The sequence below is a fragment of the Peptostreptococcus anaerobius VPI 4330 = DSM 2949 genome, from assembly GCF_000381525.1.
In the GTDB taxonomy this organism is placed as follows: domain Bacteria; phylum Bacillota; class Clostridia; order Peptostreptococcales; family Peptostreptococcaceae; genus Peptostreptococcus; species Peptostreptococcus anaerobius.
The window spans coordinates 71210-128880 of record NZ_KB906606.1 but is presented as its reverse complement, the minus strand read 5'-3'; the positions used below and the strand labels follow the sequence as shown (position 1 = coordinate 128880).

Genomic DNA, 57671 nt, shown 5'->3' with positions numbered 1-57671 from the left:
TTGATAGGACTATTCCTACAGGCATAAAGCATGGTACAGTTACAGTACTAGTAGGTGGTCAAGCCTATGAGGTGACTACCTACAGGATTGACGGCGATTACCTTGATTCTAGGAGGCCTGAGTCAGTAGAGTTCACTAGAAATATTGTGGATGACCTTTCTAGGAGGGACTTTACAATCAATGCCATGGCCTATAGTCCAAGCAGGGGACTTGTCGATAGGTTTTCTGGTCTTGAGGACATAAAAAATAAGATTATTAGGTGTGTGGGAAATCCGGACCTTAGATTCAAGGAAGATGCCTTGAGGATTATGAGGGCTATTAGGTTTTCTGCCCAACTAGGTTTTCAAATAGAAGAAAGCACGCAGAAATATATAGAAGAAAACTCCCTAAGGCTCCATCTCATATCTGCAGAAAGGATACATGATGAGTTAGAAAAGATTATAGAATCTGATCCTAATAAGGTTAAAAACCTGAATAACTTAGGTGGATTTGTTGATAAGTTTTTTCTTGGCTACAGACCTAGTGATGAAAATATAGGCTTATCTACTAAGATTGACCACTTATATGAGATATTTGGGGATAAGTTTATAGAAGTTAACTTTGGGAATATTGACAATTTGTTATTGCAGGATATTAAAAGAGCCTACTTATTTTTGGATATGGAAGGTCAGGACCTAGAAGAGACCATGAGATCTCTTAGGTATTCGAAAAAGGATATAGATAAGAGCCTTGCAATACATGGATTTTTGAATGATTCTAGCCTTGAATACCTATTTGAAAAAGATGGGTTTGCCCATGGTGAAAGGGACCTTAGGATAGGACTTAAGAGAATTATGTCCAGATTTGGCGACTTATCACTTGCGAAAAATGCTATTTTAGCAAAAATTATTCAAAAAAATCTGAAAGCTGATGTATATTTTCGGGTATATAATGATATAATAGAATCAGGAGAATGTTTTTCTATTTCTCAGATGAAAATAGATGGTAGGTTTATAGTTGAGAATAACTTGGCTAAGGGACCTATGATAGGTAATCTTTTAAACGAAATGTTAGAGCACGTAATAAAAAATCCATCTGATAATGAGAAAGACAGGTTAATAGAAATATTAAAAAATATTTATTAATTACAACATTTGGAGGTAGAGTAATGGATTATAAGTCATTGATAGCTAATGGAAGGTCTGTAAGAGACTTCAAGGATATGCCAGTAGAGACAGCAAAGCTATTAGAAGTAGAAAAGTTTATATTAGAATGTAAGAAATTGGTTGCTGACATAGCAGTTGAATCAAGATTTATTGAAGGTGAAGAAGCCTACAAGAGATTGTATGGAGTTGCTGGATATAACGGAGTAGCTGTAAAGGCTCCTACATACCTAGTATTACTATCTGAAAATAAGGACCACTATATAGAAAATGCCGGATATGTTGGCGAAAGAGCAGTATTAAAGACTAGAGACCTAGGTCTTAATTCTTGTTGGGTAACTTTTAACGACCAGGATGCAGTTAAGAAGGCACTAGGAATAGAGTCTGACAAGGAAGTCGTAGCCCTAATAGCTATGGGATATGCAGCTAATGGTGGTGTAAAGGTAGAAACAAGTGTTAAAACAGGAGATAACTACTCTAAGGCAGATATAAAGGTTGAAGGTACTGGTTCATCTAGAATAGCCCTAGAAGAAATGGTATTTATAGATGAATGGAATAATAATGCTACAGTAGAAGTTCTAGAAGAGAGAGCCTTACTTGATGCATTTTCATATGCTAGACTAGCTCCATCAGCTCTTAACAAGCAGCCATGGAGATTTATAGTTGATGGTGGCAAGGTTGTTCTTGCTATAGACAGTGAGAACTACTTAGGAAGCTACATCAACAAGATTGATGCTGGTATAGTAATGCTATACTTTGGTGTAATCCTAGATGTTACTATGTTTGATTCTAAGTGGGGATTTGACAACTTAGATAAGGATTACAAGATACCTTCAAACTACAAGGTTGTTGGATATTGTAATATATAAGTATCAAGTTTATTATAAAACTAATCTATGCCAATTTTCTATTTGGCATAGATTTTTTTGTATAAAAGATTATTATAGTATATGAGGAGTATTGAGGAGATAAATGAGGTGAAAATGAACAAAGCAATATATATACATATACCATTTTGTGCAAAAAAATGCTACTACTGTGATTTTACATCGTATGTAGGTAGAGACGAAGAAATAAATTCCTATCTTGATAGTCTAGAGAAGGAAATGGACTTGTACATGGATAAAAAAGAAGACATATATAGTATCTTTATAGGCGGTGGGACCCCATCTCTTTTGAGTCCAGACCAACTAGACAGGCTTTTTGGGATCATAGAAAAGAAAGTCAATTTAGAAAGCCTATGTGAGTATACTATAGAGTCTAACCCTGGAACTTTGACAAGGGACAAGCTTAGGACTATGAAAAAGCATGGAGTCAACCGTTTGAGTATGGGACTTCAGGCTGTTCAGGACAAGCATCTCAAATTCATGGGTAGAATCCACGATATGGACCAATTTGTAGAGTCATTTGAGCTTGCTAGACAGGAGGGCCTTGAAAATATAAATGTGGATTTGATATTTGCCTTTGAGGGCCAGACCCTTGAAGACTGGAAAGAAAGTCTTGAAAAGGTAGTGGCAATGAATCCGGACCATATATCTGCCTACTCTTTGATTATTGAAGAAGGGACTACATTTTACAGGATGTACCAAGATGGTAGGCTAAATGACTTTGATGAAGATACCTATATTAGTATGTATAGGTATACTGTCGAGAAATTAAAGGATTCAGGCTACCATCAGTATGAGATATCCAATTATGCCAAGGAAGGCTGTGAATGCAAGCACAATATCCTATACTGGGATTGCTTGAACTATTATGGATTTGGTCTAGGTGCATCTGGTTTTATTGGTGATGTAAGGTATACGAACACCAAAAATATGAAGGATTATATGGAAGACTTAGACAATAAGAAAAAGCCAATTGAATTTAAGGAAGTCATAGCTAGTAAAGATAGATTTAATGAAAAAATCATATTGGGTCTTAGAAAAAATGAGGGGATTCTCTTAGATACGGTTACAAAATATTTAACTGATAAGGAAGAAAATGACTTTATGGTCAAGGTCAAAAACTATATTGATAAGGGGCTTTTATTAGTTGATAATGGAAGACTTAGACTTGGTCAAGAAGGTAGGGAAGTTTCAAACAGCATTTTTGTTGATTTGATGGTAGATTAGTATAATTATAAATGCAAAAAGTGTGGATAATATTTAAAAGCTATATGGGTTATAGATTTAAACAATGTAAATATATTAATAAGTTCAAGGTGGATTTAATTTTAAAAAGAAATGAATTTTAAGCAATATCAATGGAATATCAGTGTGAACTTTTATAAAAAATTAACATAGATAATATCGATTTAAAAAATGAGAAAAAGTTTTCAAAAATCTATTGCAATCTACTATAGATTTAATGTATAATCACTCATGTAGATATGTAAAACATATATCACTAATGAAAAGATAATTTATATCGGTTGAAGGTCTTAGGAGAGAGCTAAAAATAGCCACCGAAGGGACAAGTATTGCGAACGTCAAGCGCAAAATGAAATTCTCAGGTAAAAGTAATAAGACTGGACGTGACTCTGAAAGCTGCTGACAGGGAGATAAAGGACACTTTATCTCCCTTGTTTTTTATTTATAATAAGTAATTAGAAGATTATGAATAAAAAGAAATAACAGACAATTATATTCATAAAGGTTAAATAAATAACCAAATTAATTGTGGTATCATATTCGACCTTAATTTAGCAATAGAGTTTACAACTGAAATAATATTAGTTTATTGAACAAAAGATCAGGGGGAGACGTATGTTACTACTGACAAATAACGAAAAATTTAAACAGATTGAAAATGAACTCAATTCCAATAAGTTGAATCTTGAATATCAAGATATAACATATATTGAGATACTTGAGAAGGCAAGAGAACTAATCCACAAGGGTTATAAGCTTTTGACTCACCCCCTATATGGTAGTGTCAAACCAAACGAAACGCTCTATAGGAGTGTGGTTCTAGAAGAAGCAGAAGAATTTGATATCCAGTCTTTGCTACTGATTGAAGAGGCTATAGTCACTGCTGAAAAGTTCAAGAAAAATAAGATGACTCCTAATTGGACTGAGAGTGTAAAAGACGACTTTAGGGTTATTGACTTTGACTTGATTAAAAAGACGATCGACAGGATATTCCAATAGGATTTTCTAGTGGTAATTATTGCTTGATATATGCCAGACTGGTAATTCCTGATATATTTCAGACTAGTAATTCTTGATGTATATCAAACTGGCAATTTATGTTTATTAAGTGTAAGTATACAATATATAAAAATACGGAGGTAAAAGCATGGAAAATGTATATGATTTATTGATCATTGGTGGTGGTCCTGCAGGATTATCAGCTGGATTATATGGAGCAAGAGGTAAATTAAAAACTCTTATTCTTGAAAAGCAGAAAAATGGTGGCCAGATAGTAATAACCCACCAGGTAGACAACTATCCAGGATCAGTAGAGAATGCTACAGGACCTTCTCTAACTGCAAGAATGGTGGAGCAGGCAAAGGCATTTGGTTGTGAAATAGCAAGAGGAGATGTACAGAGCTTCGATTTTTCAGGAGATATAAAGATAGTTAAGACTGCTGATGTTGAATACAAGGCTAAGGCTGTTGTAGTAGCAACAGGAGCTAATCCAAGAAAGATGGGTTGTCCAGGTGAAGCAGAACTTACAGGTAAGGGTGTTTCTTACTGTGCTACTTGTGATGCTGACTTCTTTGAAGACTTTGAAGTATTCGTAATCGGTGGTGGAGACAGTGCTATAGAAGAGGCTATGTACCTTACAAAGTTTGCTAGAAAGGTTACAATCGTTCATAGAAGACAGGGATTCAGATGTGCTCCAACTGCTATAGACAAGGCTAGAAGCAATCCTAAGATCGATTTCTTACTAGACACAGTTGTTGAAGAAGTAAAGGGTGACGGAATACTAGAATCTATAGTATTCAAGAACAAGATAACTGGTGAAATTACAGAGTACTTTGCTGATGAAGAAGATGGTACATTTGGATGCTTTGTATTTATAGGATATGTTCCTCAGACAGAAATGTTTAGAGACGTAATTGAATGTGACGATGCTGGATACTTTGTAGCAACTGATGATACAACTACAAATATCCCAGGTGTATTTGTAGCTGGTGACTGTAGACAAAAGCCTGTTAGACAGGTTGTAACAGCAACAAGCGATGGTGCTACAGCTGCAGTAATGGCAGAAAGATATATAGCAAGCAAGTTTGAATAGTATACAAGTTTAACTAAAATATATGAAATACACAGATAGAATAAAAAGAGTATAGATAAGATTAAAATTTGTTTAAAAACCAAGACTATATTTGTGAAGAAAAAAGGTATTCACTATGCCTTTACAAAGAATTCACACTTATATATAAGACTAGGTATTCTAGTCAAAATCATATCAGGAGGTATTAAGATGATAGAATTAACTAAAGACAATTTCGATTCTGAAGTATTAGAAGGTGAAGGTTATGTGTTCGTTGATTTCTGGTCTCAGGGATGTGAACCATGTAAGGCTTTAATGCCAGATGTACATAAGTTAGCTGAACAGTATGGAGATAAGATTAAGTTCTGTTCAATGGATATAACAAAGGCAAGAAGACTTGCTATCAAGCAGAAGGTTCTTGGACTACCAACAATGACTATCTATAAGGGTGGAGAAAAGGTAGATGAAATAACTAAGGATGATGCAGAAATAGCTAAGATAGAAGCTATGATCAAGAAGTTTTATTAATATAATCGTTTAGGCAAATACGATTTAAAGTTCAGTTTAACCAGTCCTGCTAGGGGCTGGCTAGGCTGAATAAGTTGAAATTTATCAATTATATAATGTTGAATATATAGTATAGAATGCATGAAATACAATATACAATATTTAGTATTTAAAATGTGATATACCAAAGTATTCAAGTGTATAATTGGTTAATTTAATAAATATAATTTTAATAGGAGGTAACCTATGCGTCTTGAAATAGGCAAAATCTTCATAAAAGACATCCAGTTTGGAGATGTTACGAAGATAGAAAATGGTGTTTTATTTGTAAACAAGGAAGAAATGATAAACACAATTTGGGATGATGAGCATATCGCTTCAGTTGACCTAGATATCGCAAGACCAGGCGAAAGTGTTAGAATCACACCTGTAAAGGATGTTATCGAACCAAGAGTAAAGGTAGAAGGTAACGGAGGAATATTCCCAGGAGTATTATCAAAAGTTGATACTGTTGGTGAAGGTAGAACTCATGTATTAAAGGGTATGGCTGTTGTAACAACTGGTAAGGTAGTTGGTTTCCAGGAAGGTATAATAGACATGACTGGTCTTGGAGCTGAATATACTCCATTCTCAAAGACTGTAAACCTAGTTTTAATAGCTGAACCAGCTGAAGGTGTAAAGCAGCATGACCATGAAAAATCACTTAGATTCTTAGGATTTAAGGCAGCTAGATATCTTGGTGAGCTTGCAAGAGATATGCAAGCAGAAGAAGTTCAGACATTTGAAACAAAGCCTCTATTAGAGCAGATAGCTCAGTATCCAGAACTACCAAAGGTAGGATATGTATACATGCTACAGACTCAGGGATTACTACATGATACATATGTATATGGTGTAGATGCTAAGCAGATAGTTCCAACATTACTATATCCAACAGAAGTAATGGACGGAGCTATAGTATCAGGAAACTGTGTATCTGCTTGTGACAAGAACCCAACATATGTACACTTAAACAATGGTGTAATCGAAGAATTATATGCACAGCACGGAAAGTCAATCAACTTCTTAGGTGTTATTATAACAAACGAAAATGTATACCTAGCTGATAAGGAAAGATCTTCTAACTGGACATCTAAGCTTTGTAAGTACCTAGGCCTAGATGCTGTAATAGTATCTCAGGAAGGATTTGGTAACCCAGATACAGACCTTATAATGAACTGTAAGAAGATAGAAACTGTAGGTGTTAAGACTGTTATAGTAACAGATGAGTATGCTGGTAGAGATGGTGCATCTCAGTCACTAGCAGATGCAGATGCTAAGGCAGACGCAGTTGTAACAGGTGGTAACGCTAACCAGTATGTAGTTCTTCCAAAGCTTGATAGAGTTATAGGACATGTTGAATTTGTAAACATAATAGCTGGTGGTAACGAACATTCTCTAAGAGAAGATGGATCAATAGAAATAGAAATCCAGGCAATCACTGGTGCTACAAATGAAACAGGATTCGGATTCCTAACAGCAAAGACATTCTAAGTAAGACTTAATTTTTAGATATTAGTAAAAGTATATTAGTTGTGAAAAAATAGAGATATTAGTAGTAAGTACAAAGATAAAATTATTTTTGTAAAAAGACAAAATTAGTAAGATATTAGTAGAGAAGAAATATACAAAGATATTAGTTAAAAACAAATACAAAAGATATTAGCAGTAAAGACAAATAAAAAGACAAAAATAAGAAGACAAAGACAAAGACAAATACAAAAGATATTAGTACAAGAGACAAATACAAAAAGACAAAAAATAAGAAGACAAAGACAAAACAAAAATAAAAGAAGGAGATAATCGTTATGACAACTTTAAATAATAAAAAAGTTATAATAATCGGTGACAGAGACGGTATACCTGGTCCTGCTATCGAAGAATGTGTTAAAACTGTTGACGGCGCTGAAGTAGTATTTTCATCTACAGAATGCTTCGTCTGAACAGCTGCTGGGGCTATGGACCTTGAAAACCAGAACAGAGTAAAGGATGCTGCCGACAAGTTCGGAGCTGAAAATGTTGTGGTTTTATTAGGTGCCGCAGAAGCCGAAGCTGCAGGTCTTGCAGCTGAAACAGTAACAGCAGGTGACCCTACATTCGCTGGACCTCTTGCAGGAGTAGAATTAGGACTAAGCGTATTCCATGTTGTTGAAGAAGAAATGAAAGAACAGTTTGATGAAGCTGTTTACGAAGAACAGGTAGGTATGATGGAAATGGTACTTGACTGTGATGAAATATCTGAAGAAATGGCTGAAATAAGAGACGAATTCTGTAAATACTTATAAGAATCCAGGAGGTATAATAATGTCAAAGATTAGAGTAGTTCATTATGTGAACCAGTTCTTTGCCGGTATAGGTGGAGAAGAAAAAGCAGACGTTGAACCAAAAGTACTAGAAGAACTTCCTCCAGTGAGTGTGCAGTTAAATGCAAAGCTAGGAGAAGAGTTTGAAGTAGTTGGTACAGTAGTTTGTGGTGATGGTTACTTCAATGAAAACATAGATGAAGCAAGCGAAGAAGTATTGGCTATGGTAAAAGGATTTGACCCACAGTTATTTATAGCTGGCCCTGCATTCAACGCTGGTAGATACGGTGTTGCTTGTGGTACAATCACTAGCGTAGTTAAGAATGCTTTAGAAATACCATGCCTAACAGGTATGTACATAGAAAACCCAGGTGCTGATATGTATAAGAAGGAATTATACATAGTTGAAACAGCTAACTCTGCTGCAGGTATGAGAAAGGCTCTTCCAAAGATGGCTAAGCTTGCTGCTAAACTAGCTAAGGGTGAAGAAATTGGTTCTCCAGCTGAAGAAGGCTATATCGAAAAGGGTGTAAGAGTTAACTTCTTTGCAGAGGAAAGAGGATCAAAGAGAGCAGTTGATATGCTTATCAAGAAGATAAACGGCGAAGAATTTGTAACAGAATATCCAATGCCAAACTTCGATAGAGTTGATCCAAACCCAGCAGTTAAGGACCTATCTAAGTGTAAGATAGCTCTTTGTACATCAGGTGGTATAGTTCCAAAGACTAACCCTGATAGAATAGAATCTTCAAATGCTACAAAGTATGGTGAATATTCTATAGCAGGAGTTGAAGATCTTACAGAAGATAAATGGGAAACAGCACACGGTGGATATGACCCATCATATGCTAATGCTGACTCTGACAGAGTTCTTCCTGTTGACGTATTAAGAGATTTAGAAAAAGAAGGCGTTATAGGATCATTACATGACAAGTTCTATACAACTGTTGGTAATGGTACTGCTGTTGCTTCTGCAAAGGCATTTGCGGCTGAGTATGCACAGAAGATGATAGCTGATGGTGTGGATGCAGTTATCATGACTTCTACGTGAGGCACTTGTACTCGTTGCGGTGCAACGATGGTAAAAGAAATAGAGAGAGCTGGTCTACCTGTAGTTCACATGTGTACAGTTGTTCCTATTTCCCTAACAGTTGGTGCGAACAGAATAGTTCCAACTATAGCTATACCTCACCCTCTTGGAAACCCAGCACTAGATGCTGCTGAAGAAAAGGTACTAAGAAGAAAGTTAGTTGAAAGGGCTCTAAAGGCATTGACTGTTGAAGTTGATGGACAGACTGTTTTTGAAGACTAATTGGACTATAGTTATTCAAGCTAACTAGACTATAGTTTTATAAAGATATCACTATAGTAACTAAAATATTGGTACACCTTTTTGGTGTACCAATATTGGTATATATTGTATATTGGAAAAATATATATTTGGTGTTGTATAAATTCCATATATCTATCAATATCTAGTCCTATATGGCTAGATTATATAAAAAGGCGATTGTATATTGTAGTGGCAAATACAGTGTATCAGTTTGCTAGTAAGTAATATAAATTTATTATTTAATGGAGGTAAATTATGTCATACCCAGTATTTAGAGGTGCAGGATACGTTTTAGTACACACTCCTGACATGATAATCAAAAACGGTACAACTTGTACAGTTGAACAGGAAATAAATCCTGATTCAGAATTCTTAAAAGAAGTTGGAAGTAAGATAAGAAGCTACGAAGAAGTAGTTAACTATCTTCCAAACCAGGTTTATATTGGAAATGAAAGACCAGAAGCCCTAGCAGACTTAAAGCTTCCTTGGTGTGAAGTAGAGCACAAGGGTGAGAGAAGAGGTAAATTTGGTCAGATAGTACCTCAGGATGAATTCATAGCATTAATGCAGATATCAGATGCATTTGAACTAGTTAAGTTATCAGAAGAATTTGTGTCTAATGTAAGACCAACTATAGAAGAAAACTACCCAGAACTAGAGCCATTCTTTGGTCTATTAAAGGGATCAGATATATCAGATGCAGAAGAATTATGTGCATCACACACTGCACAGGGTCTATACCACGAAGACAAGTTAGTTGGTTATGTTAAGAGAGCCCATGATGTAGATGTAAACTTAAATGCTCACACTATGTTTGAAAACCTAGTTGTTAAGGCATCAGGTGTTGTATCAGCTCTTGAATTACTTAGGAGTTCAGGCATAAGCAAGGACGAGATAGACTATGTAATCGAGTGTTCAGAAGAGGCTTGTGGTGATATGAACCAGAGAGGTGGAGGAAACTTTGCCAAGTCTATAGCTGAAATGGCTGGTATGACTCATGCTAGTGGATCTGACACAAGAGGTTTCTGTGCTGGACCAACTCATGCCCTAATCAATGCAGCAGCTCTAGTTAAGGCTGGTATCCACAAGAACGTTATGGTTGTTGCTGGTGGAGCATCTGCAAAACTAGGAATGAATGCAAAAGACCATGTTAAGAAGGGTCTTCCAGTTCTAGAAGACGTTGTAGGTGGATTTGCAATACTAATATCAGAAAATGATGGAGTACACCCAATCATAAGAACTGATTCTGTTGGTAAGCATACAGTTGGTACTGGTTCAGCTCCTCAGGCAGTTATGACAGCCCTAATAACTCAGGGACTAGATAGACTAGGACTTAAGATACCAGATGTTGACGTATATTCAGTAGAAATGCAGAACCCAGACATCACTAAGCCAGCAGGTGCAGGTAATGTACCAGAAGCCAACTATAAGATGATAGGTGCCCTAGCTGCTACTAGAGGCGAAATAGAAAAGAAGGAATTAAAGAGCTTTATAGCTGGTCATGGTCTACCAGGATGGGCTCCAACTCAGGGGCATATACCATCAGGAGTACCATACATAGGTTTTTTAATTGATGACCTAACAAGTGGAGACAAGAATAGAGCTATGATCGTTGGTAAGGGAAGTCTATTCCTAGGAAGAATGACAAACCTATTCGATGGTGTATCATTTGTTGCTGAAAGAAACCCAGGAGTGGTAGAAGAAGCTTCTTCAATCTCTAAGGATGAAATAAGAAAGATAATTGCAGAATCTATGAGAAATATAGCCCTAAATATGATAGAAGAGTAGGGGGTAGAAATATGTCTAATAAAATAATATCTGACGTACTACTAGAAGTTGCTGATGCAATCGAAAGTGGTAATTTTGGAAAGAAAATAAGAGTAGGTCTTACAACTCTTGGTAGTGAACATGGACCTGAGAACCTAATTAATGGAGCTAGACTAGCAGACAAGGGTATGTTTGAGATTGTTCTTATAGGTAAGGGGGCTGAAGGATTTACTTCTTATGAAGTAGAAACTGAAGACGAAATGTACAAAAAAATGGAAGAACTACTTGACGCTGGTGAAATAGATGCTTGTGTTACTATGCACTACAATTTCCCTATAGGCGTATCTACAGTAGGTAGGGTAGTGACTCCTGCAAGAGCTAAGGAAATGTTTATAGCAACTACAACAGGTACATCAGCTACTGATAGGGTAGAAGCTATGGTAAGAAATGCAATATATGGTATATCTACAGCCAAGGCTTGTGGTATAGAAAGACCAAGTGTAGGTATATTAAACCTAGATGGTGCTAGACAGGTTGAAAAAGTCCTATTAAGCATCAAAGACCAGGGATATGATTTTGACTTTGCTGAGTCTATGAGAGCTGATGGTGGATCTGTAATGAGGGGTAACGACCTATTAATAGGTGTTCCAGATGTAATGGTAACTGATACTCTAACAGGTAACTTATTGATGAAGGTATTCTCATCATTCAATACAGGTGGAGACTTTGAGGCCCAGGGATTCGGTTATGGACCTGGTATAGGTGAAGACTATGATAGACGTGTCCTAATCCTATCTCGTGCAAGTGGTAGCCCAGTTGTTGCCAATGCCCTAAGGTATGCTTATGACATAGTAAAGGGTCAGGTAAATGTTATGGCTAGAGAAGAATATAAGAAAGCACTTAAGTGCGGTCTTGACAAGGAATTAGCTGATCTAAAGTCTAAGAAGGCTCCAAAGACTGAATCTGAGGAAGTCGTAGCTCCACCAAAGGAAGTTGTAACTGAAGGTATAGCTGGAGTTGATATCCTAGACCTAGAAGATGCTGTAAAGGCCCTTTGGAAGGATGGCATCTATGCTGAAAGTGGTATGGGTTGTACAGGACCGATAGTTATGGTTTCACCTGAGAAACTTGACAAGGCTATAGAGTCACTAAAGAAGAATGATTTTGTTAAGTAGTATAGATAAAACTATTCTTGGAAAAATATAAATACACATATGTAAATATATGTAAAAGAAATACAGGCCTAAGCAATAATTTATAGATGTATTTCTTGTCAAATGGAGGTAAGATGCCTGCTTATATAAGCGAGAATCTAACCTCCATTTTTTATACTTATTATATTAATTTTATATAGATCTTATATCTTTTGGTGCTTTTTCAGGCCCTTTTCCCAAATTGAGTTGAGAAGATTCATATAGTCATCAACATCCATATGACCCATAGTGTATAGGTTTTTGATTTCCTTATTGTCATCAGGGGATAGGATATTGTTACAGAATTCTACAAGGGCTGCGTATACGTGTCTTGCCTCATCTATAGCAAACATATCCATATGAGGGTTTGTGTATAGGGGACCTGCTCCTATTCCTATTCCTTGACCCCATTTGAAACCAACCTTATTAGAGAAGTACTCAAGGCTCTCTATGGCGTGCTTTGATTGGTTACCGTGTAGAAGGCCGCTATTTGAAACAACATATAGCCTAGTATTTTTGATATTTTTACCTATTTCACCTAGAGTGTGGTTTCTCATATATTCGTACAGGTAGTAGTCTATTCTTTGAAGGTTTTCTATTATATGTGAAGGCATGCCATCTACATAGAGACCAAAGCATAGAATTATGGAGTCATACATTGTAAACTTCATGATCTCATCACTGTTTATAGGTCTTGCACTAGACCAATAAAACTTGTCTATATTAAATTCTTGACAGGATATTTTCTCGCATATTTCTATTAATTTATTGGAGTAAAACTCTGAAGCAGCTCTTTTGCCTTTGGGACTTGCATTTATTATGGCTATAGAATTTTTAGGTTTTTCCTCCAATTGGTGCTTTGGTATAGTTATGTCAGTAGAAGCTAAGAGGTCTTCATCAACTCTTTTGCCTGTGACAAGAGTGTAGGCATTCTTGAAGCTGGCTACAAATTCTACATTAGAATTACTTACATAGTAGTTTTTACAGACAGCATCGACAAGGGATCTTGCAGTCTCTTTTTCATCTTCACTAGCCTGGCCGTAGAATATAACATTTAACTTGAAGGTATGGTCGTACCTTTTAGTATGTCTGACATCATTGTCAACTATATGCATATAGGTTCCTAGATAGCCAACACACCTATCTAGAAAACGTTTTATCTTGTAGGAAAAGCCACCGTATGACAACCTGCTTATTATGGTTATGGTGTCATATTTTATAAGGTTTTTTGCATAATTTTGCGCCTTATCCTTTGTGACACATTGGCCGGGGCTGACTATCCAACAACCAGCACAACCAGTACATGGCTTCATATTGCTGGTGTCTATAATATCTATATCATCTGGTAGCTTAAGTCCTACCGTGTTTTCTAAAACTAATAGTTCCATACAAGTCACCTCTTTTAAGTTATTAATCTATCCAATAGCTTATGGATAATCAAAGCTAGACAATCATTAAAAATGGTCTATATATTAATTATACAAGATAGGCTGGTAGATTTAAAGTAATACATATATAAATAAAAGTCTTTTTGATAGATTACTTAACAGGTTTATACATTTTGGGGTATAATATAGCTATATGCCTAAGGAGGATAAATATGAAAATATATTATATACACCATAGCAGTTTCTTGTTGGAAATGGACAAGTCGTACCTGCTATTTGATTATTTTAAGAGAGAGATACCAGAGATGGACCCAGATAAGCATCTTTATGTTCTATCTACACATTCTCATCCTGACCATTATAGGGATAAGGTATTTGATTTGTACAGGGATAGGAAAAACGTGAGCTTTATCCTGTCTGATGATATAGAGCCGAAGCTAGAATCAGATGCAGCCTTGGCTGATTTTCTTGGACCAAATAAGGAATATCAAATAGGAGATTTAAGGATCAAGACCTATGAGAGCACAGACCTTGGATTGGCTTTTTTGATAGAGGTTGAAGGAAAGAGAATCTACCACTCAGGAGACCTGAACTGGTGGACATGGCATGGCTATGAGACAGAGGAAGAGTATGAGATAATGACTGACAGGTTTAAAAAGGAAATATCAAAGCTAGAAGGGGAAGATATAGACCTAGCCATGGTTGTACTCGACCCTAGACAGGGAGAAAGATATGATTGGGGAATAAAGTACTATCTTCAAAAGACTAATAACAAGTACTTAGTTCCTATGCACTGTTGGGATAAGTTTGAAGTGATAGACAGGTTTAAAAAAGATAACCCTGACTTGATCAAGGACATAGTCCTTATAAACACACCAGATGCAAGTGGGGGTATAGAATTAGACTTTTAGGAGTTTAGGCTAGAATAATTATATTCCAAGTATGCAAAATATTTATTCAAGGAGGAGAAAATGGAGAGATTAGTTGACTTTTTAAGAAATATAGGCTTTGCCAATGAGAAGCTATTAGTAGGATTAGATGAGGTTGAAATTGAAAACTGCATATACAACAAGGATACTAAAATAGCCAAGTTTGTCCTCATTTCAAAAGAGGTCTTGCCGGTAAATAGGATAGACAAGGTGAGAAGTGGACTTGAAAAACTACTCAAAAAACAATATATAAGTTCTGTTGAGTTTTCTTTTAAGTACATTGGATTAAATAAAAAAGGCAATAAGGACATGATCAAGAAGCTTTGGCCCAATATATTTGACGAGGTCAGAAAGGCTTCCCCCTTCGTCTACATATATGGCAAGGATATAGAACACATATATATAGATGACAGGCTCAAGATCAAGGCTCCTGATGAATTTATATATGAGTCATTCAAGGACAAAAACCTGGCTGACAGGATAAGATGTTTGATAAGAGAGCAGACAGGAATCGATATAAGGGTTGAGATTGAGTTAGCCAAGAAGAATGAAAACGAAAAAAATGACTATGAGTCTATACTAGAAAAAATTGATGCCAAGACGGACAAGATTATATCTAGGATGGATTTTAGCCCTAGTCAATCTCAAGATAAGGATGAAAAAGAAGAGACCTATAAGATAAATTTTGAAGAAAAAGCCAATCCAGACCAGATCTACGGAAGACCTATAATAGCTAATCTATACCTTACATCAGAAATAGAAGAGGGCCTAAGGACTGTCGCTATCAAGGGAAGGGTGATCGAGGCGGAAGACCAAGAGCTAAGAAACGGTAAGACACTCTATATGATGAATGTATCTGATGGGAATGGGGCCCTGATGTGTAAAGTATTTCTAGATGATATGAACAAGGATGATGTCATCAAAGCTACCAAAAAAGGTACCTATATCAAGGTTCAAGGAGACCTCATAAACAACTACAAGACCTTTGATTTGGAGCTCAATGTAACAGCCATAGAAAAGGCTCAGGAACCTAGAGTAGAGGATACAGCAGAGGTCAAGAGGGTTGAACTCCACGCCCATACACAGATGTCATCAATGGATGGTATGGTTCCAGTTGGTGAATTGGTTTCTAGGGCGGCATCATGGGGACATAAGGCAATCGCCATTACAGACCATGGTGTAGTCCAGGCCTTTCCTGATGCCATGAATGCTGGTAAGAAAAATGGAATCAAGATAATATACGGGGTAGAGGCATACCTAGTGGATGATGATACAGACACAATCGTAAATGCCAATGACCGAGACCTTGACCAGACTTTCGTGGTATTCGATATAGAAACCACAGGTCTATCACCTCATAGTGATAATCTTACGGAGATAGGTGCAGTCAAGGTACAAAATTGTGAAATAGTGGATAGCTTCTCAACCTTTGTAAACCCAAAGATGGATATATCCTATCAGATCCAGGAGTTGACTAGGATTACCAATGAGATGGTTAAGGATGCTCCTAGCCTTGAAGAAGCCCTGCCTGAATTTTTAGAGTTTGCCAAGGATTCTGTCTTGGTTGCCCACAATGCAGACTTTGACACTGGTTTTATATACCAAAAGTGTCAGCAGTTGGGTCTTGAATACAACTTTGAGAAGGTGGATACACTTACACTTGCTAGGATAATAAATACCAACTTAAAAAGATTTTCCCTAGATAAGGTGTGCAAGGAGATGGGAGTTGTCCTATCTGGTCATCATAGGGCTGTAAATGATGCCCAGGCTACTGCGGAGGTATTTATTAAATACCTCGAGATATTCAAGAAAAAGGGAATAAATAAACTGTCAGATGTAAATAGGGTCTATGGAAAGGTAGATTATGAAAAGCTAAGGCCTAGCCATGCTACTATTTATGCACAAAATCAGACTGGCTTAAAGCATCTATACCAGTTGATTACAGATTCCCATATCGAACACCTCTATGGAAATCCAAGGATACTTAAGAGCCTACTCCTAGAAAAAAGAGAGGGTCTTATAGTTGGTTCTGCCTGCTCAAGTGGAGAACTATATAATGCTGTTGTAAGACACAAGTCTGAAAAAGAGATAGAGAAGATTTTGGAATTATATGACTTTATAGAGATAATGCCACTAGAAAACAATATGTATCTTGTTGAAAGTGGTGAGTTAAAGTCTGTAGAAGAATTAAAAGAAATAAATAAAAAACTTGTAAAGCTTGGCGAACAGTACGACAAACCTGTTGTAGCAACTGGGGATGTCCATATGTTGGATGCCAAGGACGCCATTTATAGGACCATTATCAAGTATTCTCAGGGATATGGTAGAAAGTCAAAATCAGAAAGATTGTACTTTAGAACAACTGATGAGATGTTGGAGGAGTTTTCTTATCTTGGCAAAGACAAGGCCTATGAGGTTGTAGTTACTAACTCAAATTTGATAGCAGACATATTTGAAGATATAAAGCCTATACCAGATGAAACCTATCCACCTAGGATTGAAGGATCAGACAAGGAACTAAGGTCTATGTGCTATGAAAAAGCTAGAAGGATATACGGAGAGCCACTTCCAGACATAGTTGTTAAGAGACTTGAAAGAGAGCTAAATTCCATAATTGGTAATGGTTATGCGGTCATGTATATCATAGCCAACAAACTAGTTGCCAAGTCCCTATCAGATGGTTATTTAGTTGGGTCTCGTGGATCGGTAGGATCTTCATTTGCTGCGACAATGAGTGATATAACAGAGGTTAATCCCCTACCAGCCCACTATGTGTGTCCTAATCCAGACTGCAAGCATAGTGAGTTCTTTGCAATCGGCGAGTGGGGTTCAGGTGTTGACCTTCCTCCTAAAAAGTGTCCGGATTGTGGTACTCAGATGATAAAGGATGGCCATGATATACCTTTTGAAGTATTCCTAGGATTCGAGGGTGACAAGGAGCCAGACATAGACCTAAACTTTTCGGGAACCTACCAGCCTACAATCCATAAGTATACAGAAGAACTATTTGGAGAAGGCTACACTTTTAGGGCAGGTACAATAGGTACGGTAAAGGATAAGACAGCCTATGGTTATGTCAAGAAGTATTCTGAAGAGCAGTTTTTGGACATGACTGCAGCTGAAATGGACTGGTTATCCAAGGGATGTACGGGTGTCAAGAGGACATCTGGCCAGCATCCAGGTGGTGTAATGGTAGTTCCAGACTACAAGGATATACATGATTTTACACCAGTCCAATATCCAGCCAACGACAAGGAATGTGGAGTAAAGACTACCCACTTTGACTACCACTCCATAAGTGGTAGAATCCTTAAACTAGACATACTAGGACACGACGGTCCGACCATCATCAGGATGCTTGAAGATATGACCGGTATCAAGATAACGGACATACCTCTTGATGATCCTGAGACCATGTCACTTTTTACATCTACCAAGGCCCTAGGAGTTACAGAAGAAGATATAGGAACGCCAGTTGGATCCCTTGCTATACCTGAGTTTGGAACCAAGTTTACTAGGCAGATGCTAATAGACACCAAGCCTACAACCTTTGCCGCCCTTGTTAGAATATCAGGTCTATCACATGGTACAGACGTTTGGGTAAACAATGCCCAAGACCTAGTCAGGGCCAATGTAATCGGTATAAAAGACGTTATTTCAACAAGAGACGATATTATGAACTACTTGATATTCAAGGGACTAAAACCAAAGCTTGCCTTTACGATAATGGAGAATGTTAGAAAGGGTAGGGGTCTAAAGCCAGAATTTATAGAGGAAATGAAGGCCAATAATGTACCAGACTGGTATATAGGGTCTTGCCAAAAGATAAAATATATGTTCCCTAAGGCCCATGCAGTTGCCTATGTAATGACTTCATTTAGGATAGCCTACTGTAAGGTCAATTACCCAGAAGCCTTCTATGCGACTTATTTTACAACCAAGGTAGAAGATTTTGACGTTGACCTAGTCACAAGAGGACTTGATGCAGTCAGGGCTAAGATGGAAAGAATCAGAGAACTAGGAAATTCAGCTACAGCAAAAGAAAACAACCAGTATACAATCTTAGAGGTTGTAGTAGAAATGCTTTGTAGGGGAATTGAGATGGAAAAAGTTGACATATACAGGTCTCATCCTACAGATTTTCAGTTAGATGGAGATAAAAAAATACTTCCTCCTATGGTAGCTTTACAGGGAATGGGAGAAAATGCAGCACTTAGTATAGCTAGGGAAAGAGAAAACGGGGCATTTCTATCCAAAGAAGACCTGATAAAGAGGACCAAGGTATCTAAGACTGTAGTTGAAAAGCTTTCTGAACATGGAAGTTTAGATGGGATGAGTGACAAGAACCAGTTGTCATTCTTCTAGGGAGTAGAATAATAAAGATAAAAATTATGATATAGACAGAATGCTATTATAAATTGTAGACCCTATTTTGTCTATATCATCTATATTTGATTAGTTTGGAGGTAATATGACTAATAAGAAAAAGATGCACATACTTGCGATGACAACCATATTATTTTGGGCTCTTGCCTTTCCTGCTAGTAAGATAGCAATGAAACACTATAACCCGTTTTCATTAGCATTTTTAAGGGTTACGATAGCATCATGCGTACTCCTTATAATTGGTAAAGCTACTGGAATAAGACCACCTAAGAAGGAAGATTTAGTATGGTTCTTATTGTCTGGTGCTTGTGGATTTGGTATATATTTATTTTTATTTAATTTGGGTATGCAGACTGTGACATCAGCTACAGGTAGCATTATAATAGCACTTACGCCAGTTATGACAGCCATTGGCGCCCACCACATATATAGAGAGAGGATTAATATTGTCGGTTGGATTTCAATGGCTGCAGCCTTTGGTGGGGTACTTATTATGATGCTTTGGAATGGTATATTATCCTTTAACTTTGGGATGTTGTGGGTATTTTGTTCAGCAGTTTTATTCTGTATCTACAACCTTCTAAATAGGAGATTTGCATCACAGGGTTATAAGGCTATAGAGATAGTTACTTATTCCATGGTTGCATCGGCGCTTATACTTAGTCCATTCTCAGTGAGAGGATTTAGAGAAGTTGCACTAGCCCAGCCTAAAGAGATAATTACTCTACTTGTCTTGGGGGCTGTCTGTAGCGCAATAGCATATTTTTTATGGAGCTTGGCAATGTCATATGCCACCTATACTAGTGAGGTTGCTAATTACAGCTTTACAACACCCTTTGTTGCCAGTATTTTGGCGGCTCTTATGATGGGTGAAGTACCAGACACATCTACTATAGTTGGTGGCTTGGTAATTATTGTGAGTATTTTGGTTTTTAGCTTTAGAGGTAAAGAAAAAATATAAAAAAAATAAGGGTAATGGGGATGACCCAAAAGTAAGTTTTTACAAAAATTAAAAATGCTAAATTTCAATGTTTTACTTTGTTGAATTTAGCATTTTTTGTATTTTCTAAGAATTATGAGTCAGCTTCTTTTGACATGCTTGACGGATGAGCCTATTTATAATTTAGTCCTGTTTATATTGTATGAATTTAATTTTAAATTCGTATATTATGGCAGGCCACAAAAGTAATAAAAGTATCAGAAAAATAATGAAAATAATATTAGTTGTATTATTATTTCTCAAGCTGTACAAGCTGAATAGACTATTATTAAAATACTTTCCTGTTATAATAAAGTTTACTATAAATGCTATCACATACAAATTATATACGATAAGCATTGTATATTTCACTAGTTTTGGTGTGAATAGTATGATGATAGAACTTAATAGGAGAATAACTACCAGAAGTACTAAATATAAAAAAGAAGTTGCGCTTATATATCTTATGCAAAAATATATTGAAACAAAGAATAGTATTAGCAAGAGAAGTGATTTTCCTATATTATTTTTCTTTAAAATACTATCGATTTTTTTAATTAAATTAATCATTGTAATCTCCTTATGCAAAATAAATACTTACGTTTATTCCTTTCTGTCTGCTCTTTTCCACAAATACCCATTAGCATCAAACTTACACCATTTTCTATTTGATTCTTTTTCAAGATAGAACCACCGCTAGTATTAAGTTACTTTTTTTCATAATAAATCCCCACCCTTATAGAAATAAAAATTATTTTCAAATATATATTATCATTTAAAATTAATTTTGTCTACTAAAATATTATATATATTCATAAAAAATTTAATAAAAATACAATTCTATATATTGATTTAGAATTTTTTTCAACACATATTATAAAATGAAAAATTAAAGCTAAAACACAGGTTTTGATGTTAAATTTAGATTGAGGATTTTTATATTTAACAAATGAGGATGTAAAGATGAAAAAAAATAATTACATTAAGAAGAAGATACTTGTGTTTTCTGCATTGATATCTTATAAGGATTATGTTATTTTTTATCCTCAGCATCAAGATGACGAAGTCTTATGGGCAGGAAGTGCAATAAGGTATGCAATAAGAGCTAGAGGATCAGATCACGTTTTGATAGCCTTAGTGTCATCTGGAACTGGTCACAAGATATTTAAAAAGAATGAGTTTAAAAACATGACTCAGAGACAGAAGGCGGAATATAGAAATAGAGAATTTATGGAGTCCTGTCATCATCTAGGCATACCGAAAGAAAATATATTTTTTATATACAAGGAAAGAGGCGACTGGAGAACTGACTTCAAACTTGAAAGAAAATTTGCCTTGGAGATTGAAAAGAAATACAAAAGCGTTACACATATAACTCACTCCTATAAATACGATGATCATTTTATGCATAGAGCAAATGGGCAGACCCTATATGAACTTTGGAAAGAAGATAAGATAGGAGATTTGAGGTTTTATCTTAAACCATTTTTGGTAAAGTATGTAGATGCCAGTAAAAATATATTAAATGTATATAGCGTAAATAATGAGGAAGACTATACAAGAATAAAAGATGCTTGTAAGGCTTATAAGTATATTAATCCGGATATGCTAAGAGCAGGTATAGGTTACAAGACTGACTTTTTGAGTTTTGACTCATTGGTGTATGATAGTAGTCAAAAATCATATATAATTATTCAAAATAACAAGAAAGAAGGATAGTCAGTATATAATTGCTAGGTAAATTAGTTACTAGTTTATAGAGCTTTTTTGCAAACTTGAAAGTGAGTTACTAGTGTGTAGAAATCTTATGCAAATTGTAAGTATATATAATATCTTGATTTAAATCGACCCCTAAAAGTTATTAATAAAAAATAACGATTAGGAGGTCGTTTTTCATGGAAAAATATTCATTCAATTTATATGCATTAGCAGAAAATATTTTTTATTTGTGGTATTATTTCAAATAATTTTCATATTAGTATTGTATAATTAATAAGAGAGATGATTCTCTTGATTTTTATTTTAAGAAAACGATATCATAAATTTTGTGAAATATTTCAAAGTTACTTAAATATGGGCGTGATAAAAATATTAAATTAATTTATATAAGTGTTTTAAGAGGAAAGGAGAGTTTGAATGAAAAAACAAATGGTACTAGTTTTAACTGCAACAATGTTATTTTCTACTTTATCCTCAGGAGCTAAGGCAGATAGCAGGATACTGAATATTATGGGAAATAATAGAACAGAGACGTCTGCAATAGCAGCAAAATTATCAGATGATTCATCGATTGAGGATTATGGTAAAATCCAGGGCAATTATGTATTTGCAAACTCAAAATATTTTTCAGATGCATTGAGTGCATATAACCTAGTGTTTGACAAAAATGCTAGACTTATCCTAATTGACAATAGTACTGATATAGATAAGTACATAAATGGTGCCAATAATGCCTATATAGTAGGAGGTACAGGGGCAATATCTAGTCAAATGGAGAACAAAATTAGGTCTAGGTTTAAGATGGTCAAGAGATATGGTGGTTCAAATAGGTATATTACCAATAGTTTGATACTTGATGATTGTAACTTTACTAAGCTTGGTATTGCTGATGGAAGAAATTATCCAGATGCATTGGCAGCGAGTGGATATTTGAGAGAAAATGGATACGGACTTAAGTTAGTTAATGGATCTAACAAGTATGTCTTAGATTCTAGGTATGAAGGTATCTGTACTTTTGGTGGTGTAAACTCTGTTAAATATGCTATGGGACATAGGATAGCTGGTAAAAATAGGTATGAAACATCCCAAAAAATAAATTCAATGTTTAGTCCAAAGTCAGCAGCTATGGTTTACGGAGAAGATTTCCCGGATGCTATGGCAGCCCTTAATGTTATATTTAGAAATTACCAAGGCAATGACAAGAAACCTACTGCAGTTGTCTTATCAAAAGGAAGCCTAAATAATAATGACAAACAATATTTATCTAAGATGTCTGAGGTGTATTTGGTAGGTGGAAGGGTAAAAGATGTATTTAAATCAAATGACAAAATAGATGAAAAAACAAATGTAAGTGATAAAATATCCAAAAATCCAAAGCCAAAGCCAATTGAAGAAAGTGGATTAATTATTGAGTCAGAAACCAATAATTTGCCAGTAAAAAAACTTTCTTATGATAAATATATGGAAACTTTTAGAGATGACCTGACTGACCGAGAAAGAGAACTTGCAAAAAGGGTTAATGACTACAGAGAGTCAAAGGGACTAGCTAGACTACCTATTTCAAAAAGTTTGACTAAAGTTGCAAGATCACATGTATGGGACCAAAACAATAATTATAGGCCTAGAACTGATTCAAGAGGAATCAGTGGTAATTTTCATGGTTGGTCAGATAATGGACCTTGGAAGGGGGTAATATATACAGGTGATCATCACTATGCTGAATTGATGTGGAGTAAGCCATCTGAACTAAGCGAATATACAGGTTATGGATATGAAATTTCAGCAGGAGGCGGATTTATTAGACCTAAAGAAGCATTGGAATTGTGGAAGCATTCTTCAGGACATAATGCAGTAATTGTAGGCGAAGGCGCTTGGGCAGGGCTTACTACCATGGGCGTAGGAATAGATGGTGAATATTCAAATATTTGGTTTGGAAAAGATACTGACCCTGCTGGTTATTACAGTGAATAATTATAATTTGTTATGATTAATTTTAAGGAGATTACGATGAAAAAATTATTATCTAAAATTTTTGCGGTTGTGCTTTCGATATTCATGCTTGTACCTGCATATGCGGATACAAACAAGAGGGTTGATCGAATAGCTGGAGGAAACCGAGAAGAGACAAGTGTAAAAATATCTAAAGAATCATTTGATACATCTGAATATGCAATACTTGCTACAGAAGGGGATTATCCAGATTCTCTATCAGGTGGTCAGTTGGCTCTTACGATTCAGGCACCTATACTACTAACTAAGAAAAATCAGGTAAGTAAAGGTGTTGTCGACGAGATGAGAAGACTAGGTGTTAAAAAAGTATTTGTTTTAGGTGGTACATCATCTATTTCAGATAGTGTCCTAGAAGGTATTGGTGACTTTAATCCAGAAAGATTAGGTGGTATAGATAGATATGAGACATCGAGGATAATTGCTAACAAGACTAAGGAACTAGGAGAAGCCAAGGGTATAAAATACGATGAAATGGTTGTTACGGATGGAAAAAACTTCCCTGATGCCCTATCTGCCAACTCATACTTATACAATAGGGGTGCCATTATGGTATTGAGTAGGGGAGACTATATTCCAAAAACAGATATGAAAGTTACTGTAATAGGTGGAGTTAGTTCGCTACCTTTTGCTGGCGTACCAGTAAACAGGATAGCTGGAAAGGATAGGTATGAGACATCAACATTAGTAGCAGAGAGATTCAAGGGTGGCCTAGAAACAGCAATACTTGCGAGTGGAGAATCATTCCCAGATGCACTTACATCTACAGGTCTAATGATAAAGAATAATGCACCATTGCTTATTACTCCACCAAAGCATATGAAGATAGGTATATTAGGCTACTTGAACAAGTTCTCAAATGTTGTAATAGTTGGTGGTTATAATACAATATCAAAGGAAATCGAGCAGGTGACTATAACAGGAAAATTGATTAAACCACAGCCAAAACCACAGCCACAGCCACAACCAAAGCCACAGACAAGGCCTGTATCTAAAAAAGTGGTAATCAATTGGCCAAGGGGTATATGTCAGATGTCGTTGGATAAAAATACTTTTGATAAGTACTTATCTTATAAAATAAATTCATACAATAATTTAGTGTTTTATTCGAAAAAAGATGGAAATGAAGAAATTAGCGAATATGCTGTTTTCGATGAGAGAGGATATAGGGAATTAGGGTATAGAGACAGGGCACACCTATTTAGAATCGTAGAGAAAAAAGGTAAAAAGCTCTACATTATAGGAGCGTGCTATAAACCATATTTTACAAATACAGCAGCATGTAAAGTTGAAAATAGAATTTCAAATAGTTTGAGTGGACTTAATGGGTTTAGAGTTAGATCTTTAAGATAAAAGATATAACTTTAATAGACGAATACCTTATTAATAATCCCTCAAATCCTAGACAATTCAATACTTAAGTGGTATAATTAATTGGATAAACATTTATAATTAATTTTGGAGGGTAAGAGATGGTAACAGCAAGTGATTTTAGAAAGGGCGTAACTTTCGAAAAGGACGGACAGCCTTGCTTAGTTGTAGATTTCCAGCACGTTAAGCCAGGAAAGGGAGCAGCCTTTGTTAGAACTAAGTACAAGAATTTGATAACAGGTGCAATAAGAGAAGAAGCCTTCAACCCTAGTGATAAATTCCCTAAAGCAAACATAGAAACAAAGCAGATGCAGTATCTATACAATGATGGAGAATTATATTACTTCATGGATGAAGAAACATATGATCAGATACCTCTTAACTATGAGCAGGTAGAAGATGCTATCAAGTTCTTAAAGGAAAATGAAGTAGCAACTATAAGATTCTATCAGGGATCACCATTCCAGGTAGAAGGTCCAAACTTTGTTGAGTTAGAAATAGTTGACACAGAGCCAGGTATCAAGGGAGATACAGCAAGTAATGTTACTAAGGCGGCAACTGTTGAAACAGGTGCAGTAATACAGGTACCATTATTTATTAACGTTGGAGATAAGGTAAAGATAGACACTAGAACAAGTGAATACTTATCAAGAGTTAACCAGTAATCGAATTAAAATACCTGTAATTTACTTACAGGTATTTTTGATTATACAAAATGAAATAAAATATACAAGGAGTGGTAGAAATGGCGTCCCTAAAGGGTCAAATAAGAGAAAAAATCAGCTCTTTTGAAAAGAAGATAGGCTATGTTTTTAATGACAAGGAAAATATACAGGTAGCTCTTACACATTCTTCTTTTGCAAATGAGCACAAGGAATACAAATACAATGAAAGACTTGAATTTTTGGGTGACTCTGTACTAGGTTTAGTTGTGAGTGATTATTTATTCAGTGTTAGAACAGATTTGCCAGAAGGTCAGTTGACGAAGTTTAGGGCAAATGTGGTTTGTGAAGAATCCCTTAGTGTTGTAGCTAGAAAGTTGAACCTTGGTGAGTACTTATTGCTTGGTAATGGAGAAAGACAATCAGGTGGTAGCGACAGAGATTCAATATTAGCAGATGCGACTGAAGCAGTTATAGCTGCAATTTATATAGATGGTGGTTTAGATAAGGCAAAAGAATTTATCATGTATAATCTAAGAGATGTAATAGCAAAGACTATTGATGGCAATATCTTCAGAGACTATAAGACTATATTACAGGAAGTAATCCAGAGTAAAAATGGAAGGATTTCTTATAGGTTGGTCCAGGAAAAGGGACCTGACCATGATAAGGTATTTGAGATGGAAGTAAGGTCAGGCAATAAGGTACTTGGCTTTGGTCTAGGCAAGAACAAGAAGGATGCAGAAAAAGAAGCTGCTAAAAACGCCCTAGAAAATATGGGAGAAGATATATAATGAAGAAAAAGATAATACCCATATTTGTACCCCACCAAGGCTGTCCCCATGACTGTATCTTCTGTAATCAGAAGAAGATAACAGGTCTGTCTACCTCTATGACAGATGAGGATGCAAGGGATATAATTATCGAGAGTCTAAAGACTATACCAGATGATGCTGAGGTTGAGATAGCATTTTTTGGTGGAAGTTTTACAGCAATAGATACAGACATACAAAGAAAATTGTTGTCAGTTGCCAAAGACTTCAAGGATATGGGCAAGATAGATGACATAAGACTTTCTACACGACCAGACTGTATAGATGACAAGGAACTTGACCTACTAAAAGAGTATGGTGTCACTATAATTGAGTTGGGTGTTCAGTCTATGAATGAGGATGTACTTGTCAAGAGTATCAGAGGCCACCATAGGGATGTGGTATTTACAAGTGCCAAGATGATAAAGGTTGCAGGCTTTAAGCTAGGCCTACAGATGATGCTAGGTCTTCCAGGAGATTCAAAGGACAGGTGTATAAGCACTGCTAGGGACTTTGTTGATATTAAGCCAGATTTTGTCAGGATCTATCCTACCTTGGTTATCAAGGAGACGGGTCTTGAAGAAGAGTTAAAATCAGGAAGGTATAGACCATTTACTATAGAAGAATGTATAGATATTACCAAGAGATTGATGGTGATATTCTACCTAAATGATATTGGAGTTATAAGGGTAGGATTACAGGCAACTGAGGATATACAGCTTGGTCTAGATGTACTGGCAGGGCCATACCATCCAGCATTTAGAGAACTGGTTCGTTCAAGGATGGTCAGGGATTATTTAGATGATGTCATATCTAGAAGATATGAAGAAGAGGGGTACGATCCTAGTAAGGGTGATAATTGTAAGAGTTTTGAAAATGGCTATGTTAAAATAGACAAAAAAGACCTGCTTATCAAGGCTAACCCTAGGGACATATCCATGATAGTAGGAGATAAGAGATCAAATAGAGAATATATAAACACTAAATATATGACTAGGTTTAAGATTATGGCAGACAAGAACCTAGTAGATGAATTAGTAGTGATGATAGATGGTAAATTAGTTGATAGGATTACCTATAAAGATTTGTATATTAGGCTAGCAAAACTATACCAGTTGGGCTAGTGAAAGGAGATAGAATGTATTTAAAGAAGCTTGAGTTGAAGGGGTTTAAGTCCTTTCCAATGAAAACAGATATATTCTTTGATAAGGGTGTTACGGCAATAGTAGGTCCTAATGGCAGTGGTAAGAGTAATATATCCGATGCTGTAAGGTGGGTCCTAGGTGAGCAGAGTATCAAGAGTCTTCGTGGTGAAAAAATGGAAGACGTGATCTTTTCAGGTACTGATTCCAAGAAGGCCATGAATTATTGTGAAGTTGCTATCACCCTAGATAATTCTAACGGTGAAATAGACATAGATTCAAACGAATTGGTCATCAAAAGAAAGGCCTACAGGACTGGTGAGTCTAATTTTTATATAAATGGTAAATCATGTAGACTAAAGGACATCAGGGAAATTTTGATGGACACAGGCATAGGCAAGGATGGCTACTCTATTATAGAACAGGGTAAGGTTGAAGATATACTAAGCAACAATCCTGCCAATAGGAGAAAGATATTTGATGAGGCTTGCGGTATAGCCAAGTATAGATATAAAAAGAATGAAGCAGAGAGAAACCTTAAAAAATCTAGTGAAAATCTAGAAAGGATAAATGATATATTTGAAGAGGTGGACAAGCAGTTGAAACCTCTTGAGAGACAGCAGGTAAAGGCCAAAAAGTACATAGTCCTAAGAGATGAATTAAAAATTCTTGAAATAAATGACTTTATAAACAAAAACAAGGGACTAGAAGAAGAAATCAGCCAATATACAGCTAAGATCCAGGAGATATCAAAAGAGATGGAAATCTTGGGTCAGGAAAAATTTGATCTTGAAGAAGACCTAGTTTCTCTATCTAAGGAGATTGACGAATTAGAAATCTTGTTAGACAAGATGGGTGAAGACAACATAGATATGAAAACAAAAATTTCATATAAGAAGTCAGAAATTCAGGTGTCTAAGGAAAAGGTCAAATTCCAAGAGGGTGAGATTGAAAGAAAGAAAAATGAAATTAAGCTCGCTGATAAAAAAATAGAAGTAGATAATATAGAGCTTGACAAGGTCCACAAGAGGGCTGATGAAAAGTCATACGAAATAGAGTCTATAGAAGAATCTATGGAAGATATCTTCAATCAGAAAATCAGGCTAGAAAAGGTGCTAGAAGACCTTGATAATAAGATAAATGATAACAAGTCAACATCAATATCCTTGTTAGAAAAAAGAGAAAATATATCTCAGGATTTTGCAAGGGTTGGTGCTAATATTGATAATATGAAGGCTAGGCTTGAGGATATAGGCATCCAAATAGATGACCTAAACAAGGAAATAGGACTAGATGACAAGGACATTGATTCAAAGAATCTAGAGCTTGAAGACCTATCTAAAGACCTAGACAAGATAACAAAGACTATATCTGAAAAGTCTTTAGAGTTAAAAGACAGAGAGTCTGATTATAGGGCAAAGACCAAGAGCCAGCAGGACCTAAATTACTCAATAGCAAGTTTAAGGAGTAAGCACAACACATATGTAGATATGGAAAACCACCACGAAGGATTTAACAGGGGTGTAAAAGAGGTCCTTAAAAACAAGAATATCAAGGGTATAAGAGGTGCTTTTGGAGAACTTGTAAGTGTTCCTCAAAAATATGAAAAGGCCATAGAGGCTTCCCTTGGTGCTGCAATACAGAATGTAGTAGTAGAAGATGAGGCCTCAGCAAAGACAGCTATTAGCTACCTTAAAAAGAACAATTTAGGCAGGGTTACGTTTTTGCCTATGAATGTTATGAGGTCAAATAAGTTGAAATTTGATAGGACCTATAAGACAGACTACATAGGTATATGCTCAGACCTTATCCAATACAGCAAAGAGTATACAAGCCTAGTTGAAAACCTACTTGGTAGGGTTGTTCTTGTAGAGGATATAGACAGGGCAGTAGCCCTTGCTAGAGAAGCAGGCCATAGGTTTAAGATAGTCACACTTGAAGGAGATATAGTAAATCCAGGTGGTGCTCTGACAGGTGGATCCCTAAAGGTCAATAGTAATATATTGTCCAGGAAGAGGATAATAAATGAACTAGACTTAGAAATAAAGTCTAAGGAAAAGGACAAATTGAACCTTGAAAATACAATAAGAGAATCTCATGAGTATATAGAGGACCTAGAAAAAGAGATAGAAGTCCTTAGAAATTCAAAATTAGGCAAAGATAGGTCAAGGATAGGTCTTGAAACAGAGTTGAAGATATTGACTGAATCTAAGTCTAATAAGAAAAAGAATATAGAATCATACAAGGAAGAATCAAGTAAAATAAGAGATTCTATTGAATCTAGTAAAAAGATATATGATGAGTGCCAAAATACACTTGAAAGCATATCCATTGAATCAAAGGACAATACATCAAATATAGAAGACCTTGTTCTTGAACACAAAAAGGCTAACCTAGAATTTGGTGAGGTGGTAAAGGTATATAACGAGAAGAACCTAGACCTAGTAAGGGAAAAGGAAGCCTTTAAAAACCTAATAGAAGAAATATCAAGAATCTCTAATGATATAGATGAATCCAAAGACAGGCAGAAAAAACTAGGAGACTCCATAGCTGAAAACGAAAATGAGCTAAACTTCCTAGACGAGCTGATAGAAAAGTATGAAAAAGAGCTCGTTGAAATGGAAGCTAACTTGGAAGAAATGTCCCAGACCATGGTTGAAAAAAGGTTGGAAAAAGACGACCTTAGGATTGGATATGATGAAAAGAAAAGACTTGCTAGGGAAAAGGATAGGTCATACAACAATTATAGGGAAGAAAACTTCAACTATGAGTCAAAACTTGATCGTGCTAGGGTTGCAAGTGACAACATACTTACAAATCTATATGAAAAGTATGACTTGACCTATGTTCATGCTATGGACTACAGGGACCAGGAACTAGAAGTAGACCTTGCAAAGATAGAGAAACTTAAAAAGTCTATCAAAAACCTAGGAAATGTTAACCTAGACTCAATAGATGAGTACGAAGAGATAAAGGAACGTCATGAGTTTTACTCAAGTCAGAAGATAGACCTAGAAGAGTCAATAGAATCCCTAAACGGACTTATTGATGATCTAGTAGAAAAGATGAAGAAGGAATTTCTTGATAGCTTTAAAATAATAAATGACAACTTTAAAAAGGTATATAAGAGTCTATTTGAAGGTGGAAATGCTGACCTAAAGATCAGTGATTATGAAAATGTACTTTCTTGTGATATAGAGATTACAGCCCAGCCTCCTGGCAAAAAGATGAAGAACCTATCCCTACTATCAGGTGGAGAAAAGGCCATGACAGCTATCTGTATCCTATTTGCAATACTGATATCAAAGCCGACACCTTTCTGTATACTTGATGAAATAGAGGCCCCACTTGATGATGTCAATGTGTATAGGTTTGGAGCGTTTTTAAAAGACCTAAGTTCAGGTACCCAGTTTGTTGCAGTTACACACAGGAGGGGGACTATGGAGGTTGCTGACTATATTTATGGTATTACAATGCAGGAAAAAGGGGTATCATCTGTAATAAGTATTAGGCTAAATGAAGCTGAAAAGATGATAGAGTCATAGGAGGTAATATGTTTAAATTCTGGAAAAAGTCTGAAGACAAAGAGCTTGAAGAAATAGAAAAAGAAGAAATTCATAAAGAAGCCATAGAAAAAATAGAAGAACTTGAAGAAATTGTCAAGGAAGAGCAGGAGAAAAAGAAAGAGTTAATCGAAGAACTTGACCAGTTGTCTGAGCTTAATTCGGATGATAAGTATGCTCAAGATGAAGTAGAAGAAGAACTGCAAGAAGAGGTTAAAAAGGGACTTTTTGCTCGTCTTATGGAGGGATTATCCAAGACTAAGTCCAATATTATGGGCAGGGTAGATGATATACTAAATTCCTACACAAAGATAGACGAAGATCTTTTAGAAGAGCTTGAAGAAGTCCTAATAACTGCGGATGTTGGGCTTACAACTACTATGGATATCATAGACCAGTTGAGGGTCATGATTAAAAAGAGGGGGGTTACAGACCCACTTGAAGTAAGAGACCTATTAAAGGAGATAATATCTAACATACTTACAGAGGGCAATCCTAAGATAGAGATAGATCCTAGTCCCGCAGTCATAGTCATGGTAGGAGTAAATGGTGTAGGCAAGACTACAACTATAGGCAAACTAGCTCAAAAATATAAAAAAGACGGCAAAAAGGTAATGCTTGCTGCTGCTGATACATTTAGGGCAGCTGCTACCGAACAGCTTGACATATGGGCTACAAGGGTTGGAGTAGACATAATAAAGCACCACGAAGGAGCAGATCCAGGAGCTGTTATATTCGATGCTATAAAGGCATCACAGTCTAGAAAAGTAGACCTACTTATATGTGACACTGCAGGAAGACTCCACAACAAGGCCAATTTGATGAACGAGCTAGGCAAGATATTTAAGATAATAGATAGGGAATATCCAGAGGCTAAAAAGGAAGTACTATTAGTTGTAGATGCTACAACTGGTCAGAATGCTGTCAGCCAGGCCAAGACATTCAAAGAGGTTGCAGACATAACAGGCATAGTCCTTACCAAGCTAGACGGTACTGCCAAGGGTGGAGTAGTATTAGCTGTTAAGTCTGAGGTTGATGTGCCGGTCAAGCTAATAGGTGTAGGTGAAAAGGCAGAAGACCTACAGGTATTTGATGCCCAGTCATTTACAGATGCTATATTTGGATAGGATGTAAATTCAAGTGAAATTACTATTTGTATAGAACATAGGTTTAAGTGAAATTACTATTTGTATAGAACATAGGTTTAAGTGAAATTACTAAGAATATTTATTAAGTGTAAAGTATATTTTTGATATTGGCTTTTCAACAAGAAGTGTCAATGTTAAATACTTTACACTTTTTGCTTAAAAGTATTGACTTTTATCCATTGATGGGGTATCATATAACTTGTGTAAAGTGAAAGACCTTTACAGAAGGAGGACTAATGGATATACAGAAGATGGTTGAAATAGAAATATTGTACGCCCAGTACGGTCCTTTACTAACTGAAAAACAAAGAGATATTCTTTCCATGTATTATGAAGAGGATTATTCCCTAGGTGAGATAAGTAATATACTTGGCACTTCTAGGCAGTCGATATTTGACAGTTTGAGAAGATCGGAAAAATCTCTTAGAGATTATGAAGACAAGCTAGGTATGGCAAAGAAATTAAGTAAAATAGATGATAAAATAGATAAGTTGGCTGATATCATACAAAATGAACCTAAAGGTGATGATTGCCTTGGAGACAGAGGTCAGCTGATGGTATTAATTGACGAAATTAGGGAGTTGATATAATGATATTTGAAGGTCTATCAGAAAAGCTTCAAAACGCATTTGGCAAGCTGAGATCTAAGGGCAAGCTTACAGAAGAAGATGTAAAGCTAGCCATGAGAGAGGTCAAGATGGCCCTACTTGAAGCAGACGTAAACTTCAAGGTTGTCAAAGACTTTATAAAGGTAGTCCAAGAGCGTTGTATTGGCGAAGATGTAATGAAGAGTCTTACACCAGGACAGATGGTTGTTAAGATAGTTAATGAAGAGTTGACAGCACTGATGGGTGATGTCCAGTCCAAGATCAGTTTCTCAAGTAAATCTCCAACGGTAATAATGATGGTTGGTCTACAGGGTGCTGGTAAGACGACTACTTCAGGTAAGCTAGCAGGCTACCTAAAGGGACAGGGTAAGAATCCTTTATTGGTTGCAGGAGACGTATACAGGCCAGCAGCTATCAAGCAGTTGCAGGTTGTAGGCGAGAAGCTGGACATAGAAGTGTTCACACTTGGAGACAAGGTATCTCCAGTTGATATAGCAAAGGCTGCTCTAGAGCACGCCAACAAGAACAAGAATGATTTGGTAATCATAGATACTGCTGGTAGGCTCCATGTTGATGAAGTCTTGATGCAGGAATTGAAGGATATCAAGTCTGTGGCTAGACCACAAGAGATCCTATTGGTTGTAGATGCTATGACAGGACAGGATGCTGTAAACGTAGCAGAGAGCTTTGATACAGCCCTAGGAATTGATGGTGTTGTACTTACAAAGATGGATGGTGACACAAGAGGTGGAGCGGCCCTATCTATTAGAGCTGTGACTAAGAAGCCAATCAAGTTTGTAGGTATGGGAGAAAAACTAGACAATATAGAACCATTCTATCCAGACAGGATGGCATCTAGGATACTGGGAATGGGAGATGTTCTTACTCTTATTGAAAAGGCACAGTCAAGCCTAGACATGGAAAAAGCCAAAGAGCTTGAAGCCAAAATGAGAAAGAACGAAATGGATTTTGAAGACTTCCTAAACCAGTTAGAACAAATCCAGAAGATAGGATCAATAGATAAAATTATGGATATGATTCCTGGTATGGGTGGAATGAAAGCCCAGATGGGAGATATGGAAAAGGGCAAGAAAGAGCTAAAAAAGACAAAGGCGATAATCCAGTCCATGACAGTAAAGGAACGTAGGAACCCATCTATATTAAATGCTTCAAGAAAAAAGAGAATTGCAAGAGGTAGTGCTACAACAGTAGCAGATGTAAATAGACTTATCAAGCAGTTCAACGAAATGAAGAAGATGATGAAGATGTTCCAGTCGGGCAATATGATGGGCAAGATGAAAAAAGGTGGTTTTCCAAAACTACCAAAGCTACCATTTTAGGTGCTTGTTAGTAGGCTAGTGTATATATTAGAGGCTAGGCATATAAATCTCAGTTAAAAATAAAAGAATGAGATAAAGGATAAGTTAAATTGATATAGTTCTTGGCTAGATAGCATGATTGAGAAATATATCTAAAATAAATAATAATTAATTAATAAAATTTGGAGGAATAACAATGGCAGTAAAGATCAGATTAAGAAGAATGGGAACACATAAGAGACCTTTTTACAGAGTAATAGTAGCAGATGCTAGATCACCAAGAAATGGTAGATTCATAGAAGAAATAGGATACTACAACCCACTAACTGAACCAAAGCAGGTTAAGATTGACGAAGAAAAGGCTATAAAGTGGTTAGCAACTGGTGCACAGCCAACAGAAGTTGTTAAGAAGCTTTTCGCTGCAAACGGAATAGCACTATCTAAATAATCCTTTTTAGGAGTTGATATTATGAAGGAGCTAATTGAAGGAATAGCAAAGGCTCTTGTTGATAACCCTGATAGTGTCGAAGTTGAGGAAATAGTGAATGGTAAGGATGTACTTTTAAAGCTGAAGGTAGAAGACTCAGAAATGGGAAAAGTAATCGGCAAAAAAGGTAGAATTGCTAAATCTATGAGAACCGTACTAAAGTCAGTATCAAACAAGAAGAAAGTAAATGCAAGTTTAGAAATTGTCGAGGATTAGGGTTACCTAATCCTTTTTCTAAATTACAATTACAGGTTATAAAAGGTTATTATATAATTAATGAGGAAAAGTTATGAGTAAAGATATAGAATATTTTAGAATAGGCAAGTTTGTTACAACTAGAGGTCTAAAGGGTGATCTTAAGGTATATTCATATACAGATAATATAGATAGGTTCAAAGAATTGGATTACTTCTATATAGGAAAAGATAGAACTAAAAAGTACCAGGTAGAAAAAACAAGTAAAATCAGCAATGACATGGTAGTTATAAAGATTAAAAGTTATGACACCATAGAATCTGTCCAGGCCTTTATACAGAAAGACTTATATGTAGATAGGTCAAATACTTATGAACTAGATGATGATGAAATGTTGATTGTAGACATGATAGGTATGAAGGTTGAAACAGTAGACGGAGAATATATAGGTGAGTTAAAAGAAGTTCTTCAATATTCAGCAAATGATGTATACATTGTAAAAGGAAGCGACAAGGAGTTTTTAATACCGGCAACATATGAAATAGTGCCGAAAATAGATAAGGAAGCTAGGATAATCAAGGTAAAGCCAATACCAGGACTACTTGATTAATTAAGCTATGTAAATAAAAGAAAAGAGGTGTGGGATATAAGAATAAATGTTATGACACTATTCCCTGATATGATATACTCTTATGTTGGTGAAAGTATTATAAAAAGAGCCGTTGAAAAAGAAATATTGGATATAAAGGCTTATAATATTAGGGACTATTCAGAAAATAAGCATAAAAAAGTTGACGATTATCCCTTTGGTGGAGGTGCAGGTATGGTCATGACTCCTCAGCCAATATACTCCACATATGAGAAGATAATGGAAGATATGGATGAGTTAGGTTTAAATTCTGATACAAACAAAAAAAGCAGACTCATATACCTATCTCCCAAGGGAAGGACTTTTGATCAGAATATGGCAAAAGAACTAGCTAGTGAAGAGAGTATAACATTTTTATGTGGCCACTACGAGGGAGTAGACCAAAGAATAATAGACCTTATTGTGACAGACGAGGTGTCTATAGGTGACTATGTTTTGACGGGGGGAGAACTTCCTGCGCTAGTGATGATAGATTCTATTGCAAGATTGATACCAGGTGTTCTTAACAAACAGGAGTCCTTTGAAGATGAGACATTTGAACATAATTTATTGGAATATCCACAGTATACAAGACCTAGGGAATTTATGGGATTGGAAGTTCCACCTATAGTTATATCAGGTGACCATAAAAAAGTTGATGAGTGGAGACTAGAGGAGTCTAAAAAGATAACTAAGAAAAGAAGAAAAGATCTTTGGCAGGAGTACTGCAGACAGGAAGCCTTATTGTCATCCCAAAATAAAAAGAAGAAAAAATAGGTTAAGACTTGTATTCAATACAGGTCTTTTTCTTTTTTATATGGAATCTTATTTTGTTTTATATGGTAGATTTTTTATGATTCTGCCAAAGAATATATATTAAATAAGAGTTAGAAAATAAAATTAATATGAAATTTTATGACTTATAATTGCAAGATATAGATATTGATTTTATTTATAAGAATATGGAATAAAATTGAATATTGCTTTAAAAACTAAAGTAATCATGATTAATGTTTTTTGAAAATTTGATAATATATATATTTGAGGTGATTAAAAAAGATTTTCTTGTCTATAATTTATAACAAGTATACGTCTGAAAAATGAATAATATCTTGCAAAATACAAAGATATACTTTAAATTTTAAGTATTTATCAATGTTTTTTAAATAATATATTGCATTTTTTATTAATCTAGGTTATAATATGAACAAGTAGTAATATGACAAGTTAATAAAATAACCTAATATGAAAGGAAGGTATTGATTATGAACGGACGGAAAAAAGTTAAAGCTATAAGTTTAGAGACGTTTGTTTTCCTAGCAATATTCATTGGTGGTTTTGCTTGGATTGGTCACGTTATGGGCGTAGGGCTTATGTTTAAGACAATGATGGCAACAGCTCATGATTTATTATTACAGACCGTATTCTTTATTATGGCTATGGCCGTTATAGCAGGAGCTATAAGTGGCTTACTGTCAGAGTTCGGTGCGATATCACTGATCAATAAGATATTTGCTCCTTTGATGAAGCCTATATGGGGACTTCCAGGTGCAAGTATAACAGGAGTAGTAGCAACATATCTATCAGATAATCCAGCTATTATACCTTTTGCGAAAGACCAGAGTTTCACTCAATATTTTAAGAAATATCAAGTTCCAGCATTGTGTAACCTTGGTACATCTTTCGGAATGGGTTTAATAGTAACAACATTTATGATTGCACAGGGAGACCAGTTTATAGCTCCAGCATTGATTGGTAATCTTGGTGCTATCGTTGGTTCTGTAATAAGTGTTAGACTAATGTTGATGCAGACCAAAAAGTTCTATGCGGACAAGGCCTTCGATCCATTTGATGAATCTATGTCATCTGAAGATATGGAAAATCATGTAGAGTCTAGATATGTCAGAGATGGAAGTATGTTCCAGAGAATTCTTGATGCCTTATTAGAGGGTGGAAAGAATGGTGTTGACATGGGTATGGCTATCATACCAGGTGTCCTAATAGTTTGTACATTCGTTATGATGCTAACATTTGGTCCTGGAAAGAATGGATATACAGGTGCTGCATATGAGGGTGTAAAGTTTCTTCCTTACCTAGGACAGAAGATAAGTTTTATAATTGAGCCATTATTTGGATTTAAGTCTCCAGAAGCAATAGCATTCCCAATAACAGCATTGGGTGCAGTTGGAGCAGCCATTTCACTTGTACCAGAGTTTATAAAGAGTGGTGCAATAACTCCAAATGACATAGCAGTATTTACAGCTATGGGTATGTGTTGGTCAGGATACCTAAGTACTCATATAGGTATGATGGACGCCTTAGGGACTAGAGAACTAGCAGGTAAGGCAATAATATCACATACTATTGGTGGATTGGCAGCAGGTATATTTGCCCACCTTGTATTCATGATGGTAGTATAAATACTATAAAAATATTATAAAACTAGTAAAAAATATAGTATAGAATTTAGTAAAAAAGATATAATAAAAAAATAATAATAGTAATTAGGTAATTAGCAGATAATTTAACTACTTGATTTAAACGAGGGCTTAGCTCTCGTTTTTTTCGTCTTAAAAATCTTCATTATTGAGACACTCTATTTAATTAAATTAAAAAAATGACAACTTGTGTATGTTATTTTAAAGTGTTATAATGTTATAGGTATAATATAAAAGGAAAGAAGTGTGATTATGAAAAGAACAAGAAGATTAAGAAAAACAGGGATTATAAGAGATTTAGTAAGAGAAACTAGACTTAGCATGAAGGAGTTGGTCTATCCAATATTTGTGATTGAAGGTCAGGATATAAGGAGAGAAATACCTAGTATGCCAGATGTTTACCATGTATCAATAGACAGACTAGATGAGGAGATACAGGATATATTGAATCACGATATACAGAACATTATGATTTTTGGTGTTACTGATAAGAAGGATTCATGTGCTACAGAAGCTTTTGTAGAGGATGGTATAGTACAAAGAGCAGTTAGAAGGGTAAAGGAAATAACAGATCGATTAACAGTAATAACTGACGTATGCATGTGTGAGTACACTGACCATGGTCACTGTGGTATTCTTGACAAGGATGGATATGTAAATAATGATGCTACTCTAAAGTATCTTCAGAAAGTTGCCCTAAGTCATGCACAAGCAGGTGCTGATATGGTAGCTCCATCTGATATGATGGATGGAAGGGTAGCAGCGATTAGGGAAATACTAGATGAAAATGGCTTTGTCAATATTCCAATAATGGCCTATAGCGCTAAGTATGCATCAAGTTTTTATGGACCTTTTAGGGATGCGGCAGATTCTGCACCATCATTTGGAGACAGAAAACAGTACCAGATGGACCCAGCCAACTATAGGGAAGCGATGCTTGAATGCGAGCTAGATATAGAAGAAGGCGCAGATATGATAATGGTAAAACCAGCCCTTGCTTATTTGGATGTAATAAAGGGGGCAAAAGAAAGATTTGGTGTTCCAGTTGTTGCATATAATGTAAGTGGTGAGTATTCAATGGTTAAATTTGCTGTGAGACAGGGATTATTAAATGAAGAAGCAATATATGAGAGTGTCCAGTCTATAAAAAGAGCTGGAGCTGACATAATAATTACCTACTTTGCAAAGGACCTTAAAAAGTATATAGATAGATACTAAAATATATAATATTTTAAAAGGGTAACTAAAAAAGTCTTAACCCATAAGTGATTTTTTACCCAAAAGCAAAAATGCTAAATTTCAACCTTTTATACTGTTGAATTTAGCATTTTTTATTTTATAAGATTTATGAGTCTGAATCTTGCTTATTTTTAATATCACTTGTTTTTTCAGATTCATCACAAATGATTTCTTCTTCTACAAAGCTATTTTCTGGCTTGGACTTGCATTTATCTTCTTCAATATCCTCCAGATTCATACTGTTGAGCTGGTCGTTCATCTCAGCCTTGTTGAGTACATAGGTGTTGTTGGTTCTTATTTTACCTATGTTTACCCAACTGATATACTTGTTAGAATCGTTGCTAGAGAAGGCCTTCTTTAGCTTGTATATATTGAACATTCTAGACAAGGATGCGACTACAAGTATGCCCAGTGATATTCCTATACTGACGATTATAGCTCTAGTTCCAGTACTTGCAGCTAACTCGTACTTTTTTTGGATTGTGTACAATACCGTATTGTATAGACTGATACCAGGAACCAATGGTAGTATACCAGGAATAATGATTACAATAGCAGGTTGCTTTAGTAATCTAGCAAAAATCTCTGATGATACTGCTATAAATATAGCTGCTGTAAATGCATATACTAGTGGATTATCGAAATGAACCGACATCACAAGGTATATTATCCATCCAACTCCACCTACAACTGATGATGGTAGGAGCAGTTTTTTAGGTGCATTAAAAAATATTGAAAAACCACAAGTTGCCATAGCAGCAAATAGAAAATGTTCCCAAATTGGTATATCCATCATTTTACACACCTCCTATTCCAAGAACTAAGGCTACACCTGAAGCTATGGCCGTTATTATCATAAGAACCTCAAATATACGAGCGGTACCAGACATTAAATTACCAGATATCAAATCTCTCATAGACTTGATAAAGGCAACACCTGGAAGTAAAGGCATTATAGAACCAACTATTAGAGCTGTTGGTTGGTCTATAAAACCTAAGTGGTAGAACAAAACACCCATTACAGTTATTATTATAGTAGATAGCATAGTTGAGAACATGACAATAGAACTGTATTTAAGAGTTTTGTCATATACATAAGTTGCTATTACTGAAGTTATAGCTGTTAAAATAAATGTATTTATTTGATTACCACCTAGTGTAGCTGCAAAGCCTGCAGAGCCTAGACCTGTCCCTAAAAAATACATTGAAGTAGGGTATGCCTTTAGCTGGTCTATTCTACGGAGTTCTTTTATTTCTTCTTCCATATCGGGATCTACCTTATTGACAAACTCTCTTGAAAAATTGTTTAAAATAGAAAGCTTATTTAGGTTTATTGACCTCGTTACAATTGTCTTCATAAAACATAGACCGTCAAATTTGTCGTCTGAAACTATTATTACGGTCGGAGTAGTAAAGCAATTTATATGGTTGTATCCTCTAGATTTGCATATTCTTAGGACACTGTCCTCAACCCTGTAGGTTTCAGCACCGTTTTTAATCAAGAGCTCTCCTAAGAATAGGGCAAGTTTTAAGGTTTGCATTTTGTAATCTTTATCTTCTAATCTGTTTTTCAAAACTTACCTCCATTTGTAATCTTTATCTTCTAATCTGTGTTTTAAAACTTATCTTCATAATAAATAAAATTCTCACCAAGACTATCATACAACAAGGTGGTGAAAATGTATAGGAAAATTTAATATTTTATACTAACTTTATATTTAATTGTATTATTCAAACAATTAACTCAAATTATCTTTTTTTGAAACAACTTGCAATATGTGGTATAATAATAAGATATTAATATAGGGGAGGGATACTATGAAAAAAAATATTAGTATAGTATTATCAGCTACAATGTTTTTAAGTGGTCTAGGTTATTCAAGTGTTTTTGCAGATGATGTTACCTTGGAGATAGAGCCTGAGTTAAACCCATCAGCTATAAAACTCGTTGAATCAACAGGTGCTGTGAATAAAGACCAAGAACCTGATTATACAAAGCCGATAGCAATAGAAAAGTTCAATGATATTGAGGCTAAATTGAAGCAAGATTTTAAGAAAGATGTTTCTATACAAAATATAATCAGCGGGACAGATACAGTTACTAGTGGTAGGCTAAATAAGGCCGTAGACCTCGCTGTATATCGTATTACTGATAAAGAATATGCTGAATCAAAAGCAGTCTTGACTTCAGATAAATTAGTGACTGACAGTAGGTTCAAGATAAGTAATGAAGATGGCTCATATACGATTCCTCTTAAGGATGTAGACTTAAAGCCTGGAGACCACCTAGTCACTTGTATTTCTTACAGGTTTAAATATGATAATACAGGAAAAATAGAAACAAAGACATATTTAGTCAACACTGAGTTTGTTAGCGTGAACTCAATAAAGGCAAAGGTTGGAGAAAAGGTAAATGCAAAAGATGCAATAGTGGGACTTCCTAAAGATGCTAATATTGAGAATATATCTATAGCTGATACTTCAACAGAGGGTAATAAAGAAGCTAAGATAAGGGTTACATATCAGGGCCTATCAAGAGACTTCGTTATACCTGTTATAGTTTCAGACTCTACTAGTGCAGTAGTTGATCCAAATTCAAAGAGAATAAGCGGTACAAATAGGTATGAAACAAACCTAGAGTCCATTAAAAACAGCTTTAAAATGGGTCTTACAAAAACAGTTATAATAGCTTCAGGAGAAAACTTTGCAGATCCACTTTCAGCAGGACCATTAGCTATGAAGAAAAATGCTCCGATCGTATTTTCAACAAAGACAGGCCTAAAGCCAGAAGCTGTCAAACTTATAAAAGACCTTGGAGCCAAGGAAGCTATAATAGTAGGTGGTACAAATTCTGTTCCTGAGCTTGTTAAAAACCAGCTTGCAAGGTTGAATGTTAGAAGGATAGCAGGAGCTAATAGGTACCTAACTTCCAAGATGCTTTTAAATGAATTTGGACCTTCAAAACATATAATTTTTGCAGATGGTAGAGATTTTGCAGACGCACTTTCAGCTACACCTCTTGCTAAAAAATTGAACGCTCCTATACTATTAGTTGACAAGGAAGACAAGGTGCCTAAGGTTCTTGCCTACCATGACGCATATATAGTAGGTGGAGCCCATTCAGTAAGTCCAGCTATTGAAGCGAATATCAAGTCTAAAATGCCTGGAAAGAATTTATACAGAACCTTTGGTAAAAACAGGGAACAGACATCAGCTATTGTAGCTGAAATTGTAAAATATGATGTTCATATACTTGCCAATGGAAGGGTATTTGCCGATGCACTAAGCTCAGTTAACTTATTGAATGATGGTGGAAAAACTCTTTTATTAGTTGATAAGAATGCTATGAGTCATCAGGTAAAAAATACTATAAATGGCAAATTGAACTATATTATAGGTGGAACTAATGCTATAACAAAAGACTTATTAGGATATTAATTTTATAGAAACATAGATATAAAAAAGACTGGATTTTTTCCAGTCTTTTTTTATAAGTTTATGCTAGATAAAATAAAAGAAAGCTAGTATATAAAGAAAGCTAGTATATAAAGAAAGCTAGTATATAAAGAAAGCTAGTATATAAAGAAAACTAGTATATAAAGAAAACTAGTATATAAAGAAAGCTAGTATATGATGAACACCTTAAAAATAAAGGTTAATACCAAGGTAAAAATTACGAAATTCAGTCTTGCAAAATCTTAACTCAACCTTTATAATAGATATTGTTTAATAAAAATAAACTAATAGTTTAGTAAAAAGTAACCAATGCATTATTAAACTAAAAGTTTAGTAGATGAAAACTCTACTTTGGAAAATAGATACAAAGTCTTGTCTAACAAGGACTACATGATAGGGCTTATGATAGTAATTAACTTATATTATGCTAGGATAGGAGGGGCTCTAAGGGCGATTAATATGGATATTGGTGAAAAAATCAAAAGACTTAGGACTGGGAAACAACTGACCCAGGAGGAGTTGGCTAATAGGTGTGAGCTGTCAAAGGGATTTATATCTCAGGTAGAAAATAACCTGACATCTCCGTCCATAGCAACTCTTATAGATATATTGGAGATACTTGGAACTAATTTAAAGGAGTTTTTCTCAGAAGACTTAAATGAAAAAATAACATTCAAGCAGGATGATATGTTTGAGGTTGAAGATGAAGACCTAGGCTACACATTTAGGTGGTTGGTCCCAAATTCACAGAAGAATGACATGGAGCCTGTAATGGTTGAGATAATGCCAGGAGGAAGGTACAAGGAAGAAAAACCCCACGAAGGTGAGGAGTTTGGATATGTCATTAAGGGTACAGTGACCCTATATATGGGAGACAAAAAATACAAGGTTAAAAAGGGTGAGAGCTTTTACTATAAGGCAAGGGCTAATCACTATATTACAAATGAGGGCAAGACACCAGTAGCAATGGTATGGGTCAGCAGTCCTCCATCATTTTAAATAGATAAGAGGTGTATATATTGAATAATAAACTAATAGAACTAAAAAATATATCAAAGACTTACGATGACAATACGGTTTTAGACGACTTTAACCTAACGATAAATGAAAATGAATTTTTGACATTACTTGGACCAAGTGGATGTGGAAAGACTACACTACTAAAGATAATAGGTGGTTTTGAATTTGCTGATGAAGGTGATGTTTATTTTGGTGGTTATAGGGTGAATAATGCCCCTCCATACCAGAGAAACATCAATACAGTATTCCAGAAGTATGCCTTGTTCCCACATATGAATGTATATGAGAATGTGGCATTCGGTCTTAAGATCAAGAAGATGGACAAGAAGGCCATAGATGACAAGGTAAAGGAGATGCTTAGCATGGTATCCCTAGCTGGCTTTGAGAACAGGTCTATAGCCTCACTTTCAGGTGGCCAGCAGCAGAGAGTTGCTATTGCCCGTGCCCTTGTAAACGAACCTAAGGTACTTCTTTTGGACGAGCCTCTTGCAGCCCTTGACCTAAAGCTAAGACAGGAAATGCAGAGCGAGCTTAAGAAGATCCAGAAAAAGCTTGGTATAACATTTATTTTCGTAACACATGACCAGGAAGAGGCCCTAAGTATGAGTGATACTGTGGTTGTAATTCACAAGGGTGTGATCCAGCAGATAGGTACTCCAGTTGATATATACAATGAACCAGAAAATGCCTTTGTAGCCAACTTTATAGGTGAATCAAATATAATCGACGGAATTATGCATGATGACTTCGACGTTGAATTCTCAGATACTAGGTTTGTCTGTGTTGACAAGGGCTTTGAAAAGGGTCAGGCAGTAGACGTTGTAGTAAGACCTGAGGATATAATAATGGTCAAGGAAGACGAGGGTATGATATCTGGTACAGTTCGTTCATCCACATTTAAGGGTGTTCATTATGAACTAGAGGTAGAAGAAAACAGCAGGATGTGGCTCTTACAGAACACTAAGACTGCACCAATAGGTTCTAGGTTAGGTATGATAATTAATCCTGAGGATATACATATCATGCACAAAAGCGAGGTGTAGTAATGAAGGCCGATAACAAGACAAACACAGAATTTGAGATAAAGGAGTCTAGGCTAGCATATCCCTATGCAGTGTGGGCTACAATATTTATAGTAATACCACTTATATTGGTAGTCTACTATTCTTTTACTAGAAAAACAGATGATGGTGGTGTACTATTCACATTGGCTAACTACAGGGACGTATTTGACCCATTGTTTTTCAAGGTATTTGTTAGGTCCTTTGTAATATCAGGCCTAGCTACAATTGCCTGTATTATAATAGGCTATCCTGTTGCCTATATAATATCTAGGATGAGCACTTCAAAGAGCGCCAACCTGATTATATTATTTATACTTCCTATGTGGATGAACTTCCTTCTTAGGACTTATGCATGGATAGCTATATTGGGTAAGAATGGTCTATTGAATAGTGTTTTGGCATTCTTTGGTGTGCATCCAAACTCAATACTATATACTAGCTCTGCAGTTTTGTTGGGCATGGTATACAATTTCTTGCCATTTATGGTCCTTCCTATATATACATCACTACAGAAGATGGATAAGGACCTTATAAATGCAGCCAAGGACCTAGGAGCGAGTGGATTTACGGTATTTAAAAAGGTTGTTTTCCCACTTAGTATACCGGGCGTTATGAGTGGCATAACTATGGTATTTATGCCTTGTGTTACAACATTTGCAATATCTAGACTACTAGGTGGTGGTAAGACTATGCTAGTAGGTGACTTGATAGAACAGCAGTTTACAACAGTTGGTGATTGGAACTTCGGCTCATCGCTTTCTATTGTTATGATGATAATAATACTAGTGTCTATGGCTATCATGAACAAGGTAGACAAGGACGGATCGGAAGGAGGAGATTACTATATTTAACAAGACTAATAAACTACCGAGATTAAATAGTAAGAGTAGGGAATTTATGCAAAATGTATACTTGGTGCTTGTATTTATATTCTTATATGCACCTATAGCAGCCCTTATAATATTCTCCTTCAACGACTCAAAGTCTATGGGTCACTTAAATGGATTTACACTTAAGTGGTATGCGGCATTATTTAAAAATGGTTCAATACTTAGTGCCTTATATTATACAGTTACAATAGCAATACTTGCATCTGTTATATCTACAATATTCGGTACAATATCATCTATAGGTATATACAAGATGAGGGGCAAGATGAAAAAGGCTATACTGAATATCAACTACCTACCTGTTTTAAATACAGAAATAGTAACAGGTGTGGCCATCATGTCCCTGTTTACATTTTTAAATATGAACTTTGGTTACAAGACTATGTTAATATCTCACATAATGTTCTGTACACCATATGTTATAATGTCTGTCCTACCTAAGTTAAGACAGCTGCCAGAGAACACTCAGAATGCAGCCATGGACTTGGGCGCTACACCTTGGTATGCTATCAGAAAGATAATCATACCACAGATAAGACCAGGAGTGATATCAGGATTTCTAATGGCATTTACAATGTCAATAGATGACTTTATAATATCATTCTTCAATACAGGCAACGGTGTAAGCAACCTTTCTATAGAGATATACGGTATGGCAAGGCGTGGTATAAAGCCAGAAATAAACGCCCTATCTACACTGATGTTTGGTACAGTTATGATACTTTTGATACTTTCAAACAAGAAGGACTCAGTTATCAAGAACAATATAATCAACAGGGGCAAGTAGGAGGTAGTAAATATGAATATTAAAAAGATAATAAAGAGCATTTCTATCCTATCCCTTTCTTTGATTATGGGAATTAACATGACCGGATGTGGGGCTGGCAAGGATTCTAGCAAGGTATTAAATGTTTATAATGTAGGAGACTATATTGATGAGTCCTTGATTGATGAGTTTGAAGAGCAGACAGGTATCAAGGTCCAGTATTCAACATATGACACTAATGAGATGATGTACCAGAAAGTAAAGAGTGGAAGCACAAAATATGACCTAGTATTTCCTTCAGACTATATGATCCAGAAGATGAGTAGAGAAGGCCTACTAAAGAAGATAAACTTCAATAATATACCCAACTACAAGTACATAGACAAGGAATTTAGAAATGTCAAGTACGATCCTACAAATGAGTACTCAGTGCCTTATATGTGGGGAACTCTAGGCATAGTATACAACAAGTCTATGGTCAAAGATCCTGTAGATTCATGGGACATACTATGGAATGACAAATACAGGAGAAATATACTGATGTTCGATTCAGTAAGGGATACAATCGGTGTGTCTTTAAAAAGACTTGGATTTTCCATGAACTCCGTAAATAGGATGGAGCTGAGGGATGCAAAAAGAGAGCTTATAAAACAAAAACCAAAGCTACTTGCATATGTAAATGATGATGGCAAGGACAGGATGGTTGCTGGAGAAGCTGCCCTAGGTATATTCTACTCAGGAGATGTAGGAATGATGAAGGAAGAAAATCCTGACCTAGAATATGTCCTACCTAAAGAAGGATCTAATATATGGACAGATGGAATATGTATACCGAAGACTGCTGATAATGAAGAATGGGCAGAGGCCTTTATAAATTTCTTATGTGATCCTGATGTAGCAGCCAGAAATACTGAATACATAGCATATTCTACCCCTATAACAGAAGCTAGGAAAAAACTGCCTGAAGAGATGAGAAATGACCCTACTCTTTATCCAGATAAGAAGTTGTTGGAAAAATGTGAAGCCTTTTTAGACCTTGAAAAAAATATCAAGCTATATGACAAGGCATGGATTGAAATAAAGAGTAACTAAAGAATAGTATGAGATAATAAAAATAGAACCACCCTAGGATGCATTACTTAGAATGTTATTTATGGGTGGTATATTTTTAGTAATTTGAATAATAGATTCTAAAGGATAGGGGGTGTGTGATGGTCAAACTAGGCAAGTCTAATACTAGAACAAGGACTAAAAAAGGAACAAGAAATAAGCAAACAGCAAATAAGCAACCAACAAAAAAACAAACAGCAAATAAGCAAACAACAAAAAAACAGGCAAAGAAGTACACTAAGAATTATACATATAAAAAGAAAAAAACTACTAGACCAAAAAGAAAGTGGTTTTGGAAGATTATTATCTTGCTAGTATTGATATCGACATTATACACAGCCAAGTCTGTTTTTGAATTTGTTGAATACCAATCAAGTCAAAGTGGATATACAATGTCCGGTCAAGACTTTATAGACAAGGTAGATGATATAGCCATAGTTGAGTATAGAAAATCAGGCATCCTACCATCCATCACTGTAGCTCAGGCAATACTTGAGTCGAATTGGGGTAGGTCAAAACTTACACAGGATGCAAACAACCTATTTGGTATCAAGGCGGATTCTTCTTGGTGGGGAAGTAGTGTGACCTTTTCTACGGGAGAATATTATAATTCTAAGGTTAATGCCAAGTTCAGAAAGTACAGGTCATGGAAACATTCTATAGAAGACCATACGGATTTTTTGGTCAAGAACAAGAGGTACGAAAGGGCAGGTATATTTGATAAAAAAGATTATAAGTCACAGGCCCAGGCCCTTGAAGATGCAGGCTATGCTACTACAGAGGACAAGAACGGTAACAAGATATATGCAGATAAGTTGATAAGACTTATAGAGAGGTACAATCTATACAAATTAGATGATAAGGTGCTAGTATACTAAAAAAATCTTTATTTTTGTACATATATATGTTACACTATATTAGTTAAGTATAGCAGATGATCGCAGGTAGCAATACGTGAGGAAAGTCGGAGCTCCATAGAGCAGGGTGCTAGGTAACGCCTAGTGAGAGCGATCTTAAGGATAGTGCAACAGAAATAAACCGCCCATTGGGTAAGGATGGAAAGGCGAGGTAAGAGCTCACCAGCATATAGGTGACTATATGGCTATGTAAACCCCACCTGGTGCAAGGCCAAGTTAGGAACAAGAGATGTTGCTCGCATCTCCCGGTAGGTAGGCCGCTTGAACCTATTGGTGACAATAGGTCTAGAAAGATGATCATCTAATACAGAACTCCGCTTATAGCTATGCTTAATACTAAAAAATAGAAGTCAAAGGCTCATTTGATTAGGGATTTTAGAAAAACTGATTTAGAGAGTCTTTAGGTGGCAAGAGAAAAGGCTGTGAGTTTAAATGCTAGCAGCCTTTTTTGAGTCTATGTAAAAGGTCTGTATAATTATAAGTCCTTCTATGGTAAAATTATTATCATAGGAGGACTTTTGCTATGGGAAGGACAAAAATTGTACAAATTATATTGCAATTTTGTAATTGAAATAAACTAACAATATGATATAATATAGTTAGATGCGAAGATATGTTTTCAATATGAATAATACATTCTTTCTTCTTATGCAAGATTAAGAAGGTGGCTAACTTGTGACAAAATTTTTTTATAAGCAATTAAAACAACCACCGGCTAAAGTAGTGTACTGAAGATAGATACACGCTATCACTTTAGCACATTACAAGGCAGTAATTCAACTGTCTTAGTTAAAGAACAACTTTAACTAAAATGGAAGTCCAACCATAAAAATGGACAAACAAAAAAGAAAGGAGATATTATGAAGAAATTCAGTGATAGTAGTTTAAAAAGAGTTTTATCTTTACTACTAGCAATCGTAATGATGATAGGCCTTGTGCCTACAAATGCTTTAGCAGAAGTCGAACCAGCCAACTGGGTAGAAGACGTTGAAACAGCGAGATACTGGCCAATTCCTCACCAAGGTAGACTGGTAAAAGTATCTCACGCAGAACCATTAAAAAACCCATCCCTTAGATACATCGGGGGGTACACGAGACCGGACGGTAGAGAAGTCATCAGACTAGCTTTCTCAGCCTACTCAACAGCAACTTCTGCTGTTTGGGAGAGAATGATTTTAAAACCGGATCATAATCTAGAAGGGTTGATCGACTGGACAGAGTCTGGTATGGGTAAAAAACTACCTACACAAGGTAAGAATAACCACGACGGCTGGGCTTACAACGAAGAATTCATTAAGTTTCAACCTGTATCTGCCCAACAAGGCGGTTCAGGTGACTTACATGTTATGGATATCGCTCGTGGCGGAACATTTACAGTAAATACAGGAACTGTAGGTACCCACTACGAAGTACCCATCGATTTGGTAATGAAAAAGGACCAAACGGTTAAAAAACTGGATAAAAACCCCCTAATCCAAATGCGATTAATGGATAGCAATTACGAAAGTATATACTCTACGACTATATCTGAAAATGCAGAGGTTCCATATTCGTCTTACACTATGTCTACTTTTGTTCCTGTTAGAGTGAATCTTAAGCAAGGAATTATAAATACAGACGTAGTACGTAACTATGAAAATGTCTTCCAATCATCTTCTTCTTATATCAAATATAACGAAGAAAAGGGCTACTTCGATGTTTATATGAGAAGAACGCAAGGTACCGTAGGTTCTGTTGCTGACGTCGGTGGTTCTATGAACTCTGGTAGCTCTGAAAATAGGGGCGACTATGGCTTTATGCAATCCTTTGATGAGAGCCTGATCGACATCCTCAAACCTCAAGATGAGTCCGGAACTGTTATTCAACTATTCTCTGCAGACAGTAATGACAATTTGCACTATCCATCTACAGACCCGACAGTTCCAAAGCCTGCCAACAGAATAGACTACTCAAAAGATCAAATTGAAAGAAGAAATGGCGTCGGTATTGTTAAGTATTCAAGCAATGATCCTAATAAAACTTTCTTACCTGGAGGACCTACCCTAACAGGATACGGAAACTCTACCGTTGTCAGGTACTTTGTTGACAAGGACAAACTAAAAGAAAAATTCGGATCCAGCGATATTATTTCTTACGAATTCTTCTCCACACTATTTGCTACTAATAAAACAGGTGTCGAAGAGTTCAAGTCAGTTACAAGAAATGAAGACATCAACCTAAAGCGTGGCGACACTATCGATATACGCTTTGATGGTAGACGTGACCTGATCACTTATGGTACTTTTGACACACAAGGTTCATTCATACAAATCGGAGACGACCAATACAAAATAAGTCTTAGAACTACAGAAGATAAGGCTAAGTATGTTGGTGGAACTGGTAACTACATGCGTAAAATGACAGTCTGGGTTCCATTCGATATCAAGATTAAAAAGGATACTCCACTTACTATCTTCTCAAGAAAGACTAAGTTACAAGAAGTATCACCTGGTATGACGGTTACATTTAACTACTCTGCCCAAGACGATTCAGGAAGTAAAGTGACAAAACAAAAAACATACAGATTTGAAAGAGAATTTTCAAAACCTGGATATACAATGAATGATAAGGGAGAAGTCTTCTTTGAAGGCAAGAAGGTTAATGATCCACAAAACACCCTATTTAAGGATAACCACGACCCACTAATGTCGTCACGTCAAGAAAACTTTGATGGTGGTATCTTAACAAGAACTGCGGACGCACCGGATATTGACGAGATCTTTACAGACTCAGAACATCTAACAGGACGTTCAAAATACGACAGGGTTTTTGTATATCCATACGATGCAGACAAGAGGGAAGTTAAAACAGCAAAGAGACTGGGAACTATCCAAGCATCAGACCAAAAAATCGAAATGAATGTCAACGGCGATGATGTACAAGGATTTGAATGGACATCAGCAACAAATGACGCAGACCACAAGATAAACCCAGACTATTGGGCAACTAAGGACATGCCTCTTTACTTTACCAACCAAGACGTCTTATCCAACTCTCTTGAAAGTAAAGATCCTGTAATGGAACAAGTTCAAGCCAAGGTAACTTTCAACCTAAACGGTGGTACCCTTGGACAAAGTGTTCTATCTTATAAGGGTGTAGATAAAGGCCAAAAAGTGGGTACAGAACATGCGTATATAACTGATAGAACTAACCAACAAGAAGAAGTTGTCCGTATAGCACCGATGAACGTGAAATTTGCCAATGTAGAAGGCTATGTAGCGAACGGTTTTGAAGGTGAGAATGTTAAGTTAGCAGACCACAACGGCAAGAAATTTGAAGAAAATATTGTAGCATTATCAAGTGCAATTGCAAGAGCATCAGGTGAACAGAAGACAAAACTTCAAGGTGAATTAGAAAGAACTAAAAAAGCTTTAGAGCTTAGAAAGTTTGTAGCGGAATCGCCAAAAGTTTCAGGTAAGACCTTCCTAGGTTGGACAACTAAGCCTTTAACAGGCACACCACAAGAAGTAACTGAAGCTTTTACAAAGCTAAAAGTAGCAGATTCAGTAGACAAGTATCTGAGTGGAGACAACTTAATCTTTACAAGCACTTCACCGATTACTAAGAACATGACTGTTTACGCAGCTTATGGTTCACCACTTGTAAATTTCCACACAAATCCACCAGCTGGATTGAAAGGTAAAACTGACGAAACTGTAACTCAATCACTAACAGAACAAAACCTTACAGACCGTTCAGTTCGTCTACAAAAGAACTGGTCAGATCCTAAGTTCAAGATGGATGGATACTCACTAGTAGGTTATTCAACAGATCCTAATGCAGATATACCTGATGAAAACAAAACAGGAACTGGCGTGAACGTTGACAACTACCTACGTGATGGAGACCAATTCCCACTAACAGCCGACCAAGTTAGAGATGGTGTAGACCTATATGCAGTTTGGAGGAAGAACTACCACGTAGACGTTGAAAAAGTTTGGGACCAAGGAACAGACAAAGACAAGAATATCGGCAAGCTATCAGTTGGACTTTTAGCTAGACCAGCAGTAGGAGCAGCAGGTTTTGAAATTGTAGATCAAAATGCAGTTTATAGACCAGTACCGGGATCAGTGCAAGCTTTAACAAGCGCAACTCCAAAAACTGGCAAAATAAACTGGAACGACCTACCTTCCTATGACGAAGCAGGTCACAGAATGTCATATATCGCAGTAGAGCTTACAGATTCAACAAAAGCTTTATTTGAAAAGGGTAGCATAAACTACAAAGACTATGGTGCAACTATAGTAAACACTAACCAAAACCAAGGTAAAGGCGGCTATAAGGCACAACTTGTAAACACAGACGGTGTAGACGCCATGTCAGCAGCTACAATGCGTAGCCACTATACAAAAGATGGAAAACTTATCAATCCTAATGATGATAAGACTATGAAATACTTCGACACTTACGGTTATTCCATCAAACTTACGAACTCTAAGGTAGATGTTCAACCACCTACAATTGATCCGATTAAGTATGATGCTACACAAGTAGTTGTTAGAAAAGTTGGAAATCCAAGTAAGATTGTAACAACCCTACCAAATGGTCAAACAGTAACAGTTGTTAAGCATGATAACGGTAGCTATGTATTTGACCAAGTCAACAGTACTTTCACAGAAACTGTAAAAGTAGACGCTAACGGCGTAATCACTATTCAAACTGGCCAAATGCAAGCAGGACAAATAGTTAAGGCTCAACAATTTAAAGTAATTGGAGAAGCGGAAACTCCATCTTCAACAACAGAGGCCAAAGTTGAAGCACAACCAGTTTCGCATAAAGTTGAAGAAAAAGAACAACTTCCAAAAGATAAAGATGGAAACTCAGTTGTAGAATTCAACGTACCAAACCATCCACTTCTACCACCTAAGGAAGGATCAAAATATACTTTAGGTTACTTTGAAGGAGAAGACGAAAACAAAAAATTCGTTCCACTGGCACCAGTAGATGCTAAGGGCAATATCGCTCCAGTTGTTCTAGACAAAGATATGGTTTCTGACGACAGTACAGAAGTTAAGAAGCAAATCTTAATACCGGAAAGTAAATTCGGCGAGATCAACAAATTGAAAGAAAAAGGAATTGAGCTTGTTATCCAATCTGATGAAGCAGGCAAGAAGCCTAACTACTCAGACGGATTTACTCTAGACTTAACAGCTCCAACAGCTGATGCAAAAACTAAAGAAGACATGTGGAGACGTTGGGCAAATGTAGACCTATCTAACTTCAAAGAAGACACAAAAGTTATCGTTGTTAAGTACAAGAACAATGCAGGTACTCAAATCCTACGTCTACAAAACGAAGCAGAATTAAAAGCTACAATTGAAATGCTTAATAGAAATGGCTTTAAAGATGCTGACATTTCACTAGAAGATAGATTTGGAAACGCAACAGCACTTAATCCTAAATACGATCCAAGTAAGATTATCGACATCATGGTTCGTAAGGAACGTATCGGTAAAGACTTCGTTCAAGTAAGAGCCTATGAAGAAGGAGTAACTGTTACTGTAAGAATTTACAATGCAGCAGACCTTGAAGACGTTAGAACAAAAGCTGATGACTACCAAGCAAAGGCTAAGGTTACTACTCAAGCAACTGTAGGTAAGAAATATCAAAAGATTATGCTTAAAGACCCTCAAGGTAAACCTTACAAACTACAAGCCGGTGAAATTATTGAAATCATCGGTACTAATAAAACAGGTGCATATACTAACCCTTATGCAAAAGTATTAGGACAATAATATATTTGCAACAATTAACAAAACATATAACTAAACACTAAATTTAGGGGAGCTAACCCCTCCCCGATTTAAACCTGAAAGGAGGAAAAATGAACAATCAAATCAAAAGATTACTAACCATGCTTTTGACTCTGTTCATGATCATAACATCCTTTCCACTGAATGCATTCGCTGCACAAACGGAAACGAATGTTAGGAATGAAATCACAGATATAAGAACTGTGGGAGACAAGCAGGTTATTAATCTAGGTAATGTAAGAGGAGAAAAACCGCAACTAAGATTTCTCTCAAGAAGTGTTAGATTTTTTGGAGCAACCCCCACACAAGCTCGCTCTTCCAGCGAAACTGTAGCCCAAAAAGTTGAAATTAATCTAGAAACCCTAGGCCTAAACCTTGGAGGTAATGAATTTGATCCTTCAGCATTAACTGAAGCAGGTTCATTTGATGTAAAGATTACTTTCAAAGAATTAGGCGGAACAAGAACTGAAACAAGAACGATGACCTTCCAAGCGGGAGAAATTAAAAAGACTGAAACTTTTTATCTTCCAAAGGACTTTGGTAATGGAAATGTTGAAGCAGAAATTCCTGTGCTTAAGGACAATATAGCCCTAAGAGTTTATGTAGGAGCTACAGGTACAACAAACTTCAACTTGGGTAAAGACATGACTTATAAATTTGAGTTAACTCAAATCATACACCCAGTCATTGGTTTAAAAGTTGTAGACCCATATGGTAAAGAACTTAAAGAAAACATTAATCAAGACTTAGGATTAAAGCTTGCTTTAGAAAAAGAGCATGATTTTGACCTACCAGCAAATACAAAGACTTTAAATATTAGAACACTTACAGACTTTGCAGACAATAATATTGAGGACTTAAACTATGCCGAAGACAATCTGGCATTAAGTCTTACAACACAACTTGACGCAAAGAATAAACTAAAAGTTGGCGACAAGACTTATAAGCTAAACAAAATCACTTATAACGCCCTAGGCCAAGAAGTTGAAATCAATGGTCAAAAGAAAAAAGTTGGTGGCTACATTGAATTTGCTACACAACCTAAGATCATCGTTCCAACACCAGACGATAGTGGCAACCTACCAAAGACACCAGATGGATACAAACGTCTAAGCTTCCACGCTGAAACAAGTGCAAACGCCCAAGACGGTAGATTTGAGAATGGTGAAAAGCTTAAAGTAATAGATGTCCTAGAAGGCACAGAATATACTGACACAGACCTTCAAAATCAAATAAAAGGAATTGGACAACCAACTCCTATTATTTATGGAAGGAAAGACGACAACAAAAAGTTCTTAAAGTGGAAGCCAGAACTTCCTACAAAAGGACCAGTAGCAGACACAGAGTTTAGACCAGTTTACCTTGCAGATGGTGGAGAAATCACACCAGGTGAAAAACTTCCAGATGGAGTATTCGAAGTTAAGGTAATCAAGGACGATACCATTGCAAAAGATGATTTATATGGTAAATCCTACGGAGTCTTCCAAGGATCAAAACTTGCTAGGGACAAGTTCCCAGATCTAGTAGCTGAAAAAGGTCACCAAAATCCAAAGTGGACTACAGAAGCTGAAGATTCAGCAACTGGTATGGTTGACATTGCAAAACCTTGGACAAAGGTAATTACAAAGGCAACAACATTCAAGGCAACAGCTGCAGAAAAAGCAGCCACTAAAATTGGTAAAGATGGACTTAAGGCAGTAGATACTACAGCCCTACAAGGCCAAGAACTAGATGAAAAATTCTGGCACAAGGGTGTTGAACTTGCAGACAACACGCCTGCTGATAAGAAAAATGCCTTTGCAGCACTTCTTAAAGATGCAACAGTTACTGATATAACAAATCCTGCAAGAACAACTGCAGAAGCAGGAGATAAAGTAGGTACACTACTAGTAACATTCAAAGACGGTTCAACACTAGAAGTTCCAAACCAAAAACTTATTGTTAAGCCAAATACAGTAAAAGTAGAACTTGATAAAGATGCTCAAGGAGCAGAAAAACCTCTAAGAGATGGAGATACAACAGTTAAGGGTAAAATCTCAGCATCTTCCAATTCTGATAAATTCCCAGTAAGCTTAGACGGTGCACTTGTAACTATCAAAAAAGGCGATACAGTCCTAAGTAGAACACTTGCTAAAGCAGATGGTTCCTTCGTAGCAGGGGTAAAAGACCCACTAGTTGCAGGAGAAAACATCAGCGTAGTAGTAACTCTACCAGAGTCAAAGACAGAATCAACACCAGTTACTGAAAAAGTACAGCTAAACCCAGACAAACTTAACTCAATCATCCCAACAGGTGAAGCAGTAGTTAAGAATCTTGAAGGTAAGAAGGGTGTTGACCAAACAAAAGTTGCTACACTAAAAGCAGCTATACAAAAAGCATATGATGACTTAGTTGTGAAAGCTCCACAAGGTAAAAAACAAAAAGACCAAAAAGCTAAATCAACTGTAACAGTTGACGCAGATGGACAAAAATCATTAGATAATCAATATGAAGCTATCAAAAAAGCTATCGAAGAGTTAAGAGGAAATTCTGCACCTATAGTTAATGGTACTACAAGCCACAAAGAAATCTTTAAAGGTGATACCCTTAACTTAGAAGATGGCATTACAGTTACAGATAAAGATTCAACTGAAAAAGTATCTGATATTGCACAAGTTGACAATAAAGATTTCACTTATAAAGTTGAAAAGATTGAAAAAGATACTAGAACTGAAATAACTAAAGAAAATCTAGCAAAGATTAACCAAACACCAGGCACTTACGAAGTAACTTATACTGCAAAAGATAAATCTGGAGCAGAAGGTAAATTTGTAATGACACTAGTTGTTAAAGAACCAGTTGTAGAAATCATGACCACCCGTCCAACGGGTGGTTTGCACACGGGCTATAAGCCCAAGGGTTACCGGCCAGCGTCTAAAGGCGCTGGCTTTCACTCTGTTCAAGCTCGGCCTTTGACTCGTCGCTACCCTTTAAAGGGTATTTGTATTACTTGCCATCCCTAAAGGGATCTTCATACTCCTTGACACTTAATTTGTCCAAAGCTATATCGTGTCTTTCCTGTTCCTGAATATATTTCCTTATTGTTGCCTCATTTAATCCCACAGTACTTACATAATATCCTTCAGACCAAAAGTGTCTATTTCCAAATT

The 57671-nt window shown here is 36.1% G+C and carries 43 protein-coding genes, 1 other RNA gene and 1 riboswitch (1 of these 45 cut by a window edge); of the genes, 40 read left to right on the top strand and 4 right to left on the bottom strand.

Features of this window, described 5'->3' with window-relative positions; translation table 11 throughout:
- The 11 genes from F823_RS0101265 to grdD all read left to right on the top strand — a co-directional run.
- Window positions 1–1124, top strand: the 3' portion of a protein-coding gene (locus F823_RS0101265; RefSeq protein WP_002846574.1) for a CCA tRNA nucleotidyltransferase. Its footprint begins 160 nt before the window's first position; the window shows 1124 of its 1284 coding nt (coding positions 161–1284); its start codon lies off the left edge, out of view; it ends in the stop codon at window positions 1122–1124.
- Between the two features lie 23 nt (window positions 1125–1147).
- Entirely contained in the window at window positions 1148–2011 is an 864-nt protein-coding gene (locus F823_RS0101260) for a nitroreductase family protein (RefSeq protein ID WP_002846573.1), read from the top strand.
- Between the two features lie 114 nt (window positions 2012–2125).
- Window positions 2126–3256 carry a radical SAM family heme chaperone HemW gene (hemW, locus tag F823_RS0101255; RefSeq protein ID WP_019595284.1) on the top strand — a complete coding sequence of 377 codons (1131 nt, stop codon included), beginning with the start codon at window positions 2126–2128 and terminating at the stop codon, window positions 3254–3256.
- Between the two features lie 299 nt (window positions 3257–3555).
- Window positions 3556–3658: riboswitch (glycine riboswitch) on the top strand.
- 231 nt (window positions 3659–3889) lie between these two features.
- A complete protein-coding gene (locus F823_RS0101250) occupies window positions 3890–4273 on the top strand; it encodes a GrdX family protein (protein WP_002846571.1) in 384 nt (127 codons plus the stop codon).
- Between the two features lie 148 nt (window positions 4274–4421).
- Entirely contained in the window at window positions 4422–5366 is a 945-nt protein-coding gene (gene trxB, locus F823_RS0101245) for a thioredoxin-disulfide reductase (protein WP_002846569.1), read from the top strand.
- Window positions 5367–5555: 189 nt separating this feature from the next.
- Window positions 5556–5873, top strand: coding sequence for a thioredoxin TrxA (gene trxA / locus F823_RS0101240; protein WP_002844646.1), 318 nt, complete (start codon window positions 5556–5558; stop codon window positions 5871–5873).
- Between the two features lie 225 nt (window positions 5874–6098).
- On the top strand, window positions 6099–7385 hold the full coding sequence (locus tag F823_RS0101235) for a glycine/sarcosine/betaine reductase component B subunit (RefSeq protein WP_002844641.1): 1287 nt from the start codon (window positions 6099–6101) through the stop codon (window positions 7383–7385).
- Window positions 7386–7699: 314 nt separating this feature from the next.
- The gene (gene grdA / locus F823_RS0101225; protein WP_080547815.1) at window positions 7700–8176 is read left to right on the top strand and encodes a glycine/sarcosine/betaine reductase complex selenoprotein A; all 477 of its coding nucleotides are present in this window, start codon (window positions 7700–7702) and stop codon (window positions 8174–8176) included.
- A 19-nt stretch (window positions 8177–8195) separates the two neighbouring features.
- Window positions 8196–9506, top strand: coding sequence for a glycine reductase complex selenoprotein B (gene grdB / locus F823_RS0101220; protein WP_080547814.1), 1311 nt, complete (start codon window positions 8196–8198; stop codon window positions 9504–9506).
- 276 nt (window positions 9507–9782) lie between these two features.
- A complete protein-coding gene (gene grdC / locus F823_RS0101210; protein ID WP_002846562.1) occupies window positions 9783–11315 on the top strand; it encodes a glycine/sarcosine/betaine reductase complex component C subunit beta in 1533 nt (510 codons plus the stop codon).
- 11 nt (window positions 11316–11326) lie between these two features.
- A complete protein-coding gene (gene grdD / locus F823_RS0101205) occupies window positions 11327–12469 on the top strand; it encodes a glycine/sarcosine/betaine reductase complex component C subunit alpha (RefSeq protein ID WP_002846561.1) in 1143 nt (380 codons plus the stop codon).
- 182 nt (window positions 12470–12651) lie between these two features.
- Here the strand turns inward: grdD and F823_RS0101200 are convergent, their stop codons facing one another.
- Window positions 12652–13875, bottom strand: coding sequence for a flavodoxin family protein (locus F823_RS0101200; RefSeq protein ID WP_002846559.1), 1224 nt, complete (start codon window positions 13873–13875; stop codon window positions 12652–12654).
- A gap of 212 nt (window positions 13876–14087) precedes the next feature.
- Here F823_RS0101200 and F823_RS0101195 point away from each other — a divergent pair, with 212 nt between their 5' ends.
- From F823_RS0101195 to hemB, 19 genes are all read left to right on the top strand, one after another.
- Window positions 14088–14786 carry an MBL fold metallo-hydrolase gene (locus F823_RS0101195; RefSeq protein WP_019595283.1) on the top strand — a complete coding sequence of 233 codons (699 nt, stop codon included), beginning with the start codon at window positions 14088–14090 and terminating at the stop codon, window positions 14784–14786.
- 60 nt (window positions 14787–14846) lie between these two features.
- Complete coding sequence (locus tag F823_RS0101190) at window positions 14847–19169, top strand: PolC-type DNA polymerase III (protein WP_002846557.1); 4323 nt, start codon at window positions 14847–14849, stop codon at window positions 19167–19169.
- Between the two features lie 106 nt (window positions 19170–19275).
- A complete protein-coding gene (locus tag F823_RS0101185) occupies window positions 19276–20151 on the top strand; it encodes a DMT family transporter (RefSeq protein ID WP_002846556.1) in 876 nt (291 codons plus the stop codon).
- Between the two features lie 981 nt (window positions 20152–21132).
- Window positions 21133–21888, top strand: coding sequence for a PIG-L family deacetylase (locus F823_RS0101175; protein ID WP_002846554.1), 756 nt, complete (start codon window positions 21133–21135; stop codon window positions 21886–21888).
- A gap of 417 nt (window positions 21889–22305) precedes the next feature.
- Complete coding sequence (locus F823_RS0101170; RefSeq protein WP_002846553.1) at window positions 22306–23859, top strand: cell wall-binding repeat-containing protein; 1554 nt, start codon at window positions 22306–22308, stop codon at window positions 23857–23859.
- A 36-nt stretch (window positions 23860–23895) separates the two neighbouring features.
- Entirely contained in the window at window positions 23896–25248 is a 1353-nt protein-coding gene (locus F823_RS0101165) for a cell wall-binding repeat-containing protein (RefSeq protein ID WP_019595281.1), read from the top strand.
- Window positions 25249–25367: 119 nt separating this feature from the next.
- Window positions 25368–25931 carry an elongation factor P gene (gene efp, locus F823_RS0101160; protein ID WP_002844644.1) on the top strand — a complete coding sequence of 188 codons (564 nt, stop codon included), beginning with the start codon at window positions 25368–25370 and terminating at the stop codon, window positions 25929–25931.
- Window positions 25932–26011: 80 nt separating this feature from the next.
- The gene (gene rnc, locus F823_RS0101155) at window positions 26012–26722 is read left to right on the top strand and encodes a ribonuclease III (protein ID WP_002846551.1); all 711 of its coding nucleotides are present in this window, start codon (window positions 26012–26014) and stop codon (window positions 26720–26722) included.
- Window positions 26722–27864 (top strand): elongator complex protein 3, encoded by a 1143-nt coding sequence (locus tag F823_RS0101150; protein WP_002846550.1) that lies wholly within the window; start codon window positions 26722–26724, stop codon window positions 27862–27864. Before rnc ends, F823_RS0101150 begins: the two co-directional genes overlap by 1 nt.
- A gap of 14 nt (window positions 27865–27878) precedes the next feature.
- Complete coding sequence (gene smc, locus F823_RS0101145) at window positions 27879–31427, top strand: chromosome segregation protein SMC (RefSeq protein ID WP_019595280.1); 3549 nt, start codon at window positions 27879–27881, stop codon at window positions 31425–31427.
- Window positions 31428–31435: 8 nt separating this feature from the next.
- Complete coding sequence (ftsY, locus tag F823_RS0101140; protein ID WP_002846548.1) at window positions 31436–32572, top strand: signal recognition particle-docking protein FtsY; 1137 nt, start codon at window positions 31436–31438, stop codon at window positions 32570–32572.
- Window positions 32573–32829: 257 nt separating this feature from the next.
- Window positions 32830–33183 (top strand): YlxM family DNA-binding protein, encoded by a 354-nt coding sequence (gene ylxM / locus F823_RS0101135; RefSeq protein ID WP_002844569.1) that lies wholly within the window; start codon window positions 32830–32832, stop codon window positions 33181–33183.
- Window positions 33183–34541, top strand: a complete 1359-nt coding sequence (gene ffh, locus F823_RS0101130) for a signal recognition particle protein (RefSeq protein WP_002844568.1) — start codon at window positions 33183–33185, stop codon at window positions 34539–34541. The genes ylxM and ffh overlap by 1 nt, the downstream gene beginning before the upstream one ends.
- 175 nt (window positions 34542–34716) lie before the next feature.
- Complete coding sequence (gene rpsP, locus F823_RS0101125; RefSeq protein WP_002844564.1) at window positions 34717–34968, top strand: 30S ribosomal protein S16; 252 nt, start codon at window positions 34717–34719, stop codon at window positions 34966–34968.
- Between the two features lie 21 nt (window positions 34969–34989).
- Window positions 34990–35223 carry a KH domain-containing protein gene (locus F823_RS0101120; RefSeq protein ID WP_002844573.1) on the top strand — a complete coding sequence of 78 codons (234 nt, stop codon included), beginning with the start codon at window positions 34990–34992 and terminating at the stop codon, window positions 35221–35223.
- 73 nt (window positions 35224–35296) lie between these two features.
- The gene (gene rimM / locus F823_RS0101115) at window positions 35297–35812 is read left to right on the top strand and encodes a ribosome maturation factor RimM (protein ID WP_002844570.1); all 516 of its coding nucleotides are present in this window, start codon (window positions 35297–35299) and stop codon (window positions 35810–35812) included.
- A 36-nt stretch (window positions 35813–35848) separates the two neighbouring features.
- Entirely contained in the window at window positions 35849–36607 is a 759-nt protein-coding gene (gene trmD, locus F823_RS0101110; RefSeq protein ID WP_026333303.1) for a tRNA (guanosine(37)-N1)-methyltransferase TrmD, read from the top strand.
- 488 nt (window positions 36608–37095) lie between these two features.
- Window positions 37096–38250: a CD0519/CD1768 family membrane protein gene (locus F823_RS0101105; protein WP_002843461.1), complete on the top strand. Its 1155-nt coding sequence runs from the start codon at window positions 37096–37098 to the stop codon at window positions 38248–38250.
- A 270-nt stretch (window positions 38251–38520) separates the two neighbouring features.
- A complete protein-coding gene (gene hemB / locus F823_RS0101100) occupies window positions 38521–39486 on the top strand; it encodes a porphobilinogen synthase (protein WP_002846546.1) in 966 nt (321 codons plus the stop codon).
- A gap of 127 nt (window positions 39487–39613) precedes the next feature.
- On the opposite strand, the gene F823_RS0101095 is transcribed toward hemB, so the two are convergent.
- On the bottom strand, window positions 39614–40303 hold the full coding sequence (locus F823_RS0101095) for a threonine/serine exporter family protein (protein ID WP_019595275.1): 690 nt from the start codon (window positions 40301–40303) through the stop codon (window positions 39614–39616).
- A gap of 1 nt (window position 40304) precedes the next feature.
- The gene (locus tag F823_RS0101090) at window positions 40305–41081 is read right to left on the bottom strand and encodes a threonine/serine exporter family protein (RefSeq protein WP_002843455.1); all 777 of its coding nucleotides are present in this window, start codon (window positions 41079–41081) and stop codon (window positions 40305–40307) included.
- Window positions 41082–41325: 244 nt separating this feature from the next.
- On the opposite strand from F823_RS0101090, the gene F823_RS0101085 reads away from it, so the two are divergent.
- The 10 genes from F823_RS0101085 to F823_RS0101045 all read left to right on the top strand — a co-directional run bounded on the left by F823_RS0101085 (window position 41326) and on the right by F823_RS0101045 (window position 57524).
- On the top strand, window positions 41326–42945 hold the full coding sequence (locus tag F823_RS0101085; RefSeq protein WP_019595274.1) for a cell wall-binding repeat-containing protein: 1620 nt from the start codon (window positions 41326–41328) through the stop codon (window positions 42943–42945).
- A gap of 477 nt (window positions 42946–43422) precedes the next feature.
- The gene (locus tag F823_RS0101080) at window positions 43423–43962 is read left to right on the top strand and encodes a helix-turn-helix domain-containing protein (protein WP_026333301.1); all 540 of its coding nucleotides are present in this window, start codon (window positions 43423–43425) and stop codon (window positions 43960–43962) included.
- 20 nt (window positions 43963–43982) lie between these two features.
- Window positions 43983–45026 (top strand): spermidine/putrescine ABC transporter ATP-binding protein, encoded by a 1044-nt coding sequence (gene potA, locus F823_RS0101075; RefSeq protein ID WP_019595272.1) that lies wholly within the window; start codon window positions 43983–43985, stop codon window positions 45024–45026.
- Between the two features lie 2 nt (window positions 45027–45028).
- Entirely contained in the window at window positions 45029–45898 is an 870-nt protein-coding gene (locus F823_RS0101070; protein WP_019595271.1) for an ABC transporter permease, read from the top strand.
- A gap of 46 nt (window positions 45899–45944) precedes the next feature.
- Window positions 45945–46724: an ABC transporter permease gene (locus F823_RS0101065; protein WP_002846538.1), complete on the top strand. Its 780-nt coding sequence runs from the start codon at window positions 45945–45947 to the stop codon at window positions 46722–46724.
- Window positions 46725–46736: 12 nt separating this feature from the next.
- The gene (locus tag F823_RS0101060) at window positions 46737–47795 is read left to right on the top strand and encodes an ABC transporter substrate-binding protein (protein WP_002846537.1); all 1059 of its coding nucleotides are present in this window, start codon (window positions 46737–46739) and stop codon (window positions 47793–47795) included.
- A 119-nt stretch (window positions 47796–47914) separates the two neighbouring features.
- On the top strand, window positions 47915–48691 hold the full coding sequence (locus F823_RS0101055) for a glycoside hydrolase family 73 protein (protein WP_002846535.1): 777 nt from the start codon (window positions 47915–47917) through the stop codon (window positions 48689–48691).
- Between the two features lie 44 nt (window positions 48692–48735).
- Window positions 48736–49067: RNase P RNA component class A (gene rnpB, locus F823_RS10740), an RNA gene on the top strand.
- Between the two features lie 523 nt (window positions 49068–49590).
- Window positions 49591–54504, top strand: a complete 4914-nt coding sequence (locus tag F823_RS0101050) for a hypothetical protein (RefSeq protein WP_019595270.1) — start codon at window positions 49591–49593, stop codon at window positions 54502–54504.
- Between the two features lie 89 nt (window positions 54505–54593).
- Entirely contained in the window at window positions 54594–57524 is a 2931-nt protein-coding gene (locus F823_RS0101045; protein ID WP_019595269.1) for a hypothetical protein, read from the top strand.
- Here F823_RS0101045 and F823_RS10810 read toward each other — a convergent pair.
- Window positions 57508–57671, bottom strand: a 164-nt coding sequence (locus F823_RS10810; RefSeq protein ID WP_207636116.1) for a transposase, incomplete at its 5' end; no start/stop codon positions are given. The genes F823_RS0101045 and F823_RS10810 overlap by 17 nt on opposite strands.

What these genes read in the sequence shown, in the direction of transcription:
- F823_RS0101190 (WP_002846557.1), top strand. Translation starts at nt 14,847, where the DNA reads ATGGAGAGATTAGTTGACTTTTTAAGAAATATAGGCTTTGCCAATGAG.
- ylxM (WP_002844569.1), top strand. Translation starts at nt 32,830, where the DNA reads ATGGATATACAGAAGATGGTTGAAATAGAAATATTGTACGCCCAGTAC.
- ftsY (WP_002846548.1), top strand. Translation starts at nt 31,436, where the DNA reads ATGTTTAAATTCTGGAAAAAGTCTGAAGACAAAGAGCTTGAAGAAATA.
- grdC (WP_002846562.1), top strand. Translation starts at nt 9,783, where the DNA reads ATGTCATACCCAGTATTTAGAGGTGCAGGATACGTTTTAGTACACACT.
- grdD (WP_002846561.1), top strand. Translation starts at nt 11,327, where the DNA reads ATGTCTAATAAAATAATATCTGACGTACTACTAGAAGTTGCTGATGCA.
- F823_RS0101185 (WP_002846556.1), top strand. Translation starts at nt 19,276, where the DNA reads ATGACTAATAAGAAAAAGATGCACATACTTGCGATGACAACCATATTA.
- trxB (WP_002846569.1), top strand. Translation starts at nt 4,422, where the DNA reads ATGGAAAATGTATATGATTTATTGATCATTGGTGGTGGTCCTGCAGGA.
- F823_RS0101065 (WP_002846538.1), top strand. Translation starts at nt 45,945, where the DNA reads ATGCAAAATGTATACTTGGTGCTTGTATTTATATTCTTATATGCACCT.
- trxA (WP_002844646.1), top strand. Translation starts at nt 5,556, where the DNA reads ATGATAGAATTAACTAAAGACAATTTCGATTCTGAAGTATTAGAAGGT.
- F823_RS0101250 (WP_002846571.1), top strand. Translation starts at nt 3,890, where the DNA reads ATGTTACTACTGACAAATAACGAAAAATTTAAACAGATTGAAAATGAA.
- rpsP (WP_002844564.1), top strand. Translation starts at nt 34,717, where the DNA reads ATGGCAGTAAAGATCAGATTAAGAAGAATGGGAACACATAAGAGACCT.
- F823_RS0101055 (WP_002846535.1), top strand. Translation starts at nt 47,915, where the DNA reads ATGGTCAAACTAGGCAAGTCTAATACTAGAACAAGGACTAAAAAAGGA.
- F823_RS0101095 (WP_019595275.1), bottom strand. Translation starts at nt 40,303, where the DNA reads ATGATGGATATACCAATTTGGGAACATTTTCTATTTGCTGCTATGGCA.
- ffh (WP_002844568.1), top strand. Translation starts at nt 33,183, where the DNA reads ATGATATTTGAAGGTCTATCAGAAAAGCTTCAAAACGCATTTGGCAAG.
- F823_RS0101045 (WP_019595269.1), top strand. Translation starts at nt 54,594, where the DNA reads ATGAACAATCAAATCAAAAGATTACTAACCATGCTTTTGACTCTGTTC.
- F823_RS0101235 (WP_002844641.1), top strand. Translation starts at nt 6,099, where the DNA reads ATGCGTCTTGAAATAGGCAAAATCTTCATAAAAGACATCCAGTTTGGA.
- F823_RS0101080 (WP_026333301.1), top strand. Translation starts at nt 43,423, where the DNA reads ATGGATATTGGTGAAAAAATCAAAAGACTTAGGACTGGGAAACAACTG.
- F823_RS0101165 (WP_019595281.1), top strand. Translation starts at nt 23,896, where the DNA reads ATGAAAAAATTATTATCTAAAATTTTTGCGGTTGTGCTTTCGATATTC.
- rnc (WP_002846551.1), top strand. Translation starts at nt 26,012, where the DNA reads ATGGCGTCCCTAAAGGGTCAAATAAGAGAAAAAATCAGCTCTTTTGAA.
- F823_RS0101260 (WP_002846573.1), top strand. Translation starts at nt 1,148, where the DNA reads ATGGATTATAAGTCATTGATAGCTAATGGAAGGTCTGTAAGAGACTTC.
- hemB (WP_002846546.1), top strand. Translation starts at nt 38,521, where the DNA reads ATGAAAAGAACAAGAAGATTAAGAAAAACAGGGATTATAAGAGATTTA.
- F823_RS0101070 (WP_019595271.1), top strand. Translation starts at nt 45,029, where the DNA reads ATGAAGGCCGATAACAAGACAAACACAGAATTTGAGATAAAGGAGTCT.
- F823_RS0101105 (WP_002843461.1), top strand. Translation starts at nt 37,096, where the DNA reads ATGAACGGACGGAAAAAAGTTAAAGCTATAAGTTTAGAGACGTTTGTT.
- F823_RS0101150 (WP_002846550.1), top strand. Translation starts at nt 26,722, where the DNA reads ATGAAGAAAAAGATAATACCCATATTTGTACCCCACCAAGGCTGTCCC.
- F823_RS0101050 (WP_019595270.1), top strand. Translation starts at nt 49,591, where the DNA reads ATGAAGAAATTCAGTGATAGTAGTTTAAAAAGAGTTTTATCTTTACTA.
- F823_RS0101120 (WP_002844573.1), top strand. Translation starts at nt 34,990, where the DNA reads ATGAAGGAGCTAATTGAAGGAATAGCAAAGGCTCTTGTTGATAACCCT.
- F823_RS0101195 (WP_019595283.1), top strand. Translation starts at nt 14,088, where the DNA reads ATGAAAATATATTATATACACCATAGCAGTTTCTTGTTGGAAATGGAC.
- rimM (WP_002844570.1), top strand. Translation starts at nt 35,297, where the DNA reads ATGAGTAAAGATATAGAATATTTTAGAATAGGCAAGTTTGTTACAACT.
- F823_RS0101085 (WP_019595274.1), top strand. Translation starts at nt 41,326, where the DNA reads ATGAAAAAAAATATTAGTATAGTATTATCAGCTACAATGTTTTTAAGT.
- smc (WP_019595280.1), top strand. Translation starts at nt 27,879, where the DNA reads ATGTATTTAAAGAAGCTTGAGTTGAAGGGGTTTAAGTCCTTTCCAATG.
- F823_RS0101200 (WP_002846559.1), bottom strand. Translation starts at nt 13,875, where the DNA reads ATGGAACTATTAGTTTTAGAAAACACGGTAGGACTTAAGCTACCAGAT.
- F823_RS0101175 (WP_002846554.1), top strand. Translation starts at nt 21,133, where the DNA reads ATGAAAAAAAATAATTACATTAAGAAGAAGATACTTGTGTTTTCTGCA.
- F823_RS0101060 (WP_002846537.1), top strand. Translation starts at nt 46,737, where the DNA reads ATGAATATTAAAAAGATAATAAAGAGCATTTCTATCCTATCCCTTTCT.
- hemW (WP_019595284.1), top strand. Translation starts at nt 2,126, where the DNA reads ATGAACAAAGCAATATATATACATATACCATTTTGTGCAAAAAAATGC.
- F823_RS0101170 (WP_002846553.1), top strand. Translation starts at nt 22,306, where the DNA reads ATGAAAAAACAAATGGTACTAGTTTTAACTGCAACAATGTTATTTTCT.
- efp (WP_002844644.1), top strand. Translation starts at nt 25,368, where the DNA reads ATGGTAACAGCAAGTGATTTTAGAAAGGGCGTAACTTTCGAAAAGGAC.